At 71.3% G+C, this 46,230-nt stretch carries 43 protein-coding genes (1 of these 43 running past the window's edge); 16 read left to right on the top strand and 27 right to left on the bottom strand.

What is annotated here, in order from left to right; genetic code table 11:
- Nucleotides 1-514 precede the first annotated feature (514 nt).
- Nucleotides 515-1,156 (bottom strand): DNA-3-methyladenine glycosylase, encoded by a 642-nt coding sequence (locus MTF69_RS26860; RefSeq protein WP_243338580.1) that lies wholly within the window; start codon nt 1,154-1,156, stop codon nt 515-517.
- Between the two features lie 146 nt (nt 1,157-1,302).
- Between MTF69_RS26860 and MTF69_RS26855 the strand changes: the two genes are divergently transcribed.
- From MTF69_RS26855 to MTF69_RS26845, 3 genes are all read left to right on the top strand, one after another.
- Nucleotides 1,303-2,085 carry a sporulation protein gene (locus tag MTF69_RS26855; RefSeq protein ID WP_243338578.1) on the top strand — a complete coding sequence of 261 codons (783 nt, stop codon included), beginning with the start codon at nt 1,303-1,305 and terminating at the stop codon, nt 2,083-2,085.
- Nucleotides 2,086-2,153: 68 nt separating this feature from the next.
- Nucleotides 2,154-2,687, top strand: coding sequence for a YbhB/YbcL family Raf kinase inhibitor-like protein (locus MTF69_RS26850; RefSeq protein WP_243338575.1), 534 nt, complete (start codon nt 2,154-2,156; stop codon nt 2,685-2,687).
- Nucleotides 2,688-2,848: 161 nt separating this feature from the next.
- The gene (locus MTF69_RS26845) at nt 2,849-3,352 is read left to right on the top strand and encodes an HNH endonuclease (protein WP_243338573.1); all 504 of its coding nucleotides are present in this window, start codon (nt 2,849-2,851) and stop codon (nt 3,350-3,352) included.
- A gap of 92 nt (nt 3,353-3,444) precedes the next feature.
- Here the strand turns inward: MTF69_RS26845 and MTF69_RS26840 are convergent, their stop codons facing one another.
- The 4 genes from MTF69_RS26840 to MTF69_RS26825 all read right to left on the bottom strand — a co-directional run bounded on the left by MTF69_RS26840 (nt 3,445) and on the right by MTF69_RS26825 (nt 6,759).
- Nucleotides 3,445-4,215: a sulfite exporter TauE/SafE family protein gene (locus MTF69_RS26840; RefSeq protein ID WP_243338619.1), complete on the bottom strand. Its 771-nt coding sequence runs from the start codon at nt 4,213-4,215 to the stop codon at nt 3,445-3,447.
- A gap of 99 nt (nt 4,216-4,314) precedes the next feature.
- Nucleotides 4,315-5,310: an SPFH domain-containing protein gene (locus MTF69_RS26835; RefSeq protein ID WP_243338571.1), complete on the bottom strand. Its 996-nt coding sequence runs from the start codon at nt 5,308-5,310 to the stop codon at nt 4,315-4,317.
- A gap of 137 nt (nt 5,311-5,447) precedes the next feature.
- Entirely contained in the window at nt 5,448-5,879 is a 432-nt protein-coding gene (locus MTF69_RS26830) for an NfeD family protein (RefSeq protein ID WP_243338570.1), read from the bottom strand.
- 85 nt (nt 5,880-5,964) lie between these two features.
- Nucleotides 5,965-6,759, bottom strand: a complete 795-nt coding sequence (locus MTF69_RS26825) for an ABC transporter ATP-binding protein (protein ID WP_243338568.1) — start codon at nt 6,757-6,759, stop codon at nt 5,965-5,967.
- Between the two features lie 142 nt (nt 6,760-6,901).
- Here MTF69_RS26825 and MTF69_RS26820 point away from each other — a divergent pair, with 142 nt between their 5' ends.
- Nucleotides 6,902-7,687, top strand: coding sequence for a hypothetical protein (locus tag MTF69_RS26820; protein WP_243338563.1), 786 nt, complete (start codon nt 6,902-6,904; stop codon nt 7,685-7,687).
- Nucleotides 7,688-8,374: 687 nt separating this feature from the next.
- Here the strand turns inward: MTF69_RS26820 and MTF69_RS26815 are convergent.
- The 3 genes from MTF69_RS26815 to MTF69_RS26805 form a co-directional block, all read right to left on the bottom strand.
- Nucleotides 8,375-8,620, bottom strand: a complete 246-nt coding sequence (locus MTF69_RS26815) for a chaplin (RefSeq protein WP_243338617.1) — start codon at nt 8,618-8,620, stop codon at nt 8,375-8,377.
- Nucleotides 8,621-8,748: 128 nt separating this feature from the next.
- Nucleotides 8,749-9,417, bottom strand: a complete 669-nt coding sequence (locus MTF69_RS26810) for a response regulator transcription factor (protein ID WP_308401457.1) — start codon at nt 9,415-9,417, stop codon at nt 8,749-8,751.
- Nucleotides 9,410-10,573, bottom strand: coding sequence for a GAF domain-containing sensor histidine kinase (locus MTF69_RS26805; RefSeq protein ID WP_243338562.1), 1,164 nt, complete (start codon nt 10,571-10,573; stop codon nt 9,410-9,412). Before MTF69_RS26805 ends, MTF69_RS26810 begins: the two co-directional genes overlap by 8 nt.
- Before the next feature lie 658 nt (nt 10,574-11,231).
- On the opposite strand from MTF69_RS26805, the gene MTF69_RS26795 reads away from it, so the two are divergent.
- A complete protein-coding gene (locus MTF69_RS26795; protein WP_243338561.1) occupies nt 11,232-11,933 on the top strand; it encodes a transglycosylase SLT domain-containing protein in 702 nt (233 codons plus the stop codon).
- 108 nt (nt 11,934-12,041) lie between these two features.
- Here MTF69_RS26795 and MTF69_RS26790 read toward each other — a convergent pair whose 3' ends face one another.
- A complete protein-coding gene (locus tag MTF69_RS26790) occupies nt 12,042-14,597 on the bottom strand; it encodes an FHA domain-containing protein (RefSeq protein WP_243338560.1) in 2,556 nt (851 codons plus the stop codon).
- 418 nt (nt 14,598-15,015) lie between these two features.
- Here MTF69_RS26790 and serB point away from each other — a divergent pair, with 418 nt between their 5' ends.
- Complete coding sequence (gene serB, locus MTF69_RS26785; RefSeq protein WP_243338559.1) at nt 15,016-16,215, top strand: phosphoserine phosphatase SerB; 1,200 nt, start codon at nt 15,016-15,018, stop codon at nt 16,213-16,215.
- Between the two features lie 135 nt (nt 16,216-16,350).
- Here the strand turns inward: serB and MTF69_RS26780 are convergent, their stop codons facing one another.
- The 4 genes from MTF69_RS26780 to MTF69_RS26770 all read right to left on the bottom strand — a co-directional run bounded on the left by MTF69_RS26780 (nt 16,351) and on the right by MTF69_RS26770 (nt 18,782).
- Nucleotides 16,351-16,869: a histidine phosphatase family protein gene (locus tag MTF69_RS26780; RefSeq protein WP_243338558.1), complete on the bottom strand. Its 519-nt coding sequence runs from the start codon at nt 16,867-16,869 to the stop codon at nt 16,351-16,353.
- A 131-nt stretch (nt 16,870-17,000) separates the two neighbouring features.
- Complete coding sequence (locus tag MTF69_RS26775; protein WP_243338555.1) at nt 17,001-17,216, bottom strand: hypothetical protein; 216 nt, start codon at nt 17,214-17,216, stop codon at nt 17,001-17,003.
- Nucleotides 17,217-17,355: 139 nt separating this feature from the next.
- Nucleotides 17,356-17,475, bottom strand: a complete 120-nt coding sequence (locus MTF69_RS43030; RefSeq protein WP_279346263.1) for an SGM_5486 family transporter-associated protein — start codon at nt 17,473-17,475, stop codon at nt 17,356-17,358.
- A gap of 5 nt (nt 17,476-17,480) precedes the next feature.
- Entirely contained in the window at nt 17,481-18,782 is a 1,302-nt protein-coding gene (locus tag MTF69_RS26770) for an MFS transporter (protein ID WP_243338552.1), read from the bottom strand.
- 99 nt (nt 18,783-18,881) lie between these two features.
- Here MTF69_RS26770 and MTF69_RS26765 point away from each other — a divergent pair, with 99 nt between their 5' ends.
- Nucleotides 18,882-19,586 carry a FadR/GntR family transcriptional regulator gene (locus tag MTF69_RS26765; RefSeq protein ID WP_243338551.1) on the top strand — a complete coding sequence of 235 codons (705 nt, stop codon included), beginning with the start codon at nt 18,882-18,884 and terminating at the stop codon, nt 19,584-19,586.
- Here the strand turns inward: MTF69_RS26765 and MTF69_RS26760 are convergent.
- The 3 genes from MTF69_RS26760 to fabG all read right to left on the bottom strand — a co-directional run bounded on the left by MTF69_RS26760 (nt 19,567) and on the right by fabG (nt 21,724).
- Nucleotides 19,567-20,001, bottom strand: a complete 435-nt coding sequence (locus tag MTF69_RS26760; RefSeq protein ID WP_243338550.1) for a hypothetical protein — start codon at nt 19,999-20,001, stop codon at nt 19,567-19,569. The genes MTF69_RS26765 and MTF69_RS26760 overlap by 20 nt on opposite strands.
- A 224-nt stretch (nt 20,002-20,225) precedes the next feature.
- Entirely contained in the window at nt 20,226-20,999 is a 774-nt protein-coding gene (gene fabI, locus MTF69_RS26755; protein WP_243338549.1) for an enoyl-ACP reductase FabI, read from the bottom strand.
- 5 nt (nt 21,000-21,004) lie between these two features.
- Nucleotides 21,005-21,724 (bottom strand): 3-oxoacyl-[acyl-carrier-protein] reductase, encoded by a 720-nt coding sequence (gene fabG / locus MTF69_RS26750; protein WP_243338548.1) that lies wholly within the window; start codon nt 21,722-21,724, stop codon nt 21,005-21,007.
- A gap of 185 nt (nt 21,725-21,909) precedes the next feature.
- Here fabG and MTF69_RS26745 point away from each other — a divergent pair, with 185 nt between their 5' ends.
- The 3 genes from MTF69_RS26745 (at nt 21,910) to tyrS (ending at nt 26,205) form a co-directional block, all read left to right on the top strand.
- On the top strand, nt 21,910-23,433 hold the full coding sequence (locus MTF69_RS26745) for a TldD/PmbA family protein (protein WP_243338547.1): 1,524 nt from the start codon (nt 21,910-21,912) through the stop codon (nt 23,431-23,433).
- On the top strand, nt 23,430-24,830 hold the full coding sequence (locus MTF69_RS26740) for a metallopeptidase TldD-related protein (RefSeq protein WP_243338544.1): 1,401 nt from the start codon (nt 23,430-23,432) through the stop codon (nt 24,828-24,830). The genes MTF69_RS26745 and MTF69_RS26740 overlap by 4 nt, the downstream gene beginning before the upstream one ends.
- Before the next feature lie 109 nt (nt 24,831-24,939).
- A complete protein-coding gene (gene tyrS, locus MTF69_RS26735; protein WP_243338541.1) occupies nt 24,940-26,205 on the top strand; it encodes a tyrosine--tRNA ligase in 1,266 nt (421 codons plus the stop codon).
- Nucleotides 26,206-26,300: 95 nt separating this feature from the next.
- Here the strand turns inward: tyrS and MTF69_RS26730 are convergent, their stop codons facing one another.
- Entirely contained in the window at nt 26,301-26,579 is a 279-nt protein-coding gene (locus tag MTF69_RS26730; protein ID WP_243338538.1) for a GlsB/YeaQ/YmgE family stress response membrane protein, read from the bottom strand.
- 178 nt (nt 26,580-26,757) lie between these two features.
- Between MTF69_RS26730 and MTF69_RS26725 the strand changes: the two genes are divergently transcribed.
- The gene (locus tag MTF69_RS26725) at nt 26,758-27,090 is read left to right on the top strand and encodes a DUF3099 domain-containing protein (RefSeq protein WP_243338536.1); all 333 of its coding nucleotides are present in this window, start codon (nt 26,758-26,760) and stop codon (nt 27,088-27,090) included.
- 157 nt (nt 27,091-27,247) lie between these two features.
- Nucleotides 27,248-27,517 carry a hypothetical protein gene (locus MTF69_RS26720; protein WP_374323917.1) on the top strand — a complete coding sequence of 90 codons (270 nt, stop codon included), beginning with the start codon at nt 27,248-27,250 and terminating at the stop codon, nt 27,515-27,517.
- Nucleotides 27,518-27,565: 48 nt separating this feature from the next.
- Here the strand turns inward: MTF69_RS26720 and moaA are convergent, their stop codons facing one another.
- The 3 genes from moaA to MTF69_RS26705 all read right to left on the bottom strand — a co-directional run bounded on the left by moaA (nt 27,566) and on the right by MTF69_RS26705 (nt 30,775).
- A complete protein-coding gene (gene moaA / locus MTF69_RS26715; RefSeq protein WP_243338534.1) occupies nt 27,566-28,555 on the bottom strand; it encodes a GTP 3',8-cyclase MoaA in 990 nt (329 codons plus the stop codon).
- A 196-nt stretch (nt 28,556-28,751) separates the two neighbouring features.
- Nucleotides 28,752-30,407: a cation acetate symporter gene (locus tag MTF69_RS26710; RefSeq protein WP_243338531.1), complete on the bottom strand. Its 1,656-nt coding sequence runs from the start codon at nt 30,405-30,407 to the stop codon at nt 28,752-28,754.
- Complete coding sequence (locus tag MTF69_RS26705) at nt 30,404-30,775, bottom strand: DUF485 domain-containing protein (protein ID WP_243338529.1); 372 nt, start codon at nt 30,773-30,775, stop codon at nt 30,404-30,406. The genes MTF69_RS26710 and MTF69_RS26705 overlap by 4 nt, the downstream gene beginning before the upstream one ends.
- A 255-nt stretch (nt 30,776-31,030) precedes the next feature.
- Here MTF69_RS26705 and MTF69_RS26700 point away from each other — a divergent pair, with 255 nt between their 5' ends.
- Entirely contained in the window at nt 31,031-32,575 is a 1,545-nt protein-coding gene (locus MTF69_RS26700; RefSeq protein ID WP_243338527.1) for a S8 family serine peptidase, read from the top strand.
- A gap of 139 nt (nt 32,576-32,714) precedes the next feature.
- Here the strand turns inward: MTF69_RS26700 and MTF69_RS26695 are convergent, their stop codons facing one another.
- From MTF69_RS26695 to MTF69_RS26685, 3 genes are read right to left on the bottom strand one after another with little or no spacing between them, the layout of a single operon-like run.
- Nucleotides 32,715-33,758 carry a zinc-dependent alcohol dehydrogenase family protein gene (locus tag MTF69_RS26695; RefSeq protein WP_243338525.1) on the bottom strand — a complete coding sequence of 348 codons (1,044 nt, stop codon included), beginning with the start codon at nt 33,756-33,758 and terminating at the stop codon, nt 32,715-32,717.
- Nucleotides 33,759-33,776: 18 nt separating this feature from the next.
- A complete protein-coding gene (locus MTF69_RS26690; protein WP_243338608.1) occupies nt 33,777-34,487 on the bottom strand; it encodes a lysoplasmalogenase in 711 nt (236 codons plus the stop codon).
- Between the two features lie 47 nt (nt 34,488-34,534).
- On the bottom strand, nt 34,535-35,467 hold the full coding sequence (locus MTF69_RS26685) for a sterol desaturase family protein (protein WP_243338523.1): 933 nt from the start codon (nt 35,465-35,467) through the stop codon (nt 34,535-34,537).
- 129 nt (nt 35,468-35,596) lie between these two features.
- Here MTF69_RS26685 and MTF69_RS26680 point away from each other — a divergent pair, with 129 nt between their 5' ends.
- Entirely contained in the window at nt 35,597-38,692 is a 3,096-nt protein-coding gene (locus MTF69_RS26680) for an NACHT domain-containing NTPase (RefSeq protein WP_243338520.1), read from the top strand.
- 114 nt (nt 38,693-38,806) lie between these two features.
- On the opposite strand, the gene MTF69_RS26675 is transcribed toward MTF69_RS26680, so the two are convergent.
- The 4 genes from MTF69_RS26675 to MTF69_RS26660 are packed head-to-tail and all read right to left on the bottom strand — an operon-like array spanning nt 38,807 to nt 43,019.
- The gene (locus MTF69_RS26675; protein WP_243338518.1) at nt 38,807-40,042 is read right to left on the bottom strand and encodes an amidohydrolase family protein; all 1,236 of its coding nucleotides are present in this window, start codon (nt 40,040-40,042) and stop codon (nt 38,807-38,809) included.
- The gene (locus MTF69_RS26670) at nt 40,039-41,325 is read right to left on the bottom strand and encodes an amidohydrolase family protein (protein ID WP_243338516.1); all 1,287 of its coding nucleotides are present in this window, start codon (nt 41,323-41,325) and stop codon (nt 40,039-40,041) included. Before MTF69_RS26670 ends, MTF69_RS26675 begins: the two co-directional genes overlap by 4 nt.
- Nucleotides 41,326-41,337: 12 nt before the next feature.
- Nucleotides 41,338-42,222 carry an SDR family NAD(P)-dependent oxidoreductase gene (locus tag MTF69_RS26665; protein ID WP_243338514.1) on the bottom strand — a complete coding sequence of 295 codons (885 nt, stop codon included), beginning with the start codon at nt 42,220-42,222 and terminating at the stop codon, nt 41,338-41,340.
- The gene (locus MTF69_RS26660; protein ID WP_243338513.1) at nt 42,222-43,019 is read right to left on the bottom strand and encodes an acetoacetate decarboxylase family protein; all 798 of its coding nucleotides are present in this window, start codon (nt 43,017-43,019) and stop codon (nt 42,222-42,224) included. The genes MTF69_RS26665 and MTF69_RS26660 overlap by 1 nt, the downstream gene beginning before the upstream one ends.
- Nucleotides 43,020-43,175: 156 nt before the next feature.
- Between MTF69_RS26660 and MTF69_RS26655 the strand changes: the two genes are divergently transcribed.
- Nucleotides 43,176-43,799 (top strand): TetR/AcrR family transcriptional regulator, encoded by a 624-nt coding sequence (locus MTF69_RS26655; RefSeq protein WP_243338511.1) that lies wholly within the window; start codon nt 43,176-43,178, stop codon nt 43,797-43,799.
- 144 nt (nt 43,800-43,943) lie between these two features.
- On the top strand, nt 43,944-46,230 hold the 5' portion of the coding sequence (locus MTF69_RS26645; protein ID WP_308401458.1) for an MXAN_6230/SCO0854 family RING domain-containing protein. 335 nt of this gene lie beyond the right edge of the window; the window shows 2,287 of its 2,622 coding nt (coding positions 1-2,287); its start codon is at nt 43,944-43,946; the stop codon falls past the right edge of the window.

Below are 46,230 nucleotides of genomic sequence, written 5' to 3'. Positions count from 1 at the left end.
GACAGTCATGTCGGAATAAGACCGACCGTCCACTGCGTCCTCGCTGTGTAATTGCCTGCAAGCACCACAGCCGAAGCTGCGACCTCACAGGTCTTTTTCAAAGGAACCTCATCCACCGAAATGGACGGGGTATCAACTTTTTGGCGTTGATTTTTGGCACGCTGTTGAGTTCTCAAGGAACGGACGCTTCCTTTGTTCCTGTTTCCAGGCCCTCCGGGCGCTTCCTTCGTTTCCAACTCTACCAGATCATTTCCGCGCCCTGCTTCTCGAAAGTCGCAGTCGGCTTGGATTTGAATTCGGTGACCGTTGGGGGTCTTTGCCTTTCGGCGCTCCACCACATTAGCGCTTATCCCGTGTGGCTCATAATCGGCCGTTCGGAATCGAATTCGGACATGCCGAATAGGACCCCGCCAGGGGTAAGTCGTAGGTAGTGGGTTGGCCGCTCTGGAGGTCTGCTGATAGCAGTGCCCCGTTCAAGCGGCTCGGGCTACGTTAGGCGTCCGCCGACGCCGAGTCAAGTTGAGCGGCGGCGTGGCGCATGGGCTCGGTAGGGGCTCACCGTCGGGTCGTGGGTGATCCAGTAGCGGTACGGGTGGGCCGCGCCGTCGCCGCCCACTCCGGTGCGCGGGCCGCTGCTCAGCAGGTCCGGCGGCACGGGGTTGCCGGTCAGCAGGGACAAGGGGGAATCCGGGCCGGTACAGAGGTCCGTGCCGTCGAGGGAGCGGTCCACGGCCAGGGCGGTGGCCAGGCGGGCCGGGCCTTTGGCCAGTTCTCGGTCGGATCTGGCTGAAACCCGGCGTTTACGGGCCAGCTCCGCACCCACGGTGACCTCCCCCGCCCGCAGCAGGACACCGCTCGCGTGGCCCGGCGGGCCGCAGACCAGGTTGAGGCTGAACCACATGCCGTAGATGAAGTAGACGTACGCGTGTCCGGGTGGACCGAACATCGACGCGTTGCGCGCCGTCCGGCCGCGGTAGGCGTGGGAGCCCGGGTCGGCTTCCCCCTCGTACGCCTCCACCTCCGTGATGCGCAGTTCCATGGGGCCGTCCGGGGTGCGGCGGACCAGGGTGCGGCCGAGGAGGTCCGGGGCCACGGTGAGGACCGGGCGGTCGAAGAAGGACCGGGGCAGGGGCGTACGGTCGGGGCGCGCGCTCATCCAGTCGAGCGTAGTGGACTGCGTACTCCTGCAACCGGGGCCTAAGGTTCCGCGTTTGTAGAGGTATGCAGAGGTAGTGCCGCGCGTGGTCGCGCGGATCTTGTCGAGCAGAACATTTCGAGCACGTCGTATAGGGGAGTCAGAGCATGGGGTTCAGGAAGCTGTTCGCGAGCCTGGGTGCCGGTGGTGCTTCGGTCGACACGGTCATCACCGAGCCGAACGTCGTGCCGGGCGGGATCGTCCAGGGCGAGGTCCGGATCCAGGGCGGGTCCGTGGAGCAGCAGATCGAGGGGCTGTCCGTCGGGCTCCAGGCGCGGGTGGAGGTGGAGGGCAACGACCAGGAGTACAAGCAGGACGTCGTCTTCAGCAAGCAGCGTCTCGGTGGTGCCTTCCAGGTGCAGGCGGGCGCTCTGCACGTGGTCCCGTTCGGGCTGGAGATCCCCTGGGAGACGCCGATCACCCACTTCGGCGGGCGTCAGCTGCACGGGATGAACATCGGGGTCAGCACGGAGCTGGAGATCGCGCGCGCGGTGGACGCCGGCGACCTCGACGCGATCAACGTGCACCCGGTGCCGGCGCAGCAGGCGATCCTCGACGCCTTCACGCAGCTGGGCTTCTCCTTCCGCAGCGCGGACATGGAGCGCGGGCACATCCGCGGGACGCGGCAGACGCTGCCGTTCTACCAGGAGATCGAGTTCCTGCCGCCGTCGCAGTACCGGGGGCTGAACCAGGTCGAGCTGACCTTCGTCTCCGACGGGCGCGAGATGGACGTCGTCCTGGAGATGGACAAGAAGCCGGGTCTGTTCAGCGAGGGCAGCGACACCTTCCGGTGCTTCCAGGTGGGGCTGCAGTCCTACCAGGACACCGACTGGGCGGCCTACCTGAACCAGTGGATCTCGTCGGTGGGTTCGCAGCGCAACTGGCTCTGAGCGGATCTAGGCTCGGTGCCGGTACAGGTACCGGTCAGCGTCGACTCAACCCAGCAGGAGGTTCCGCAGTGGCCGAGCAGAGCAGGGCGCCGCTCCCCCACGATTTCCATCCCCCGGTGCACGAGTTCGCCGTGAGCAGTGCGGACCTGGAGCCCGGGGCCGATCTGGGGCCCGACCAGGTGCTGTCCGGTGGGAACGTGTCGCCGCACCTGCGGTGGGAGGGGTTCCCGGAGGGGACGAAGAGCTTCGCCGTGACCTGCTTCGACCCGGACGCGCCGACGGGGAGCGGGTTCTGGCACTGGGTGCTCTTCGATCTGCCGGTCTCGGTCACCGAGCTGCCGGCGGGGGCGGGCTCGGCCGCGTTCGAGGGGCTGCCCGCCGGGGCCGTGCACGTCCGCAACGATTACGGCACCCGGGAATTCGGCGGGGCGGCTCCCCCGGCCGGGGAGCGGCACCGTTACGTGTTCACCGTGTACGCGGTGGACAAGGAGAAGCTCGGTCCCGGCGCGGACGTGTCCCCGGCCGTCGTCGGCTTCAATCTGCGGTTCCACACGCTGGGGCGTGCGCAGCTCGTCGGTGAGTACGAGGCTCCCGCGGGCTGAGCGTTCCGCTCTTCGTTCTCCGAGCGTTTGCCCGGTCCTGGTCTAAAGACGGCCAGGACCGGGCATTTTTATTGCGTTGTCCCGCGTGGCGCGCGCGACCAGAGTGGTTGCGGGCCTCGCCGCCAGGGTGGTCGCGGGCCTGCACACGGGAGGTGGGCGAGATGCGGGACACGCTGGTGCTCAACGCGAGCTTCGAGCCGCTGTCGACGGTGACGATGAACCGGGCGGTGGTCCTGGTGCTCCAGGACAAGGCCGTGGTCGAACAGGCGCATCCCGAGTTCCGTGTGCGCGCGGCCACGATGGATCTTCCGTTGCCGCGGGTGATCAGACTCTGCAGGTACGTCCGGGTGCCCTTCCGGAGACATGCTCCCTGGTCACGGAGGGGGGTGTTGATCCGGGACCAACACCGGTGCGCGTACTGCGGGAAGCGCGCCACGACCGTGGACCACGTGCTTCCGCGGGCGCAGGGTGGTGGGGACACCTGGCTGAACACGGTGGCCTCCTGCTCCGAGGACAACCACCGTAAGGCGGCGCGGACTCCGGAGGAGGCGGGGATGCCCCTCCTGCGCAAGCCCTTCGTTCCCTCGCCGGCGGACGCCATGCTGCTCGCGCTGGGGGTGGGCGGGCGGGAGGCGCTGCCGGAGTGGCTGGAGCGTTCCGCCTAGGGTCGCGGGCACACCCGGGTCGGCAGCACGTAGGGCGAGCCCGTCCTTGCGGGTGGACGGATGCGCTGGGCGACGTACTTTTTCTACGTCGCTCAGCGGATCAGCAGCTGGACGATCGCGATGATCCCGACGGTCACGATGACGGCGCGCAGCACGGTGGGTGGCAGGCGGCGGCCGACCTTGGCGCCGATCTGGCCGCCGATGGTGGAGCCGACGGCGATGAGCAGGACGGCCGTCCAGTCGAACTCGGCGACGAAGAGGAAGAAGGCGGCCGCGATGCCGTTGACTATCGCGGCGACCACGTTCTTCACCGCGTTGATCCGCTGGAGGTCCTCGCGGAGCAGCAGGCCCATGAGGCCGAGGTAGAGCACGCCCTGGGCGGCGCCGAAGTAGCCCCCGTACGCGCTGGAGAGCAGCATGCCCGACAGCAGCAGTGGGCCGCCGTCGGGGTGGCCGGTGTCGCCTCCCGCGGCCTCCTGGCGCCGGCGCAGGGCGGCGGCGAGCCGGGGCTGGAAGACGACGAGGACGAGGGCCAGGCCGATCAGGACGGGCACGATCGTGTCGAAGGAGTCCGACGGCAGGGTGAGGAGCAGGACCGCGCCGGCGAGTCCGCCGACCAGGGAGACGGCGCCGAGCCGGATGATGCGGGCGCGCTGGCCCTGGAGCTCCTTGCGGTAGCCGATGGCTCCGCTGATGGAACCGGGCACGAGGCCGAGGGTGTTGGAGACGTTGGCCGTGACCGGCGGCAGGCCCGTGGCAAGCAGCACGGGGAAGGTGATCAGGGTGCCGGACCCGACGATGGTGTTGATGGTGCCGGCGCCGATCCCGGCGGCGAAGACCGCCAGGGATTCCCAGAGGGACATCGAGAAGGCAGACAAGGCCGTCCCCTTTGCGTGAGTGAGTCGCCTCCCCGCCCTGAAGGTCGAGGGGCCTCACTGATCATGCAGCAGGGGACGGGCCGTTCAGTCGATGGGGGGCTGTTCGCGGCGTTCCGCGGCGTTCTTGTCGCGGGCGGCGGGAATGCCGCCGCCGCTGCCTGCGTCCTTGCCGGCGTTCTGCGGGTTGAAGCCGGAGGCGGCGCCCATCGGGCCGAAGTTGCCCATCGCTCCGGAGAGGCCCTTGAGTGCGTCGCCGATCTCGCTCGGGACGATCCAGAGCTTGTTGGCGTCGCCTTCGGCGAGCTTCGGGAGCATCTGGAGGTACTGGTAGGCGAGCAGCTTCTGGTCGGCGTCGCCGGCGTGGATGGACTCGAAGACCGTACGGATGGCCTGCGCCTCGCCCTCGGCCCGCAGGGCCGCGGCCTTGGCGTCACCTTCGGCGCGCAGGATGGAGGACTGCTTCTCGCCCTCGGCGCGCAGGATCTCGGACTGGCGGACACCCTCGGCCTGGAGGATCGCGGCGCGCTTGTCGCGGTCGGCGCGCATCTGCTTCTCCATCGAGTCCTGGATGGAGGTCGGCGGCTCGATGGCCTTCAGCTCGACGCGGTTGACGCGGATGCCCCACTTGCCGGTGGCCTCGTCGAGGACCCCTCGCAGGGCCGCGTTGATCTCCTCGCGGGAGGTCAGGGTCCGCTCCAGGTCCATGCCGCCGATGATGTTGCGGAGCGTGGTGACGGTGAGCTGCTCGATGGCCTGGATGTAGCTGGCCACCTCGTACGTCGCGGCGCGGGCGTCGGTCACCTGGTAGTAGATGACCGTGTCGATGTTGACGACGAGGTTGTCCTGGGTGATGACGGGCTGCGGCGGGAAGGGGACGACCTGCTCGCGGAGGTCGATCCGGTTGCGGATCGAGTCGATGAACGGGACGACGATGTTGAGGCCCGCGTTGAGGGTGCGGGTGTAGCGGCCGAATCGCTCGACGATGGCGGCGCTGGCCTGCGGGATCACCTGGATCGTCTTGACCAGTGCGATGAAGACCAGAACCACCAGAATGATCAGAACGATGATGATCGGTTGCATGCGGTTCCCCGTGCCCTTCCGGCTGTCTGTGCTGCCCCGTTCAGCGGAGTCTCGCAGACCCCGGGGCCGCGGGTCGGCTGCTTGCCCACATGTGGCTCGCACACAGGTGAGTTGCTCACGTGCTGGTCCGTCATCCGTCACATGACGACGGCGGTCGCCCCGTCGATCTCCACCACGTCGACGGACTGGCCCGGTTCGAAGGTGATGTCCGCGTCCAGGGAGCGCGCCGACCAGATCTCGCCGGCGAGCTTGATCCTGCCCCCGCCGCCGGCGTCCACGCGTTCCAGGACCACGGCGCTGCGACCCCTCAACGCGTCGATTCCGCTGCGGTGTTGGGGTTTCTGGTTGCGGTGCCGGTTGGCGATCGGGCGGACGACCGCGATGAGCGCGACCGACACGACCACGAAGACCAGGACTTGGGCGACCACTCCCCCGCCGAGGGCCGCCGTCACGGCGGCCGCCACCGCTCCGGCGGCGAACATGCCGAACTCGGGCATCGCGGTCAGGACCAGGGGGATGCCCAGTCCGACCGCGCCGATGAGCCACCACACCCACGCGTCGATGTCCACATGGTCATGGTAGGTCGGGTGGGCGCGGTCCGGACAGGGTGCGGGAGGCCCGGCGGGAGTTGGACGGCAGGCCCCGGAGCGCGGACTACCGCAGGGGCAGGCCCTGGGCGGTCCAGCGGTCGCTCCCGTTGCGCTCGACGACGAGCGGCAGGCCGAAGCAGAGGGAGAGGTTGCGGGAGGTCAGTTCGAGGTCGATGGGGCCGGCCGCGACCACCTTGCCCTGACGGATCATCAGGACGTGGGTGAAGCCGGGGGCGATCTCCTCGACGTGGTGCGTGACCATGATCATCGACGGGGCGAGCGGATCGCGGGCGAGCCGGCCGAGGCGGCGTACGAGGTCCTCGCGGCCGCCGAGGTCGAGACCCGCGGCGGGCTCGTCGAGCAGCAGCAGCTCGGGGTCGGTCATCAGCGCGCGGGCGATCAGGGTGCGCTTGCGCTCGCCCTCGGAGAGCGTGCCGAACTTCCGGTCGAGGTAGGGCGTCATGCCGAGGCGGTCGAGGAAGGCGCGGGCGCGCTGCTCGTCGATCTCCTCGTACTCCTCCTGCCAGGTGGCCGTCATCCCGTACGCGGCGGTGAGGACGGTCTCCAGGACGGTCTGGCGCCTGGGCAGCTTGTCGGCCATCGCGATGCCGGCCATGCCGATGCGGGGCCGCAGCTCGAAGACGTCCACCGTGCCGAGGCTGCTGCCGAGGATGGTGGCGGAGCCCTTGGTGGGGAAGAGGTAGCTGGAGGCGAGGTTCAGCAGCGTGGTCTTGCCGGCGCCGTTGGGGCCGAGGATCACCCAGCGCTCCCCCTCCTTGACCGACCAGGAGACCTGGTCCACCAGAGCCCGGCCCTCGCGGACCACGGATACGTCCACCAGCTCCAGAACATCGCTCATGAGCGTGTTGTCTCCCCTTGCAGTCTTGGTTCGTCTGTGCGCCGCCCCGTCCGTGGGCGCAGCCCCAGGGGAAAACCTACGCCACTCGGGGAGGGGTCCGGGCGCGGGCCCGGGTCCAGGGGGCCGTCCGTAAAGTAGGGGGATGCTTTTCGAACCGCGTTCAGGGCGGCTGGCCGCCTGGGGGAACGCTCTGCTGGCCGGTCTCGTCTCGCCCGATGAGGCCGTGTTGTCGATCGTGGGCGAGGACTCCGTGCACCGGGTGGAGGGGCTGCCCGGGGAATCCGGCCCGGTGGGGCTCACCCTGGCGCTGGGCCGGCTGCGGGTGCTGGGGGTGACCGGGCTGCGGATCGCGCTCCCGGCGCCGGGGCATCCGCTGGGGCTGAGCGGGCCGGCGGAGTTCAACGCGAGGGCGCTGGACGCCGAGGAGGCGGTCGTCGCGGTGGGTGCGGCGGTCGGGCTGGTGCCGGAGGTGCACGAGGCCGGGCCCGCGGGTGATGTGCACGTGTCGGTGACCTGGCACTGCCTGCCCGTACGGGAGGCCCCGCCGGCGGACGTGCCGTCGCTCGGCGAGGCGGAACGGGAACTGGCGGAGGCGCTGCGCGAGGCCACGGTAGTGCTGACCCGGCTGGACGTGGCGGGATCCGGGCCGGTCGCGGAGGCGGCGCTGTCCGCGTACCGGGCACGGACGGAGGCCGGGCGGGAGGCGCTGGCGCCCGGGTACCCGGCGCGGGCGGTACGGGTCCTGTCGCTGGCCCAGCGGGTGGACCTGATGGTGTCGCTGGCGACCGAGCGGGGGCACGGGGCGGCGGTGGCCGCGTCGGAGATGGCCGCGCGGGCGGAGGCTTTGCGGCCGGTGGAGAGGGTCGCTCGGCGGGCGCTGGTCGCCGCGTACAACTCGGCCGTTGAGGAGCGGGAGCGGGGGCTTTAGCCCTGGTCGCCTGCGGCGGGGTCGGAGTCCGGTGCGGGGCCGCTGCGCTGGCGTCCCCGGCTGCGCCGGGCTTTCCGGGGCGCCGCCCCGGGCCCTGCGCCTCAAACGCCGGCGAGGCTGAGTTTGCCCGGCTGCGGATGCCTGCGGTGGCGGGTGGATTCGGGTGCGGCACCGTCGCGCGAGCGTCCCCGGCTGCGCCGGGCCTTCTGGGGCGCCGCCCCAGACCCCGCGCCTCAAACGCCGGCGAGGCTGGATTTGCCCGGCGGGGCGGAGTCCGCGGAGGAGGGCCGGTGCCGGTGAGTTTGCCCGCCGGCGCGAAGCCCACGGAGGAAGGCCGGTGCCGGTGAGTTTCCCGGCGGCGCGAAGCCCGCGGAGCGGGCCGGTGCCGCTGAGTTTGCCCGGCGGCGCGAAGCCCGCGGAGCGGGCCGGTGCTGTGGAGTTTGCCCGGCGGGGCGAAGCCCGCGGAGCGGGCCGGTGCCGCGTTGGGTATGGCTCGGTCCCGCTTCCCAGGGAGAGGGGGGAAGCGGGACCGGGTAACGGGGGCGCTACGCGGGCCCGGCTGCCACGCCGGTCGGAGGCCGGCGTGGCGGGGCGAAGCCTGCGGAGCAGTGCGAGCGCCGCGTCGGGAAAGGTGGCGAGCGCCGCGTCGGGAAAGGTGGCGAGCGCCGCGTCAAAAGGGGTGTGGGGTCAGTTGTTGACGCCCGTGTTGCCCCAGGCGCCGTTCAGCAGGCCGATCACGTTGACCGAGTTGCCCACCACGTTCGCGGGGATGTGGACGGGGAGCTGGAGCTGGTTCCCCGCGGCCACGCCGGGCGAGTTCAGGGCCTCGCCCTCCGCCGACGCACCACCGTGCGCCGACGAGACACCCGCGCCGGCGGCGAGGAGGCCGCCCGCGATCATGGTGACGGCAGTGGCCTTCTTGAAGTTCTTCACGTTCTCGTCCTCCAGTACGTCTGCCGCGGCCAGCCGCCGCGGCACGTGATGAAGAACGCTCATCCGACGAACCGGATGCGCCATGTGGGCTACATACACCCGACCGTATGAATCACTGCCCGTGTCGGTTACTGGGCGATGCCGTGTCTGACCGCCCACAGCGCCGCCTGGGTACGGTCCGCGACGTCCAGCTTCATCAGGATGTTCGAGACGTGCGTTTTGACCGTCTTCTCCGAGAGGACCAGCGCGCGGGCGATCTCCCGGTTCGAGCGCCCGTCCGCTATGTGGTGCAGCACCTCGCGCTCGCGGTCCGTCAGGTTGCCGCCGCGGCCGGATGACGGGGCGGGGCCTTCCTCGGCGAGCAGGGCCCCGGCGACCTCGGGCTGGAGGAGGACGTGGCCCGCGTGCACCGAGCGGATGGCGGCGGCGAGGGCGTCGGGGTCGATGTCCTTGTACACGTAGCCGGCCGCGCCCGCCCGCAGGGCGGGGACCACCGTGCGCTGCTCGGTGAAGCTGGTGACGATCAGCACGCGTGCCGGGTTCGCCAGGGTGCGCAGCCTGCGCAGTGCCTCGATGCCGTCGGTGCCCGGCATCTTGATGTCCATCAGGATGACGTCGGGGCGCAGTTCCTCGGCGCGGTCGATGCCCTCCTCGCCGTCGGAGGCCTCGCCGACCACCTCGATGTCGTCCTGGACCTCCAGGAAGGTGCGCAGACCCCGCCGGACCACCTGGTGGTCGTCCACGAGCAGTACTTTGATGCGGATGCCGCGGCCGCTACGGCCCGGTGTGTCAGGCACCGGGTACCTCCAGTTCGATCGTGGTGCCGGTGCCGGTTCCGGGCTCGGAGCGCACGGTGAGCTTGCCGCCGACGCCGGCGGCCCGGTCCCGCATGGAGACCAGGCCGAGGTGCCGGCCCGCCCGGCGGACGGTGGGAGGGGAGAAGCCGGTTCCGTCGTCGGTCACCCGGAGCACGGCTCCCCCGGTCTCCCGGCGGGTCAGGGTGACCTCGATCCGGTCGCCCTCCGAGTGGCGCAGGGCGTTGTGCAGGGCCTCCTGGGCCACGCGCAGGACGGCCTCCTCCTGGGCCGCGGGCAGGGCCCGTACGCCGTCGCAGGTGAAGGTGACGTGCGCGGCGTGGGCCCGGTCCAGGACACGGACCTGGCCCCGCAGGGTGGCGATCAGGCCGTCCTCGTCCAGGGCGGCGGGGCGGAGCTCGGTGACGGCCGCGCGCAGTTCGTCGGCGGCCTCGGCCGCGAGGGCGGCGACCTGCTGGAGCTCGTCCTTGGCGCGGGCCGGGTCCCGGTCGACCAGGGCGGCGGCGGCCTGCGCGGTCAGGCGGAGCGAGAAGAGCTTCTGGCTGACCGCGTCGTGCAGCTCGTGGGCCAGGCGGGAGCGCTCCTCCGCGATGGTCAGCTCGCGGCTGCGCTCGTAGAGGCGGGCGTTGGTGAGGGCGATCGCCGCGTGCTGGGCGAGGAGGGAGAGGAGCTCCTCGTCCTCGTCGGTGAAGCCCTGCCTGCCGTCGGGGCCGCTCCGCTTGTTCGCGAGGAAGAGGGCGCCGAGGGTCTCCTCTCCGTCCCGGATGGGCAGCCCGAGGAAGTCGGACATGTCGGGGTGGGCGGCGGGCCAGCCCTCGAAGCGCGGGTCCTCGCGTACGTCGGCCAGCCGCTCGGGGCCGTCCTGGTGGAGCATCGCGGCGAGGATGCCGTGCTGGCGGGGCAGCGGGCCGATCGCCCGCCACTGCTCCTCGCTGATGCCGTCCACGACGAACCGGGCGAAGCCGCCGTGGTCGTCCGGGACGCCCAGGGCCGCGTACTCGGCGTCGAGCAGCTCGCGGGCCGAGGCGACGATCGTGCGCAGCACGTCGCGGACCTCCAGCCGGCGGCTCATGGCGAGCAGGGCGGTGCTCACGGCGGCCAGGCCGCCGCCGCGGGGGCTTCGGGGTCCGGAGGGCATGGCCTCACGGTACTCGCGGCGGCGGGGCGGGCGGATCGGGCCGGGGGCGTAGGCCTCGCGCAGGTGGCGGCGTAGGTCTCGGTGCAGGTCTCGACGCAGGTCCCGGGCCCGGGGGTGCCCGGCGGCCGGTACAGGGGGCGGGGTCCGGCCGGGGTGGAGCGGGGAGGGCGCTCGAGGGGGTACGGAAGAAGGGACTGTATATAAGGGACATTCCGCCGGGTCTTGTGGCCCGGGCTCGCGCCGCGCAGGGGAGGGCCTACCGCGCGGGTACCGCCCAGCCGTAGCGAAGCTGTGCCTTTGGCATGACGTCGGGGACGTTCTCCTGCTACTCAAGGATGAGAACGGTCACTGAGCGGATTGCTGCCGCAACGGTTGGTGAGATTGATACGTGACCGATGTGAGCCCGCGCATAGGACGCACATCACTTACGAAGCTCCCTAGTGGACGGATAAGGGCGCTGTTAGGGCTGGCTCGCGGGCGCTGAGCCCCGAATTCCGGGCTCGGCCCCGGGCCCTGATCCACTAAGCGGGATCGTACGTCACACCTTTGCCACAGGATTTTGCCACCGCTAAGAATTGCTCTCGCCGCACAGCGCCGCGGATCCCGGATCCGGCAGGCGCTTTCCTGCGGCCCCCGCTATTCGAAGAGGTTGCTACGCATGTCCGAGACCAACACTCCCGGCCACAGTCGTCGTCTGACGAAGGCCCACAAGCTTTCCGTCGCCGGTGTAGCCACCCTGGGCGCCGCCGCCCTCGCCTTCTCCCTCGTCCCGGCCGGTGCCGGCGAGACGCAGACGGCCGTCGCCGCGGCCCCCGTCGCCTGGTCGAAGGTCGTCGACGGCGCGCAGACGCAGGCCGTGCAGCAGCACCTCACCGTTCAGCAGGTCGTCGCGGGCCAGCAGGCCAAGGTCGCGAAGGACGCCAAGGACGCGAAGGCCGCCAAGGAAACAGCCGCGAAGGCCAAGGCCGCGGCGGACGCGAAGAAGGACCGCGAGCAGAAGGCGGCCGCCAGCCGTTCCGCGAACCGCGCGCCGGTCTTCGCGAACAACCTGGACGGCTGGATCAAGGAAGCCCTCTTCATCATGAAGCGGGAGGGTATTCCGGGCACGTACGCCGGGATCCACAAGAACATCATGCGCGAGTCCAGCGGCAACCCGATGGCGATCAACAACTGGGACATCAACGCCCAGAACGGCATCCCCAGCAAGGGTCTGCTCCAGGTCATCGCCCCGACCTTCAAGGCGTACCACGTCAAGGGCACCAAGTTCGACCAGTACGACCCGGTCGCCAACATCGTCGCGGCCTGCAACTACGCGGCCGACCGCTACGGCTCCATGGACAACGTCAACAGCGCCTACTAGGCCTCTGGCGTCCTTCCCAGCCCCCCATGCGCCTCAGGGCGGCCCCGGTGTTCCGGAGCCGCCCTGAGGCGTTCGTGCGTGGTCCGCGTGCGTACGCGGCCCTGGTGCCTACTTGCCCGCGCGCATGACCTCGGGCTCGTGGCGGCGCAGCAGGCGCTGCACGGCGAAGCCGCACGCGACGCCGATGAGCAGCAGGATCGTGATGTTCAGGCCCCACTGGCCGGCCGTGGCGTCCCAGAGCGGGTCGGTGTTGGTCGGGTTCTCCGCGTCCCACGGCGGCATGAGCACGCCGAGGTTCAGCGTGGTGCCGGCCGCGGCGATGGCCCAGCGGGAGGGCATCAGCCAGGCGAACTGCTCCAGGCCCGGAGAGTCGTAGACCTGGAAGAGGATGCCGGTGAAGACGACCTGGACGATCGCGAACATGACGAGCAGCGGCATGGTCTTCTCGGCGGTCTTCACCAGCGAGGAGATCACCAGGCCGAACATCATGGAGGTGAAGCCGAGCGCGATGACCGACAGGCAGATCTCCACGGCCGGCGGCATCAGCAGGCCCTCGGCGGGCAGGTCGCGCGGGTAGAAGCCGATCGCGCAGATGATCACGCCCTGGATGGCCGTGATGAACCCGAGGACGATCACCTTCGACGCGAGGTACGCCGACCGGGACAGGCCGGTCGCGCGCTCGCGCTCGTAGATCACGCGTTCCTTGATCAGCTCGCGGACAGAGTTGGCCGCACCGGAGAAGCACATGCCGACCGCGAGGATCAGCATGATCGTGCCGGCGTCGCCGTTGAAGCGGGACGGCGCCACGGGCGGCGCGAGCCCGAACTTCGCGGGGATGACGACGGAGACCACGCCGAGGACCGCCGGGAGGATCAGCATCAGCCCGATGAAGCCCTTGTCGGACGCGATGACCGACATGTAGCGGCGCATCAGCGTCCAGAGCTGGGAACCCCAGCCCTGCGGCTTCGGCGGCCGGGTCTGCTGCACGGCGGGCTGCACCGACTGCGGGGCGACCGCGTCGATGTCGGCGGCGTAGAGCTGGTAGTGCTGCGAGCCCTTCCAGCGGCCGGCCCAGTCGTAGTCCCGGTAGCTCTCGAAGGCGGAGAACACGTCGGCCCAGGTGGTGTAGCCGAAGAAGTTCAGCGCCTCGTCCGGCGGGCCGAAGTACGCGACCGAGCCGCCCGGGGCCATGACCAGCAGCTTGTCGCAGATGGCCAGCTCGGCGACCGAGTGCGTGACGACGAGGACCGTGCGGCCGTCGTCGGCGAGGCCGCGCAGCAGCTGCATGACGTCGCGGTCCATGCCCGGGTCGAGGCCCGAGGTGGGCTCGTCCAGGAAGATCAGCGAGGGCTTGGTCAGCAGCTCCAGGGCCACGGACACGCGCTTGCGCTGGCCGCCCGAGAGCGAGGTGATCTTCTTGTCCTTGTGGATGTCGAGCTTGAGCTCGCGCAGCACCTCGTTGATGCGGGCGGCGCGCTCGGACTCGGCGGTGTCGCCCGGGAAGCGGAGCTTGGCCGCGTACTTCAGGGCGGTGCTGACCTTCAGCTCCTTGTGCAGGATGTCGTCCTGCGGGACCAGGCCGATGCGCTGGCGGAGCTCCGCGAACTGCTTGTACAGGTTGCGGTTGTCGTAGAGGACGTCGCCCTCGTTGGCCGGGCGGTAGCCGGTCAGCGCCTTGAGGAGCGTCGACTTGCCGGAGCCGGAGGGGCCGATGACGCCGATCAGCGACTTCTCCGGGACGCCGAAGGTGACGTCCTTGAGGATCTGCTTGCCGCCGTCGACCGTGACCGTGAGGTGGCGGGCCGAGAAGGAGACGTCACCGGTGTCGACGAACTCTTCGAGGCGGTCGCCGACGATCCGGAAGGTCGAGTGGCCGACGCCGACGATGTCGTTGGGGCCGAGCAGCGCGGTGCCCGACTTCGCCAGGGGCTGGCCGTTGACGTAGGTGCCGTTGTGGCTGCCGAGGTCGCGGATCTCGAAGCGGCCGCCCGGCATCGAGTGGAATTCCGCGTGGTGGCGGGAGACCTGGAGGTCGGAGACCACCAGCTCGTTCTCCAGCGCACGGCCGATGCGCATGACGTGGCCCAGCGCGAGCTGGTGGAACGTCGTCGGGCTGCGGTGGTCGCCGTAGCCGGGGGTACCGCCGCCGCCCGGCTGCTGCTGGTGCTGCTGGTGCTGCTGCTGCGGGAAGGGCTGCGCCTGGTGCGGCTGCTGGGCCTGCTGTTGCGGGAACGGCGGGGCCTGCTGGACCTGCTGTTCCCAGGGCTGCTGCGGTGCCTGCGGCTGAGGCTGCGCCTGCGGCTGCTGCGCGTACGCCTGGGCGGGCGCCTGCTGCGCCACGGCCGGCTGCGGCGCCGGGGCCGCCGCGGCGGCGCCCGCGACGGGATTCAGCCGCGGCCCGTCGGTGGCGTTGCCCAGGTGCACCGGCGTGCCGGGTACGAGCTCGGCCTGCTGGACCCTCGCCCCGCGCACGTAGGTGCCGTTGGTGCTGCCGTGGTCCTCGATTCCCCAACCTCGCCCGTTCCAGGCGATGGTGGCGTGGCGCCACGACACCCGGGCGTCATCGATCACCACGTCTCCCTGGGGGTCGCGCCCCAGCGAGTACGACCTGGACGGATCGAGCGTCCAGGTCCTTCCATTCAATTCCAGTACGAGTTCCGGCACTCCAGCCCCACTTAAGTCCCCCGAGATCCCCCATGACGTCAGGGAGTCTAGGGATGGCGAACATCCGGGGGAACTATTTCAGGCGCACGGCCACAAGGGGAATCCGGGCCACTCGGCGGCGTCCGGGGAGGCCGGCCCAGGGGGTGGAAAAGGGGCCGGAGGGGGTGTTTCCGGACGTCCCCTCCGCAAGGGCTCCGCAGCGGCACGCTGCGCGGGGCACCCGGCCCCCGCTCCGTCCGGGCGGGTGCGGCCGCGCCCGGAGGGTGCTCCCGCAGAGCTTCGGGGAGCTGCGGGCGTCCACCGCACGACCTTCACACGTCCGCCGCGTGGCCCCCGCACGTCCGTACGGAGCGAAACGGTTCCGCCAGGTGGGACGGGGCTCCGCGCGCGCAGGCCGGGGAGATACGGTGAAGGCACCATGAGCGCTTCGCAGACCTCCGACGTCCCCACCCTCCTCGTCAAGATCTTCGGCAAGGACCGTCCCGGGATCACCGCCGGGCTGTTCGACACCCTCGCCGCCTACTCCGTCGACGTCGTCGACATCGAGCAGGTCGTCACCCGAGGCCGCATCGTCCTGTGCGCCCTCGTCACCCACCCGACCGGCGGCACCGAGGGCGAGCTGCGGGCCACCGTCCACAGCTGGGCCGAGTCCCTCAAGCTGCAGGCCGAGATCCTCTCCGGCACCGGTGACAACCGGCCGCGCGGCAGTGGCCGTTCGCACGTCACCGTGCTCGGGCATCCGCTCACCGCCGAGTCCACGGCTGCCATCGCCGCGCGGATCACCGCGACCGGCGGCAACATCGACCGCATCTTCCGGCTCGCGAAGTATCCGGTGACGGCCGTGGAGTTCGCCGTCTCCGGCACCGCGACCGAGCCGCTGCGCACCGCGCTGGCCACCGCCGCCGCACAGATCGGCGTCGACGTGGCCGTGGTCTCGGCCGGGCTGCACCGGCGGGCCCAGCGCCTCGTCGTCATGGACGTGGACTCGACCCTGATCCAGGACGAGGTCATCGAGCTCTTCGCCGCGCACGCCGGCTGTGAGGCCGAGGTCGCCGAGGTGACCGAGCGGGCCATGCGCGGGGAGCTGGACTTCGAGCAGTCGCTGCACGCCCGGGTCGCGCTGCTGGCCGGGCTGGACGCCTCCGTGGTGGACAAGGTCCGCTCCGAGGTGCGCCTCACCCCGGGAGCCCGGACGCTGATCCGCACCCTCAAGCGGCTCGGGTACCAGGTGGGCGTGGTCTCCGGCGGGTTCACGCAGGTGACGGACGATCTGCGGGAGCGGCTCGGGCTGGACTTCGCCTCCGCCAACACCCTGGAGATCGTCGACGGCAAGCTGACGGGCAAGGTCACCGGCGAGATCGTGGACCGGGCGGGCAAGGCCCGGCTGCTGCGCCGCTTCGCCGCGGAGGCCGGCGTACCGCTGGCCCAGACCGTGGCCATCGGTGACGGCGCCAACGACCTGGACATGCTGAACGCGGCCGGGCTGGGCGTGGCCTTCTGCGCGAAGCCGGTGGTCCGCCAGGCCGCGCACACCGCGGTGAACGTGCCCTTCCTGGACGCCGTGCTGTACCTGCTCGGAATCACCCGCGAAGAGGTCGAAGCCGCAGACCTGGCCTGACGGCCTGACGGCCTGACGGACACGTTCTGCACCACGACGCCCCTACGACGGAGCGGGCCCCGGCACTGTGGAAGTGCCGGGGCCCGCTCCGTCGGCGTAGTCGGCGTAGTCGGCGTAGTCGGCGGGTCGTGCGCGTCAGCTGTGCGGGGTCCAGAAGTCCAGCAGGCTGCCCACGCCGTGCTCCACGGACTTCCACGAGCCGGTGAAGGAGACGACGGCGATCCCGGAGGTCGGGAAGCCGCTGCGGTTCATCCGGGCGAGCACGTCGCCCTGCGCGCTCCCGGAGAGGGCGTCGGCCAGCGCGTGCATGCCGGGGTTGTGGCCGATGACCAGGAGGTTCTTCACGTCGCCGGAGGTCTCGTTGACCAGGGCGATGAGCTCGCCCAGCGAGGCCTCGTAGAGCCGTTCCTCGTACGTGGTCTTCGGCCGGTGCGGCAGCTCCTGGACGGCCAGCTTCCAGGTCTCCCTGGTCCGGGCCGCGCTGGAGCAGAGGGCCAGGTCGAAGGTGATGCCGGTCTGGGCCAGTTTCTGGCCCGCGGCCGGGGCGTCGTGACGGCCGCGCTCCGCCAGGGGGCGGTCGTGGTCCGTGCCGTCCGACCATTCGGCCTTGGCGTGCCGGAGGAGGACGATCCTGCGGGGTGTGTCGGCGCTCATGACTCCCAGCTTCGCATGAATCGAGCCACGGGGCGCAGGGTGTTGAGGGCGTCATCACCCCCAGGTGTGGGGGTGTGGGGCGCGCCCCGGCGCACGGCGGCGCGGGTGGGCTCCTCGTGGCTGGCGCCTCGTCAGCCGACGGCGCTCAGCAGCCGTTCGGTGACGTGGACGAGGGTGGAGCCGTCGCCGGACGCGGCGTGGGCCTGGCCGGATCCGGCGAGGAGTATGAGCAGGAGACCGAAGGCGAGGGCGGGCAGGGCGAGCGCCCACCAGGGCAGCCGGGCGTGCGCCCCGGCGGCGCGGGGAGCGGACGGGCGGCCGGGGGCCAGGTGTGTGGGGGCCGACATGGCCGCCTCCGTGGGGTGGTCGGACGGGCTCGCTCTTGCTCTTCGAATCTAAGGATTCGAGCAGGCGGTTCCCATCCGGGACGCACCCCAGATCTCCCTGAGCCTGACCCCCTAGGGGTTGGGGGGTTAACCCCACCCCTTACGGCGAGGCGAGGGTGGCGACGACGGCGATGATCACGGTGACCAGCAGCATCGCGCCCAGCACGAGGCCGAGCTTGCGGTGGCCGTTCTGGGGGTTCGGTTCAAGTACGGGCGACATGCCGATCAGTCTCGCATGCCGCATTCGTCCTCGATCGTGCGGTCCCGGCCCGCCAGCATGCCGAGCACGATCTGCGGGACGAGCAGACCGGCCATCAGGGCGAGGGGCAGGTCCCAGCCGCCGCTGTGCTGGTAGAGGACGCCGACGACGAGCGGTCCGGGGATGGAGATGAGGTACCCGGTGCTCTGGGCGAAGGCGGAGAGCTTGACCACGCCCGCCGGGGACTCGGCGCGCAGTCCGATCAACGTGATGACGAGCGGGAAGGCGCAGTTGGAGACGCCGAGCATCAGGACCCAGGCCCAGGCCCCGGCGGCGGGGGCGAAGTAGAGCCCGAGGTAGCCGACGAGGCCGAAGAGGCCGAGGACCACCGCGATGGGGCCCTGGTTCTTCATCCGGCCCGCCAGGCCGGGGATGATGAAGGCGAGCGGGACGCCCATGACCATGGTGACGGCGAGCAGGACGCCCGCGGTGGAGGCGGAGACCCCGGCGTCGCGGAAGATCTGCGGGAGCCAGCCCATGGTGATGTACGCGCCCGTGGCCTGGAGTCCGAAGTAGCAGGCGAGGGCCCACGCGGTGCGGCTGCGCACGACGCTGGGCCCGGTGTCGGGCGCGGCGGCCGGTGCCGCGCCGGCCGCGGCCGCCGCCTTCTCCTTGCGGGCCGCCGCCGCGATGGCCAGCCAGTGCAGCACGGCCGCCACGGCGAGGAAGGCCCAGACCAGCAGGCCGGTGCGCCAGCTGCCGCCGAGGGCCCGGGTCATCGGGACCGTCGCCGCGGCCGCCAGCGAGGTGCCCGCGGCCAGGGCCATGGAGTAGAGCCCGGTCATGGCGGCGACCCTGTCGGGGAACCAGCGCTTGACGATCACCGGCAGCAACACGTTGGTCAGGGCTATGCCCGCCAGGGTCAGGGCGCTGGCCGCGAGGAACCCGGCGGCGTTGGTGGCGAAGGGCCGGATCAGCAGGCCCGCGGCGACGGCGGCCATGCCGGCGCAGACGACCGCGGCCGGGCCGAAGCGGCGGGAGAGCCGGGGCGCGGTGACGCCGAAGACGGCGAAGCAGAGGGCGGGCACGGAGGTGATGAGTCCGGCGACGGTGCCGCTCATGCCGAGGCCCTCGCGGGTCTCCTCGAACAGGGCGCCGAGGCTGGTGATGGCGGGCCGCAGGTTGAGGGCGGCCAGCACGATGCCGACGAGGAGCACGGGTCCGAGCCACGCCGGCTGCGGGGTGGCGGCGGGGGCGGGAAGGGACTGCGGGGATGCCGTGCGCGCGGCCCGGGGCCGGTTCAGGATCTGGACTTCTTCGTCGGACATTCCAGCATCATAGAATCATGGGATGATTGGTTGTCCACCCCGCAGCCGTATCGTTCCCGTCACCACCATCGCGCCCGCCCCGAGAGGAACCCCGACCGCATGCCGCTGACCTCGCCCCGACGATCCGCGCTCGTCGACCAGGTGATCGCCCAGCTCAGGAACCAGATCACCACCGGCGAATGGCCCGTGGGCGCCCGCATCCCCACGGAACCGGAGCTCGTGGAGCTGATGGGCGTCGCCCGCAACACCGTGCGGGAGGCCGTCCGGGCGCTCGCGCACAACGGCCTCCTCGACATCCGCCAGGGCTCGGGTACCTACGTCATCGCCACCAGCGAGCTGGCCGGGGTCATGCACCGCCGCTTCGCCGGCGCCGACCCCCGGCACATCGCGGAGCTGCGCTCGACGCTGGAGTCCTCGGCGGCCCGCCTCGCGGCGGAGCGGCGGACGGCGCGGGACCTCGTACAGCTGGACGCACTGCTGGCGCGGCGCGAGGAGGCGTGGTCGGCCGGGGACGCGGAGCCGTTCGTCGCGGCGGACGTGGCCCTGCACATGGCGGTGGTGGCGGCTTCGCACAACGACGTGCTCATCGAGCTGTACGCGGACCTCGGCGATCTGGTGGCCGACTGGCTGCGCACCGACGTGGGCACGGAGCTCGATCCCGCCTCACACCTGGACCACGCCCGGCTGATCGAGGCGATCCGGCGCGGGGACAGGGACGCGGCGGCCTCGGAGGCGGCCGGCTATCCGTTCGTCTGCCTGGCGAAGGAAGGGCGCTCCGCGGGGCTCACTGCCGCCGGTGGCTGACCCAGGCGGAGCGGACTTCCTTCCAGCAGCGGCCGGAGAGCTCCACCCGGCCGGCCGGGCCGACGGCCACGGCGGCGCCGTCCCCGTCCACGTCCCACCAGCGGTCGCACTCCACGTGCAGGCGGACCAGATCGGTCTGCGGGTAGCTGTTGTGGCAGAAGGCCACCACCTGCGAGCCGTTGATCTCGGTGTCGCAGTCGGCTCCGAAGAGCTCCCGGGCGGCGGGCCGCGCGGGCTGTACGGGCGGTTCGGCGGGGATCTGGGCCAGGTCGACCACGGCCGGGGCCTGGACGTCCGTGCCGGGCGCCGGGGCGGGCCCCTCCTCGTCCTGCGCGACGGCTCCGGGGAGCAGGAATCCGGTCAGGACCACCGAGGTGATCAGCAGGGATACCGCTCGGCTCCGCCTCGCGCGCACTCCCGTACCTCCTCCCCGCAGGAGCCGGGAAGATCCCGACGGGCCCAGTTTGCAGGCAAATGTCCCAATTTTCGACTTGGGAAGATCCGGCCCGAGGGCGGACATCTGATCGAGTCGCCCCGTACGGTCCCCACGACGCGCACGCAAACGGCGGCGGCCGCGCCTCCCGGAAGGGAAGACGCGGCCGCCGCCGTACGGATGGAACGGAGTCGGGACCGGGAAGGTCAGGCACCCATCGCGTGCAGGCCGCCGTCGACGTGGATGATCTCGCCGGTGGTCTTGGGGAACCAGTCCGACAGCAGGGCGACGACGCCCTTGGCGGCCGGCTCCGGGTCCGTCATGTCCCACTCCATAGGGGAGCGGTGGTTCCAGACGTCCGCCAGGTCGGAGAAGCCCGGGATGGACTTCGCAGCCATCGAACCGAGCGGACCGGCCGAGACCAGGTTGCAGCGGATCTTCTCCTTGCCCAGGTCACGGGCGAGGTAGCGGCTGGTGGCCTCCAGCGCGGCCTTGGCCGGGCCCATCCAGTCGTACTGCGGCCACGCGAACTGCGCGTCGAAGGTGAGGCCGACGACCGAGGCGCCCTCGTTCTCCGGGAAGAGCGGCTTGCAGGCCATGGTCAGCGACTTCAGCGAGAACGCCGAGACGTGCATGGCGGTGGCGACCGACTCGAACGGGGTGTTCAGGAAGTTGCCGCCGAGCGCGTCCTGCGGCGCGAAGCCGATGGAGTGGACGACGCCGTCGAGGCCGCCGAGCTCCGCGCGGACGAGCTCCTCCACGCGCGCCAGGTGCTCGTCGTTGGTGACGTCGAGCTCGATCACCTTGACGGGCTTGGGCAGCTTGCGGGCGATGCGCTCGGTCAGCGTCGGCCGCGGGAAGGCGGTGAGGATGACCTCGGCGCCCTGCTCCTGGGCCAGCTTGGCGACGTGGAAGGCGATGGAGGACTCCATCAGCACCCCGGAGACGAGGAGGCGCTTGCCGTCGAGAATTCCGCTCATGGTGATCAGTGACCCATGCCCAATCCGCCGTCAACGGGAATGACGGCACCAGTGATGTACGCGGCGTTGTCGGACGCCAGGAAGCTGACCGCGGCCGCGATCTCCTCGGGCTGCGCGTAGCGGCCCAGGGGCACCTGGCCGACGATGCCGGCCCGCTGCTCGTCCGTGAGCACCTTCGTCATGTCGGTGTCCACGAAGCCCGGGGCGACGACGTTGAAGGTGATGTTGCGGGAGCCCAGCTCACGGGCGAGGGAGCGGGCGAAGCCGACCAGCGCCGCCTTGGAGGCGGCGTAGTTGGCCTGGCCGGCCGAGCCGAGCAGGCCGACGACCGAGGAGATCAGGACGACGCGGCCTTTCTTGGCACGGAGCATGCCGCGGTTCGCGCGCTTGACGACCCGGAAGGTGCCGGTGAGGTTGGTGTCGACGACCGAGGCGAAATCGTCCTCGGACATCCGCATCAGCAGCGTGTCCTTGGTGATGCCCGCATTGGCCACGAGGACCTCGACCGCGCCGTGGGCGTCCTCGACCTGCTTGTACGCCAGGTCGACCTGGTCGGAGTCGGTGATGTCGCAGCGGACCGCCAGCACACCCAGGGCCGTGAGCTCGGCCGGGGGCTCGCCCGACCGGAACGTGATCGCGACCTTGTCCCCCGCTTCCGCGAAAGCTCGGGCGATGGCGAGGCCGATGCCCCGGTTACCTCCGGTGACGAGAACCGAGCGGCTCAACGGATCACCCTTTCGACTAGCGGTCTGAATACCAAAAACCTATAGGTCAACTCCCCCATCCGGAGAATCCGGCTCCGACAGGGCCTCGGTGCGGGCTCTGTCGAGTCCCTACAGAAAGATGTAGGCACGGCAAGCCCCGACGCGACATGATCGAGTCAGCTGCCCAGACCCCCGGGAGGACCTCCGTGCCCCATTCCATCGACGCGGCCTTCACCGCGCTGCCCTTGCGGGCGCTCGCCGACGCGGCGCTCGCGCGGGCCCGCGCGCTGGGCGCCGATCATGCCGATTTCCGCCTGGAACGGATCCGCAGCGCCTCCTGGCGGCTGCGCGACGCCAAGCCCTCCGGCGGGTCCGACACCACCGACCTCGGCTACGCGGTCCGCGTGGTGCACGGAGGCAGCTGGGGCTTCGCCTCCGGTGTGGACCTGACCATGGACGCCGCCGCCAAGGTGGCCTCGCAGGCCGTGGCCATGGCGAAGCTGTCCGCCCAGATCATCAAGGCGGCCGGATCGGACGAGCGGGTCGAGCTCGCCGACGAGCCGGTCCACGCCGACAAGACCTGGATCTCCGCCTACGACGTGAACCCCTTCGAGGTGCCGGACACGGAGAAGGCCGCGCTGCTCGCCGACTTCAGCGCGCGCCTCCTGGCGGCCGACGGGGTGGCCCACGTGGACGCCTCGCTGCTCGCGGTCCACGAGAACAAGTTCTACGCCGACACCGCGGGCACCTCCACCACCCAGCAGCGGGTGCGGATCCACCCGCAGCTCACCGCCGTCGCCGTGAACGCCGCCACCGGCGAGTTCGACTCGATGCGGACCATCGCCCCGCCGGCCGGACGGGGCTGGGAGTACCTGACCGGCACCGGCTGGGACTGGAACGCCGAGCTGGAGGCGATCCCCGGGCTGCTCGCCGAGAAGATGCGGGCGCCGAGCGTGCAGGCCGGGCGCTACGACCTGGTCGTGGACCCCTCGAACCTGTGGCTCACCATCCACGAGTCCATCGGCCACGCCACCGAGCTGGACCGGGCGCTGGGCTACGAGGCCGCGTACGCCGGGACCTCCTTCGCCACCTTCGACCAGCTGGGCAAGCTGGCGTACGGCTCCCCGATCATGAACGTGACGGGCGACCGGACCGCCGAGCACGGGCTGGCGACCATCGGGTACGACGACGAGGGCGTCGAGGCGCAGAGCTGGGACCTGGTCAAGGACGGCACCCTGGCCGGCTATCAGACGGACCGGCGGATCGCGAAGCTGACCGGCCTCGGCCGCTCCAACGGCTGCGCCTACGCCGACTCCCCCGGGCACGTGCCCGTCCAGCGCATGGCGAACGTCTCGCTCCAGCCGGATCCGGGCGGACTCTCCACCGAGGACCTGATCGGCGGGGTGGAACGCGGGATCTACGTGGTCGGCGACCGCTCCTGGTCCATCGACATGCAGCGCTACAACTTCCAGTTCACCGGGCAGCGCTTCTTCCGCATCGAGAACGGGAAGCTCGCCGGACAGCTCCGCGACGTCGCCTACCAGGCCACGACCACGGAGTTCTGGGGCTCGATGGAGAAGGTCGGCGGTCCGCAGACCTACGTCCTGGGCGGCGCCTTCAACTGCGGCAAGGCCCAGCCGGGCCAGGTCGCCGCGGTCTCGCACGGCTGCCCGTCCGCGCTGTTCCGCGACGTGAACATCCTGAACACCACGCAGGAGGCCGGACGATGACCTCGTCGAGTCGCACCACCAAGCCCCACGAGATCGTCGAGCGGGCGCTGGAGCTGTCCACCGCCGACGGCTGCGTCGTCATCGCCGACGAGGAGTCGAGCGCGAACCTGCGCTGGGCGGGCAACGCCCTGACCACCAACGGGGTCACCCGCGGCCGGACCCTCACGGTCATCGCCACCGTCGACGGCAAGGAGGGCACGGCCTCGGGGGTCGTCTCGCGCTCCGCCGTCACGGCAGCGGAGCTGGAGCCGCTGGTCCGGGCCGCCGAGGCGGCCGCCCGCGGCGCCGGACCGGCGGAGGACGCCCGGCCGCTGGTCACCGGCACCCCGTCCTCGCCGGACTTCGCCGACGCCCCGGCCGAGACCTCCTCGGCGGTGTTCGCGGACTTCGCCCCGGCCCTCGGCGAGGCCTTCGCCCGGGCCCGCGCGGGCGGCCGCGAGCTGTACGGCTTCGCCCACCACGAGCTGGTGTCCACGTACGTGGGCACCTCTACGGGGCTGCGCCTGCGCCACGACCAGCCCAAGGGCACCCTGGAGGTCAACGCCAAGTCCCCGGACCGCCAGCGCTCGGCCTGGGCCGGCCGCGCGACCCGGGACTTCAAGGACGTGGACCCGACCGCGCTGGACGCGGAGCTGGCCGTCCGGCTCGGCTGGGCGGAGCGGAAGATCGACCTTCCGGCCGGGCGGTACGAGACGCTGCTGCCCCCCACGGCGGTGGCCGACCTGGTGATCTACCAGATGTGGTCGGCGGCGGCCCGGGACGCGGTGGAGGGCCGGACCGTCTTCTCCAAGCCCGGCGGCGGCACCCGGCTCGGCGAGCGGCTCTCCACGCTGCCGCTGAACCTGCGCAGCGACCCGAACGCGCCGGGCCTGGAGTCCGCGCCGTTCGTGATCGCGCACAGCTCCGGCGACGACGCCTCCGTCTTCGACAACGGCCTGCCGGTCCCGGCAACCGAGTGGATCAAGGACGGCGAGCTGGCCCGGCTGACCACGACCCGGCACACCGCCGAGCTGACCGGCCTGCCGGTCTCCCCCTCGTTCGGGAACCTGATCCTGGACGCGGGCGGCGAGAAGTCCCTGGAGGAGATGGTGGCCGCCACCGAGCGCGGGCTGCTGCTGACCTGCCTCTGGTACATCCGCGAGGTGGACCCGGCGACGCTGCTGCTCACCGGGCTGACCCGCGACGGCGTCTACCTGGTGGAGGACGGCCAGGTCGTCGGCGAGGTCAACAACTTCCGGTTCAACGAGTCCCCCGTGGACCTGCTGTCGCGGGCCTCGGAGGCCGGCCGGACGGAGAAGACCCTGCCGCGCGAATGGGGCGACTGGTTCACCAGGGCCTCGATGCCGGCGCTGCGCATCCCGGACTTCAACATGAGCTCGGTCAGCCAGGGCGTCTGATCGGACCGCATCTGATCAACAAAGCGTGAGAGGTGCGGGGCTTCCCCGCCTAGACTGGCGGGGAACCCCCCAGCTCTCTGTTCCACCTCGTTCAAGGAGACCCAGAACCGTGACGGACATCGTCGACGAACTGAAGTGGCGCGGGCTCTTCGCCCAGTCCACCGACGAAGAAGCGCTGCGCAAGGCGTTCGCGGACGGTCCCGTCACGTTCTATTGCGGCTTCGACCCGACGGCGGCCTCGCTGCACGTGGGTCACCTGGTGCAGGTCCTCACCGTGCGCCGGCTCCAGCAGGCGGGCAACCGTCCGCTGGCGCTGGTCGGCGGGGCCACGGGTCAGATCGGCGACCCGCGCCCGACCGCCGAGCGCACCCTGAACGACCCGGAGACCATCGCGAACTGGGTGGCGCGCCTGCGCTCCCAGATCGAGCCGTTCCTGTCCTTCGAGGGCGAGAACGCGGCGGTCATGGTCAACAACCTGGACTGGACGGCGGGCATGTCCGCCATCGAGTTCCTCCGGGACATCGGCAAGCACTTCCGTGTCAACAAGATGCTGACGAAGGACTCGGTCGCCAAGCGGCTGGAGTCCGACCAGGGCATCAGCTACACGGAGTTCAGCTACCAGCTGCTCCAGGGCATGGACTTCCTGGAGCTGTACCGCCGGCACGGCTGCGTGCTCCAGCAGGGCGGGTCCGACCAGTGGGGCAACCTGACGGCCGGTCTCGACCTGATCCACCGGGTGGAGCCGGACGCGCACGTCCACGCCATCGCGACCCCGCTGATGGTCAAGGCCGACGGCACCAAGTTCGGCAAGTCCGAGAGCGGCGCCGTCTGGCTCGACCCGGAGATGACCACCCCGTACGCGTTCTACCAGTTCTGGCTGAACGTGGACGACCGGGACGTCTCCACCTACATGCGCATCCTGTCCTTCCAGACCCGTGAGGAGCTGGAAGCGCTGGAGGCGCAGACCGCCGAGCGGCCGCAGGCGCGTGCCGCCCAGCGGGCGCTGGCGGAGGAACTGACCACGCTGGTGCACGGCGCCGGCCAGTGCGCCGCCGTGATCGCGGCGTCCAAGGCGCTGTTCGGCCAGGGCGAGCTGGCGGACCTGGACGAGGCCACCCTGGCCGCGGCCCTGTCCGAGCTGCCGCACGCGAAGGTGGCCGAGCCGGGCCTGGTCGTCGACCTGCTGGCGGAGACCGGGCTGGTCGCCAGCAAGTCGGCCGCGCGCCGGACCGTGAAGGAGGGCGGTGCCTACGTGAACAACGTGAAGGTCGCCTCGGAGGACGCGGTCCCCGCCAAGGAGGACCTGCTGCACGGGCGCTGGCTGGTGCTGCGCCGCGGCAAGAAGAACCTGGCGGCGGTCGAGGTCACCGGCTAGGCGCCATCTCGGCAGCACACGACGCAGGGGCCGGTCCGGACACACTGTCCGGGCCGGCCCCTGTGTCGTGCTCGGCCGTGGATGGGCCGGAGCCCTCAGGTCGTCTGCTTCTTGCCGCCGCGCAAGGAGCCGTAGATCAGGTCACCGAGACCGACCACCACAACGGCTCCGGCAAGCTGCAGCAAGTGCCGGATCCAGTCGATGCCGCGTGTTTCGTTGACACCGATCCACGTGGCGACGGCGTTGCCCAGGACGGCGCCGATGATGCCGAAGACCGTGGTCAGCCAAAGGGGCTGGTGCTGCTTGCCCGGCAGGATCGCCCGGGCTATCAGTCCCAGTACAAAGCCGACGATGATCGCCCACAACCAACCCATGTCGAGCCTCCTCCTGGCGCGTTGTGCGCATGTGGGCCCAGTCTCGACCCGTCCGGCCTACTGCGCATTTCGGGCGGAGCCATTCGGGGGACACCCCCTCCGCCCGGCTCCGGGCGGTCGGCGTACCGTGGAGGCGTCCGGGCCGGGGAGTGTCCGGCGATCGATCGGGTGGTGGGTTGTGGAGCGGACGAAGCGGAACGGGTCCGAGGTCTTCCGGATCACGGGGGCGCGGATGAGCCTCGCCGAGGACGTACGGGGACGCCAGCGCCGGTACGTGATCTCGATGCTGATCAGAACCCTGTCGGTCGTCGCGACGATCGTCCTGTGGAACGTGCAGCGGCCCGTCGCCATCGTGACGCTCGTCGCGGGGGCGCTGCTGCCGTACATCGCGGTGGTCATCGCCAACGCGGGGCGCGAATCGACGCCGTCCCTGCCGTCCCACTTCATGCCGGAGCCCGTGCGCCCCGCCCTGGGTGACGGAAACCTCAAGAAAACCTCAGATCAATCATGAAGTTCCAGTGCACCGCACCGGGTCCTGCGTGACATACTGCCTACGCGCTCCGCATCCCCCGTCGGAGCGACGGACCGACGCCGGGCAGCTCCCCCCGTGGCTGCTCGGCGTCGCCATTCCGTCTTAGGGTTGAGCCGTGACTCCCCTAGACGCACCTCTGAACGACGCTTCCGGCGACGACGCGGCCCGCGACGACGCCCCGTCCGCCGACGCACCCACCTGTTCCGCCAAGGGCTGCCGCGAGGCGGCCGCCTGGGTCCTGGCGTGGAACAACCCGAAGCTGCACACGCCCGAGCGCCGCAAGACCTGGCTGGCGTGCGAGGAGCACCGCGAGCACCTGTCCCAGTTCCTGGGGGTCCGCGGTTTCCTCAAGGACGTCGTGAAGCTCGACGAGTGGGAAGCGCCCGAGGGCTCGCAGCGGCCGTAGCCACTGCGAGCCCTCGGGGTCGCTCTGTACCGTCGCCGACGGCGGAGGTCAGCCGCCGATCGCCGACATCGGGCGGTCGGGCTGCAGGAAGGTCGGGTCGTCGAGGCCGGACCCGGCCTTCTTGCCCCACATCGCCACCTTCCACAGGCGCGCGATCTCCTCGTCCGGGGCGCCCGAGCGCAGCGCGGCGCGCAGGTCGGACTCCTCGGTGGCGAAGAGGCACGTACGGATCTGGCCGTCGGCCGTGAGGCGCGTACGGTCGCAGGCGCCGCAGAACGGGCGGGTGACCGAGGCGATGACGCCGACGGTGGCCGTGCCGCCGTCGACGACCCAGCGCTCGGCCGGGGCGGAGCCGCGCTCCTCGGAGCCTTCCTCGGTGAGCGTGAAGCGGGTGCGCAGGGATTCCAGGATGTCACCGGCGGTGATCATGCCGTCGCGCTTCCAGCCGTGCTGGGCGTCGAGCGGCATCTGCTCGATGAAGCGGAGCTCGTACTCGTTCTCCACGGCCCAGGCCAGCAGGTCGGGGGCCTCGTCGTCGTTGAGTCCGGGCATCAGGACCGCGTTGACCTTGACGGGGGTGAGGCCGGCGTCGCGGGCGGCGGCCATGCCCTCGATGACGTCCTTGTGGCGGTCGCGCCGGGTCAGGGTCTTGAAGACCTCGGGGCGCAGCGTGTCCAGGGAAACGTTCACCCGGTTCAGGCCGGCGGCCTTGAGGGCCTGCGCGGTGCGCTTGAGGCCGATGCCGTTGGTGGTCAGCGACATCTTGGGGCGGGGCTCCAGGGCCGCGCACTGCTCGACGATCCCGACGAGGCCGGGGCGCAGCAGCGGCTCGCCGCCCGTGAAGCGGACTTCCTTGATGCCGAGCTGGGTGACCGCGATGCGGATCAGCCGGACGATCTCGTCGTCACTGAGCAGATCCGATTTGCCGAGCCACTGCAGACCCTCCTCGGGCATGCAGTACGTACAGCGCAGATTGCACCGGTCGGTGAGCGAGACACGCAGGTCAGTGGCCACGCGGCCGTAAGTGTCGAGAAGCACTGTGAGCCCCCTCCCCTGTCCGGTTTGTAGAGGTTTGCGCCGTAGCGGATGAGAGTACGAGCGCTACCGATGAGCCTACGCGAACCCCGTGACATGTAGGGGTGCCCGAATGAACGAGACGGGGCGTGGCCGTGTCGTAGGGAAATACGACACGGCCACGCTGGGTGTTCGGAGCAATCCGGTGAGGCGCAGGCCGTCAGTGCGCGCCGGTGCCGGTGAGCGACCGGACTTCGAGCTCGGCGAACTTCTGCGGGTCGGCCTTCTCCTTGGAGAGGACGGTTCCCAGCCACCCGAGCAGGAAGCCGAGCGGGATGGAGATGATGCCGGGGTTCTCCAGGGGGAACCAGTAGAAGTCGGCGCCCTTGAACATCGAGGTGGGCTTGCCCGAGACGACCGGGGAGAAGAGCACCAGGACGACCGAGGAGACCAGGCCGCCGTAGATGGACCACAGGGCGCCCTGGGTGGTGAAGCGCTTCCAGAAGAGGCTGTAGAGGATCGTCGGCAGGTTGGCGGAGGCGGCGACCGCGAAGGCGAGGGCGACGAGACCGGCCACGTTGAGGTCGCGGGCCAGGGCGCCGAGACCGATGGCCACGGCTCCGATGACCACGGTGGACCAGCGGGCCGCCCGTACCTCTTCCTTCTCGGTGGCCTTGCCCTTGCGGATCACGTTCACGTAGATGTCGTGGGCGAAGGACGAGGAGGAGGCCAGGGTCAGGCCCGCGACGACCGCGAGGATCGTGGCGAAGGCCACCGCCGAGATCACGGCGAGCAGGACGGCGCCGCCGGTGGAGCCCGGACCGCCGCCGATCTCCTGGGCGAGCAGCGGGGCCGCGGTGGTGCCGGCCTTGTTGGAGGCGATGATGTCGGCCCGCTCGAGCAGGGCCGCGGCGCCGAAGCCGAGGACGATCGTCATCAGGTAGAAGGCGCCGATGATGCCGATGGCCCAGTTGACGGACTTACGGGCGGCCTTGGCCGTGGGGACCGTGTAGAAGCGGATCAGGATGTGCGGCAGGCCGGCGGTGCCCAGGACCAGGGCGAGGCCCAGCGAGAGGAAGTCCAGCTTCGAGAGCGAGTCCTTGCCGTACTTCAGGCCGGGCTCCAGGAACTTCACGCCCTGCCCGCTGTTGTCGGCGGCCTTGCCCAGCAGGTCCGAGATGTTGAAGTTGAACTTCCACAGCACCAGGAAGGTGATCAGCAGCGTGCCCGCGATCAGCAGCACGGCCTTGATCATCTGCACCCAGGTGGTGCCCTTCATCCCGCCGATGGTGACGTAGAGGATCATCAGGATGCCGACCAGCGAGACGATCACGACCTTGCCGAAGTCGCTGGTGATGCCGAGGAGCAGCGAGACGAGCACGCCGGCGCCGGCCATCTGGGCGAGCAGGTAGAAGATCGAGACCACGATGGTGGAGGTGCCGGCGGCGGTCCGTACGGGGCGCTGGCGCATCCGGTACGCGAGCACGTCGCCCATCGTGTAGCGGCCGGAGTTGCGCAGCGGCTCGGCGACGAGGAGCAGCGCGACCAGCCAGGCGACGAGGAAGCCGATGGAGTAGAGGAAGCCGTCGTAGCCGAAGAGCGCGATGGCTCCGGCGATGCCGAGGAAGGACGCGGCGGACATGTAGTCGCCGGAGATGGCCAGGCCGTTCTGGAATCCGGTGAACTGGCGGCCGCCCGCATAGAAGTCGGCGGCGTCCTTGGTCTGGCGTCCGGCCCAGACCGTGATGGCCAGGGTGGCGACGACGAACAGCCCGAACAGGGTGATGATCAGCGGGCGGTGCTCGGAGGCGCCGGCGGCGGTGGTCGTACCCGCCGTGGCCGCCCCGGCGACCGCCACGTACAGCGGGGCGCTCATTCGCCCGCCTCCATCCTTGCCTTGATGGCCGAGGCCTTGGGGTCGAGCTGGGCGGCCGCGTGGCGCGAGTACAGCCAGGCGATGAGGAAGGTCGTCGCGAACTGGCCGAGGCCGAGGACGAGGGCCACGTTGATGTTGCCGAAGAGCTTCGTCCCCATGAAGCCGCCCGCGTAGTTGGAGAGCAGGACGTAGAGCAGGTACCAGGCGATGAACGCCACGGTGAGCGGGAAGGCGAAGGAGCGGTGGGCGCGGCGCAGTTCGGCGAACTCCTCGCTCTGCTGGACGCGTACGAACTCTTGGGGCCCGGGGGTCGCCGGGGCCGGCGGCGTTCCCGCACTGCCCGGGGGCGGCGCTGCTTCGGTGGTCACGGGGGACTCTCCTTGTGACGCGGGTGCGGTGGGGGTGACGGACAAAACAACCTCCGTGTGGGGGACGGTGGTGCCGATCCCCCTGTCAACGGCACGTCCGGCGCGTCGGGGTGGTTCAACACCTGTTTGTTTCTTCGGGAACTGATTCCTCGAACTAATGGCGCAGAGGGGAACGGAAACGCTAAGTTCGCCTGTCATGAACCCGTCCGTCGCGACCGCGCCCGGACGGCTTTTCAAAGATGATCTGGAGAACCCATGGCTCATCTGGGATCCGGCCGCCGGCGTGCCCTCGCCATACCGGTCGGCCTGGCGCTCACCGCCTCGCTCGCCTTCCTGCCCTCGGTCGCGGCCTCAGCCGCACCGCTGAGCGGCACGGCGGACGCGGCTACGACCTCTTCGGCCGAGATGACCGGCCCGAAGCTGTCGTACGTGGCGAACCTGAGGACCTATGCCACGGTGACGGCGGCGAAGAAGGCCATCGAGCGGGCCGGCGGAACGGTGGTGACGGCCTATGAGCAGATCGGGGTCGTCGTCGCGCACTCCCAGAACCCCGACTTCGCCAAGCAGCTGCGCGCCAACCGCGGCCTGTTCGACTCGGTCGGCGCCACCCGTACCGCCCCCCTCTCGCCGGTGCAGACCACCGAAGAGGGCGCGACGCAGCAGCTGAGCGCGGCGGACGCCGCCAAGGCCGCAGCGGCGGCCCAGGAGGGTCAGGAGCCGCTGGAGTCCAACCAGTGGGACCTGCGGACGATCAAGGCCGATCAGGCTCACAAGATCAACGATGGCAGCCAGAACGTCACTGTGGGCGTCATCGACACGGGTGTCGACGACACTCACCCCGACATCGCGCCGAACTTCTCCAAGGAGCAGTCGGCCAACTGTGTCGGCGGCGTCGCGGACACCAGTGAGGGCGCCTGGCGTCCGTACGCGGACGGCAGCGACCACGGCACGCACGTGGCGGGCACCATCGCGGCCCCGCGCAACGGCCTCGGCATCAGCGGTGTCGCGCCGGGCGTCAAGGTCGCGGGCATCAAGGTGAGCGAGCCCGGCACCAGCCTCTTCTACACCGAGGCGGTCGTCTGCGGCTTCATGTTCGCCGCCGAGAAGGGGATCGAGGTGACCAACAACAGCTACTACGTCGACCCCTGGCTCTACAACTGCAAGGCGGACGACGACCAGAAGGCGCTGGTGGAGGCCATCGGCCGGGCCACCAAGTACGCCGAGCGCAAGGGCACGCTGCACGTGGCCTCGGCCGGCAACTCGAACCACGACCTGGCCGGCGACTCGATCCTCGACGACACCAGCCCGAACGACACCACCCCGGTGCCGCGCACCATCGACCCGAGCGTCTGCTTCGACCTGCCCACCCAGCTCCCGGGCGTGGTCACCGTGTCGGCGACCGGTGACAAGGGCCTGCGCTCGTACTACTCCAGCTACGGCCTCGGAGTCGTGGACGTCGCCGCCCCCGGCGGCGACAAGTGGCAGGTCCCGGCCACCCCGGACGCCAACGGCCGCGTGCTGTCGACGGTCCTGGGCGGCGGCTACGGCTACAAGCAGGGCACCTCGATGGCCGCCCCGCACGTCGCCGGTGTCGCGGCGCTCCTCAAGAGCGCCCACCCGTACGCCTCGCCCGCGATGATCCAGGCGATGCTCAAGGGCCAGGCCACCAAGACGGACTGCCCGTCGCAGATATACGACAGGACGGGCGCGCTGATCGACGCCACCACCTGCGAGAGCGGCTGGGGCCAGACGGGCTACTACGGCTACGGCGTGGTCGACGCGCTGAAGGCCGTCAAGTAACCAGCTGAATCCGCTGAATCGCGGAAGGGCCGGGCGGGGAACATCCCGCCCGGCCCTTCTTTGCGTTGCTGCGTTCCTACGGTGTTGCGGCCCTACGGTGCTGCGTTCCCGCGGTGCTGCGGCCCTGCGGGCGCTGCGGTCAGGGCGTGATCATGACCTTCAGCGCGCTGCGGTCGTCCATCGCCCGGTAGCCGGCCGGGACCTCGTCCAGGGTGACGCCCCGGTCGAAGACCGGCGACGGGTCGATCGCACCGCTGAGCACGTCCGCGAGCAGCTCGGGGATGTACGCGCGGACCGGCGCGACCCCGCCGCGCAGGGTGAGGTTGCGGTCGAACATGACCCCGAGGTCGAGGCCGGTGCCGCTGCCGTGCGGGACGCCGACGTAGCCGATGGCCCCGCCGTCGCGGGCGATGTTCACGGCGGTGCGCATGGACTGTTCGGTGCCGACCGCCTCGATGACCGAGTGGGCGCCCTGGCCGCCGGTGAGCTCGCGCACGGCCGCCTCGGCGGCCTCGCCGCGCTCGGCGACCACGTCGGTGGCCCCGAAGAGCTTGGCGATGTCCGTACGGACGGCGTGCCGGCCCAGTGCGATGATCCGGTCGGCGCCCAGGCGCTTGGCCGCGAGGACCCCGCACAGGCCGACCGCGCCGTCGCCGACGACGGCGACCGTGGAGCCCTTGCGGACCCCCGCACCGAGCGCGGCGTGATGGCCGGTCCCCATGACGTCGGACAGCGCGAGCAGCGCGGTCAGCAGGTGGTCGTCGGATGCGGCGTCGGAGGGCAGCTTCACCAGCGTGCCGTCGGCGTGCGGGACCCGGACGGCCTCGCCCTGGCCGCCGTCGTGGCCGACCGAGCCCCAGAAGCCGCCGTGCTCGCAGGAGGTGTAGAGGCCCTCGGAGCAGTAGGCGCAGGTGCCGTCGGACCACATGAAGGGGGCGACGACGAGGTCTCCGGCGCGCAGGTCCGAGACGGCGGAGCCGGTCTCCTCGACGACGCCGAGGAACTCGTGGCCGATCCGCTGGCCCGGCTGGCGCTTGGCCTCGCCGCGGTAGGCCCAGAGGTCGCTGCCGCAGATGCAGGCACGCAGGACGCGGACGACGGCGTCCTCGGGGCGCTGGATCGCAGCGTCGGGCACCTCCTCCACGCGGATGTCGTGCGGGGCGTGGATGACGGTGGCGCGCATGGTGGTGCAGTCCTCCGGCTAGGAAGTGGTGGAGCCCTGTAGGGCCTCCCTACCGTACGCCCGCTGCGCCGCGAGTGCTCCCGTGGCCAGCAGGTACTGGGCCGCCACGTAGGTGGCCATGACCCAGAAGTCCGGGCGGGGCAGTTGGGGCCACTCGGCGACCCCGGTGGCGATGAGCGTGTCGGAGAGCAGGAACAGCGCCCCGCCGAGCCCGGCCCGCCGCCCCAGGACGCTGGAGCGGTAGGCCATGGCGGTGAGCAGCAGGCTGTACCCGGCGACCGGGATCCGCAGTTCCGCGGGCAGGTCGCTCCAGAGCAGCGTGACGGTGGACAGCAGCGCGGCGGCGTACGCGGCCCCGAGCAGGGGGCCCGTCCGGCGGCGGCCGAAGAGGCTGTGCCTGCCGAAGAGGCTGTGCCTGCCGAAAAGCACGAGGTAGCAGACGTGCCCGGCGGCGAAGGAGCCCATGCCGATCAGGAAGGCGGGATCGGCGTCGAAGAGCAGGGCCAGGTCCCCGCCCCAGCCGAACAGCAGGGCCGCGATCAGCAGCCGGGGGGCGCCCAGGGTGACGACGTAGGCGACGAGCAGCGGCATCAGCAGCGGCTTGGCGATGAGGTGCCCGGTGTGCCAGCCCGCCAGCAGCGACCCGAGGTCCACGGCGGTGGCGACGGCGAAGGCGACGAGCAGCGCCCTGGTGGCGGGGCCGGAGCCCGGGGGGACGGCGGGGCGCACCCAGGCCGGTGTACGGGACCCCGCGCGCTCGGTGGATCCGGTGGCGCTCACGCGGCGTGCTCCGGGGCGGGCGACGGCGTCCCGGCCGGGGCGGGCTGGGCGGGCTGGGCGGGCTGGGCGGGCTGGGCGGGCTGCGATGCCTGCGATGCCTGTGCGGGCTGCCAGCCGGGGCCGCGGAACACGCGTCCGGCGCGCTCGCGCCAGGTGGTGGCCGCGCGCACGTCCCGGGCGATGGAGGCGTACTCGTGGGTGGCGACGCGCAGCGGGTTGTAGGTCTCGATGTTCTTGGTGAGGCCGAAGACGGGCTTGTCGGTCTCCCCGGCCCAGGAGCCGAACATCCGGTCCCAGACGATCAGGATGCCGCCGAAGTTCCGGTCCAGGTAGCCGCCTTGGGAGGCGTGGTGGACGCGGTGGTGGGAGGGGGAGTTGAAGACGTACTCGACCGGCCGGGGCAGCTTGTCGATGCGCTCGGTGTGGATCCAGAACTGGTAGACGAGGTTGACCGAGTAGCAGAAGGCGATGGCGGCCGGGTGCACGCCCAGCGCGATCATCGGGAGGTAGAACGGCCAGGAGGTGGCGCTGGTCCAGGGCTGGCGCAGGGCGGTGGTGAGGTTGAACTTGCGGCTGCTGTGGTGGACGACGTGGCAGGCCCACAGGATCCGGATGACGTGGTGGCCGCGGTGCTGCCAGTAGTAGAGGAAGTCCTGGGCGAGCAGCATCAGCGGGATCGTCCACCACAGGACGGGGACGCGGAGCGGGGTGAGCTCGTAGACCGCGGTGTAGATCGCGAGGATCGGGATCTTCCAGAGGAAGTCGAAGCCGAGGCTGCCGATCCCCATGCCGAGGCTGGTGACGGCGTCCTTGGTCTCGTACCCGGCGGCGTCCTCGTCGGGATGGATGCGGTAGCTCACGAGCTCTACGACGGTGAGCAGGACGAAGGCGGGTATGGACCACAGCACGACATCGGGCAGGTTCGGCATGTCCGCACCATAGAGGCGGGTTCGGGGGCTCGGCTAGGGGTTGTTACCGATCGGTATCCATCGGTGTTACCGACGGTTCACGAGATGCTTCCGGGTGAGTGCGTCCGGGACTGGGGGGAAGGCGTGGGGATGGGGTACGAACCGGGTTTTGAAGAGATCGCCTTGGAGGCGGCGGACGCCGCGGCGCGGGCGCTGGTCAGGGCCCGGCCGCCGGGGGCGCTCAGGCTCAGGCCGGTGAGGCAGGACGCCACCGACCGGCTGCGCCGCGCGCACAGGCTGGTCGCCCTGCTGACGAACGCGAGCGCGGGGCTGGACGAACCCGCCCGCTCCGCGGCGGTGTCCGCCGTCGGCCGGGCGTTCGCCGCGCTCGGCCCGAAGCAGACGGGGGTCCTCCTCATGGCCGCCTTCGGCCCGGAGCCCGTCCCCGTGCCCCCGCCGCCCGCGGAACTGGGCCCCGAGGCGGAGGCCGCCTACCGGGAACTGTTCGTGCTGTGCCTCGACGGCCGGCCGGCGGGAGACGGGGGCTCCCCCCAGGGCGACGGCCTTCGGGCCGCACCGGACGCGCAGGAGGCCGCGGCCATCGGGGAGCCGTACGCCGATCCCCGGGCCGCACCGGACACGGAGGCCGCCGCGGCCGCCGCGGCCTTCGATGCCGCCGCGGCCTTCGAGGAGCGGTACGCCCAGTACGTCGCCGAGGCCCAGGGGCGGGTCCAGCTGTTCGGCCTGACGCTCAGCCAGGCCCGCCAGGACTGGTCGCTGGACCGGGCCTACATCAGCCTCGCGGTCAGCGGCGGGGAGTTCCTCGAAGAGCCGGGACTGCAGAGCTCGGTGAAGGCCGAGGTGGCGCTGAACGCGACGGAGCGGGTGCTGCTGCGCGGCCCGGCCGGCTCGGGCAAGAGCACCCTCGTGAAATGGCTGGCCCTCAATGCCGCCCGGAACAGCTTCGGACCCCACCTGCCGGACTGGAACGGCCTCGTCCCCTTCGTCCTGCCGCTGCGCTCCTTCAACTCCCCCGCCGGACTGCCCCGGCCGCAGGACTGGCTCGGCGCGACCGGCGTCCCGCTGCCGCCTCCCGAGGGCTGGATCACCGGACTCCTCGCCTCCGGACGGGCGCTGGTGCTGATCGACGGAGTGGACGAGGTGCCTCCGCGACTGCGCGACAGGACCGGGTCCTGGCTGCGGGCCCTGCTCACCGAGTACCCGGCGGCCCGCTTCGTGGTCACCACCCGCCACTCGGCCGTACCCGAGGACTGGCTGACCGCCCACGGTTTCACCTCCCTCGCCCTGCTGCCGATGGACCGCGACGACGTCGGCGCCTTCATCACGCACTGGCACGACTCCGCCCGGGAGGAGGCGGACGGCGAGGGCGCGGGGCGGGAGCAGGAGCGGAAACTGCTCGACCGGTACGAGAAGGCGCTCCTGGAGGCCGTGGGATCGCGCCGGGACCTGGGCAGGCTGGCGACGAACCCGCTCATGTGCGCCCTGCTGTGCGCACTCAACCGGGACCGCAGGATGCATCTGCCGCGGGCCCGCAAGGAGCTCTACGACACGGCTCTGGACATGCTGCTGATCCGCCGCGACAGCGAACGGGACATCTCCGGGGTCGAGGGCGTCTACCTCAGCCGGGACGAGCAGACCCTGCTGCTCCAGCGCCTCGCGTACTGGCTGATCCGCAACGGACAGGTGGAGGCCTCCGCCGAGGAGGCGATCGGGATGATCTCCGAATCGCTCGACTCCATGCCCCAGGTCAGGGCGCAGGGCAGCGCGCAGACGGTGTTCCGGCACCTGCTGATCCGCAGCGGGCTGCTCCGCGAGCCGGTACCGGGCTCGGTCCTGTTCGTCCACCAGACCTTCCAGGACTACCTCGGCGCCAAGGCGGCGGTGGAGGCGCGGGACTTCGGCGTCCTGGTGCGCAACGCCCACGAGTACACCTGGGACAACGTGGTCCGGATGGCGGTGGGGCACGCCCGGCCCGACGAACGCTCCTACCTGCTACGGCAGTTGCTGGCGCGAGCCGATCAGTCGGAGCCCGAGCGCAGCCGGCTGGTGCTGCTCGCGGCCGCCTGCCTGGAGCACGCCCCGGAGCTGGATCCGGAGGTCCGGCGCGAGGTGACGGCCCGGACGGCGCTCCTGCTGCCCCCGCGCTCCCCCGGCCAGGCCGAGGAACTGGCCAAGGCGGGGGAACTGGTGCTGGAGCTGCTGCCGGAGCCCGCCGGGCTCGTCGAGGCCGAGGCGGCCGCGACGATCCGTACGGCGGCGCTCGTCGGCGGCGACCGGGCGCTCCAGGTGATCGCCGGCTTCCGGACGGACGACCGCTACGAGGCGGCCCGCGAACTCTCCGACGCCTGGGGGCGGTTCCCCGTGGACGTGTACGCGGACACGGTGCTCGCGGACGCCCCCATGAACACGGCCCACCTGCACGTGCGGACGCCCGGACAGTTACGGGCCCTGGACCGGCTCCGGCACGTCCGCCGGCTGCACGTCACCTGGGACGGCCCGGTCCCGCCGGAGATCGCGCGGCGGCGGGACCTGGAGTCCCTGACCCTGCACCGCAATCCGCGGCTGGCCGATCTGTCCCCGCTGGCCGGGCAGTCCTCGCTGCGCCACCTGGGCGTCCTGGACTGCCCGCAGGTCACCGGGATCGAGGTGGTGGGCGAACTCCGGGCGGACAGCCTCGCCTTCGGCTACCTGCGGGACGACCTCTCGCTCGCTCCGCTGGCGGGCGCGGCCGGTCTGCGCTCGCTGGTCATCGGTTTCGAGCCGGAGCAGCGGCGGATCGGGGACGTCCCGGCCGCTGACTCGCTGACCGCGCTGCACCTGTGGCAGGGCGCCCGCCGGATGACGCTCGACGGGATCGAGCGCTGGCCGCTGGTGGAGAGGCTGACGGTCGCCGGGAGCGGCCAGTACCGCCAGCTGGTGCGCTCGCTGCCGCTCAGGGGGCTGACCGCCCTGCAGATCCGGCACGCGGCGCCCATCTCGGCCGGAGCGCTCCTGCCGTACGAACGCCTCGGCCGGCTCGTGCTGATCCGGTGCGCGCTGGAGGGCACCCTGGAGGCGCTGCGCGATGTCCCGGCGCTGCGCCGGCTGGTGCTGAGCGAATGTCTGGGGACCGTGGACCTGTCGCCGCTCGCCCCCTTGGAGGAGCTGGTGATCGAGCTGCGCCCGGGCACGCACGTCACCGGGGCGGAGCTGATCCCGCCGGAGCGGCTCGTCCGCAGGGACTGAGCCGCTCGAGCGGGACCGGCGGGCCGGCGGACCCGCGGACCGGCGCGGCCGCCCGGAGCCGCCGGCCGCCGGGTCAGACGGCCGCGTGGCTACGGGGCGTCTCCGCGCTCCGCGTCACCAGACCCGGACCGAGCCCCCGCGGGCGAAGGCGGGGCTGGTGGCTCCCGCCGGGACCTCCGTCAGGGGCTGCGCGACCTCCGAGACGAGGGGGCCGTGCTTGGCGGCCACCGCGTCGAGGAGGGCGAGGTCGAAGCCGTACACCCGGGCGGCGTTGCCGCCGACCATGGCGGCGACCTCCTCGCGGGGCAGGCCCGCGTAGGCGATGCGCAGGCCTTCGCGGGAGTAGGGCGTCGTGCCCTCGTCGTGGGGGTAGTCGCTGCCCCACATGATCTTGTCGAGGCCGATCCGGTCCCGCAGCGGGACCTCGTGGGGGCGCATGAAGCTCGCTCCCACGAAGCAGTTGTCCCGCCAGACCTCGCCCGGCCCCTTGCCCATGGACTCCGCCAGCCCCGCCCCGAACTTGGCCTCGGCGGTGGCCGAGGCCGCGACCAGGCGGCCGTGGTAGTAGTCCAGCATCTCGATGACGCCCGGGATCCAGCCGGAGCCCTGCTCCGTGAGGACCAGTTTCAGCCCGGGGTTGCGGCGGAAGGCCCCGCCGAAGATGAGGTGCCACAGGGCCCGGTGGGAGAACCAGGTGGTCTCCACCATGAAGACGGCCCGCGCCGCCGGCTCGTCGCCCAGCGGCGGGGAGGCGGAGCCGCCGTGGTGGTTGACCGGGACGTCCAGCTCGTCGCAGACGGCCCAGATCGGGTCGTAGACCTGCGAGTAGAGCTCGGGAACGGTGGAGCCGGGCGGGACGCCGGGCAGCAGGATGCCGCCGGTCAAGCCCGCGTTGCGGGTGCGGCGGATCTCCGCGACTGCCGCGTCCACGTCGTTCAGGAGGATCTGGACCACGCCCGCCCGGCGGCCCGGCGCGTCCGCGCAGAAGTCCGCCAGCCACCGGTTGTGGGCCTGGAGCCCGGCCCAGCGCATCTCGTACTCGGCCGCCGTCGGGGGCTGTGCCATCAGCGAGGCCTTGGGGAAGAACGGCGGGATGGTGTTCGGGAAGAGCACCTCCGCGACGATCCCGTCGGCTTCGAGCTCGGCCAGGCGCCGAGCCGAGTTCCAGTTGCGGTCGGCCGTGTCCGCGAGGAGGTCCTCGTACGGGTTGACGTAGGTCGCGGCCCAGGCGTCGAACTCCTCGTGGTGGCGCTTCTCCAGGTACGGCTTGTAGTCCAGCAGGTCGGCGCCCGCGTGGCAGTCGGCCGAGATGACCGTGTAGCGGTCCGTCGCGTCCGTCGCGTCGGTCACGGGTTCACCCCCAGCACCGGGAAGTCGTTGTCGGTGAGCCAGTGCCGGCCCACGTCGCGCGAGCGCGCCCAGGAGGCTTCGACGGCCGCCTGGTCCTCGCCCTGTCCGAGCTCGGCCGGGGTGGGGCCGATGCGGCGGGCGATCGGCGCCAGCTTCTCGGTGTCGAAGCCGAAGACCTCCGCCGCGGTCAGGCCCAGCATCCGGCGGGTCTCCGCGACGGGGATGTCGTGGAAGGTGTTCTTCAGCCAGTTCCGGGTGTTCGGCCAGGTCCCCTCGGGGTGCGGGAAGTCCGAGCCCCACAGGATGTTGTCCACGCCGATCTCGTAGCGCTGGGCCAGCTCGCGCCGCTTGGTGTTGGTGGCGCAGATGAACACCTGCCGGTCCAGGTACTCGCTCGGCGGCCGCTTCAGCTCCTCGAACGGCGAGAGCTTCTTGCCGCCGTGCGCGCCGAGGTAGAGCCGGTCCATGAACCAGAGCTGGTTCGGCAGCCACCAGCAGCCCGATTCGGCGACGCCGAACTTGAGCCCCGGGTGCCGCTCGAAGACCCCGGACCAGAGCAGGAACCACAGCGGGCGGGCCGGCCACCAGGTGACCTCGGAGACGAAGATGCCCAGGTGGTCCCCGTACTCGTGGCGCGGCGAGGACCCCGAGTGGGTGACGATCGGCATCTGCGTCTCGGCCGCCGCCGCCCACACCGGGTCGTAACGGCGGTCGTGGTAGGGGGCCTTGTCCACCCACATGGCCGGGATCATCAGGGCGCCGAGCCCGGACGCCTTGGCGCGGTATATCTCGGCGACGACCTTGTCCGGATCGCCGGTGATGGGCAGCAGGGCGACCCCGCAGTGCCGCTCGGGGTTCTCGGAGACGAACTCGGCGAGCCACCGGTTGTGCGCCTGGGCGCCGGCCATGCCGAGCTCGGGGTCCTGGTCGCCGGAGAGGCCGAGGCCCACCCCGAAGGGGGCGGCGGTCTGGCTGTCCACGGCGTCGGCGTCGGGGAAGACGACTTCGGCGGCCACGCCGTCGCCGTCGAGTTCCTTCAGCCGCTGGGTGACGTCCCAGCCGCCCTTGAGGCCTTCCTCGTGGTCGTGGAACCACTTCTCGGCGAAGGCCTCGTTGCGCACGCCGAGCTTGGTTGCCTCGGCGCGGCGGGCGTCGCGTTCGCCGAGGAACTCGTCGAACTGCGGGTGGAAGGCGCTGTCCAGGTAGGGGCGGTACTGCTCGGTGGGCAGCCCCGCGTGGCAGTCGGAGGAGATGATCAGGTACGGGTCTTCGTACGCACTCACGATTGAGGCTCCTCAGTCGAGGATGAAGCTTTCCAGGTAGGCGGGGTTGGCGCGGTCGAGCATCGACTGCGACCGGGCGCGGATCTGCCGGTCGCTGTGCTCGCTGTCGGGCAGCATCCAGAAGCGGTCGGCGCGGATGCCGTCCACGACCTGGTCCGCGACGTCCTCGACCGGGGTGAAGTTCACCTCGTGGCCGGCCTGCTTCATGGCGGCCTCGTACTGGTCGAGGCTGCGGTACGGGGACTTGCGCGGGCGCTCCTTGGCGTACCGGTCGGGCCGGTTGCGGTGCGACTCCCACAGGCCGGTGCGCAGCATGTGCGGTCCGGGGAAGAGCACGGAGGCGCCGATGGCCGCGCCCTCGGCCTTGAGATGGGCGTAGAGCGACTCGGTCATGGTGACCACGGCCGCCTTGGTGACCGCGTAGACGGAGGCGGTGGGCAGCGGGGCGATGCCGCCGTCGCCGGAGGAGGTGTTGACGATGTGGCCGGGGCCGCCGGCCGCGATCATGCGGGGGACGAAGGCCTGGATGCCGTGGAAGACCCCCCAGACGTTGACGGAGAAGGCCCACTTCCAGTCGTTGGGCTCGTGCTCCCACATGCGGCCCTCGGCGCCGGAGCCGACGCCCGCGTTGTTGCAGAGGACGTGCACGGCGCCGAAGGTCTCGTACGCGGCGTCGGCCAGCGAGATCACGGAGTCGCGGTCGCTGACGTCGACGATCTTGGCGAGCACCTCGGCGCCGTCGGCGGCGAGTTCGTCCGCGGCCTTGCGCAGGGCGCCCTCCTCCACGTCGGCGAGGACCACCTTCAGCCCCTCGGCGGCGAAGCGGCGGGCCATGGCGAGGCCGATGCCACTGGCGGCTCCGGTGACCACGGCCACCTGTCCCGGTTCGAGTCGCATCAGACGCTCCCCTCGGGCGGTCCGTCGAGGATCTGCATCGGGTCGTCGTAGCGCTGGTGGATGTACGGGAGCAGGGCCTGGGCGCTGACCCGCTCGACGACCTTGCCCCGCTGGTCGGTGGTCTTCTCGCCGATGGTGAGCTCGACGAGGCGGCGTACGGGGAGGTCGGCGACGGGGTCGAACATCGACTCGCGGAGCACCACGTCGCCGGTGATGTGCTCCAGCTTGCGGACCTTCTCGTTGCGGGTGCAGTGCACCAGCACCGGATCGGCGTCGAAGCCCGAACCGTCCACCGCGGGGAGGAACTTGAAGTAGAAGTCGGTCTTCACGGTGGGCTCGGGCAGCGGCAGCGCGCGGTCCACCGCCCCGCGCACCTCGACGAAGGCGATCCCGTGCCGGGCGAGGGAGGCCCGGACGACCAGGCCCTCGCGCTCGACGGTGATCTCGCCGAGCTTCTTCGGCTCGCCGAAGACCTCGCGGCCTCCGATCAGGGCGCGCTCCATGCTCATCGGCATGACCAGCGGGTACCAGCCCTCGACCCCATCGTGCTGGGCGGCGACGGCCACCGAGCCGGCGCCGAGCGGGTAGCCGGGCAGGTCCACCTTGCTGATGTTGGCCCGCACCAGGGGCCGCTCCGTGGGCTTCAGCGGCGGCGGGAGGACCGCCGCCACCACGTCCGGGTCGGTCTCCCAGACGGCCACCACACCGGTGGACCAGATGTCGGGGAGCTTGGAACCTTTTTCGCGCGCGGCGGCGATCTCTGCCTCGGTGCGCGCTCCGTACCGTACGCGTGCCATCTATCGCACCATCCTTCGTCCAGGACTCAGTCGGTTCTGACGCAGTCGGTTCTGACGCAGCTGGTTCTGTAACACAGTTACACCGCCACCGATGAAGGGTAAAGACCCTTGCACGTAACCGATCTGACGGATCGACAGAAAGTTGGGACGGACGCCATGGCCAGAACCACGCTGACCCGCGCGGAGGTACTGGACGCCGCCGCGTCCCTGGTCAAGCAGCACGGCCCGGCCGCCCTGACCATGCGCAAGCTCGCCGCCGAGCTGGGCACCGCGGTGACCTCCATCTACTGGCACGTCGGCAACCGCGAATCACTGCTCGACGCCCTCGTGGAGCGGACCGTGGAGGAGGTGGGCGCCATCCGGCCGGCCGGCCGCACCCCCGGCGACCGCATCCTCTCGGTCGCCCGGATCCTGCGCCGCGAGCTGCGCGAGCGCCCGCACCTGATCGCGATGGTCCACGAGCGCGGCCTCACCGACCGGATGTTCCTGCCCGCCCAGCAGGCCCTGGTCCACGAAGTGCACGCGGCAGGTCTGCGCGGGACCCGGGCCGCGGACGCGGTGCGCGCGATCCAGTTCCAGATCATCGGCTTCGTACTGGTCGAGCGCAATCGCGAACGCTCCCCCGCCCAGTCCCCCGCCGAGAGCGAGCTCTGGGACCCGGCCGACGCCCCGCACGACCCGCCGCTGGCCCGCGCGCTGGCCCGGCCGGTGGATCCGGAGAGGCTGTTCCAACTGTCCCTGAGGGCCCTGGTGAAGGCCCTGCTGGCGCCGGCCCCGTAATTCCTTTGCGCCCCGCCACGGCGCCGTGATGGGATCCGTGAACACGGGGGCGGCTCCCCGGCGCGCATCCTTCTCACACTCCTACGACGACCCCGCGCGCCCACTCCCCGCCCCCGTTCTTCACGTTCACGGAGGGAAACACCCATAGCCACTGTCGAGTCCGTCCTGCTGCGCCGACTCCAGAGCTTCCACATCGGCGGGACACCCGCCCAGGCCGCCGCACCCGGCGGGCCCGCCCTGCGCAGACTCGAAGCCGAACTCCTGGGACGCGGCCACATCCTGGACCCGGAGCTCTACGCGGCCCTGGCCGCGCTGCCCACCGAGGAACTGGCCGCCGCACACAGCCGGCTCGTCGCCCTGGTCGACGACCTGCTCGGCTCCGACCGGAGCCACACCCCGCTCTTCCGCAGCTTCCCGGCGATACCGGTGGTCGCCCCGCGCGACACCGAACGCCTCTACGTGGACCGGGTCTTCGCCCACCTCCTCCAGCAGGCGGACCACCCCTGCGTGCTCTGCGGCGAGCAGCGCACCGTCTTCCCGGTCTCACCGTGCGCCCACCTCGTGTGCCGGCTGTGCTGGGACGGCGCCGACTACTCCGGCTGCCCGCTGTGCCACCGGCGGCTCGATCCCGCCGATCCGTTCCTGCGCCCCGTACGTGCCATCGGCGCGGCCAGGCCCGCACACCCCGGCCCGCTCCGGCTGCTGCGGCTCGGCACCGATCCGGCCGCCGATGCCACGCCGATCGTGGCGGCGCTGCTCGCCCGTGCGACCCCCCTGTCCCCGCAGGACCGCGTGGACCTGGTCACGCTGCTGCCGCTGACCCCGGCCGCCCGCGGCGAGCTCCCCGAGGAGATCCCCGTACGGGAGACCAAGGCGCTGGTGCTCGCCACGCTGCTCACCGATCGCGGCGCCGGTGACGTCGTACGGCCCTTGCTGTCCGAGTGGCTGACCACGGCCACGGACGTGCTGCGGCTGCTCGCCGTGGCCTCCGGAGGCAATCCCGGACTGCTGCCCCTTCCCGCGCGGTTCGTCTCCCTCGGCCGGCCGCTGCGACGGGAACTGCTCTCCCTGCTGGACGCGTTGCCGGTGCCCTTCCTCGTCGAGGACCTGCTGCGCCATCCCACCGCGTGGAAGCGGGCCGCCGAGACCCTGCACCCCTTCGAGCAGCACGCCCGCCACCCCCGGGCCGCACTCGCCTTCGCCGTCCTGCGCGGGACCCCGCTCGCCGGAGCCCTGGGCGCGGCCCTGCGGGACTCGGCTGCCGCGCATCCGGACGCCGTACGCGTGGAGGACGACCGGATCCGGCCGGCGTCCTGGGGCGGGCGCCTGGAGCGGGCCCTGGCCGACGGGACCCCCAGGGAGGCCGCCGCGCTGGCCGGGCAGCGGCCGGGCGAACTCGTCCGGCGCCTCGACCACCTGCTGCGTCTGCACACCGGCGAACGCCCCGTCCCGGAGCTCGTGCGGGCGCTGGAGCGCGGGCTGCCTTCCGTGGGGCCCGGCCCGCTACTCTCCGCCTTCGGGGCGCTGCGCGTGCGCGCCGAGGACCGGCTCGGTGCGCGCCGGGTGTTCTTCCCGCGGGGCGAGGTCACCCGCGCCCTTTCGGTGGCGGAGGACCGCCCGCCGCTGCCGGAGCCACTGGTCCGGGAGGTCGCCGGGATGCTGGAGGCCGAGGTGCTGCGCCGGTTCGCCCGGCCCGGGGAGGATCCGTACGAACTGGCGGTGCTCGACTCCGCGCTCGCGGACCTGGTCGTCCCCTTCGCGGAGCGGGATTCGGCCAGGACCCTGGTCGCGGTCCCCCGGGGCAGTACCCAGACCCTGCCCACGGGCGATGTCCTGCGGCTCTTCCTGCACTGGACGGAACCGGCGGGCAACCGCACCGACCTCGACCTGTCCGTCGCCTTCTTCGACGCGGACTGGCGGTTCACCGGACAGTGCGACTACACCCGGCTCCGGCACGGGCCGGAAGGCGCCGCCGTGCACTCCGGCGACCTCACCTCGGCGCCGGCGCCGGCCGGGGCCACCGAGTACGTGGACCTGGACCTGGTGAAACTCGCCGCGCACGGGGACGCGTACGCGGTGCCGCTGGTGTTCAGCTTCAACAACGTGCCGTTCGAGGAGCTGCCGGACGCCTTCGCCGGCTTCATGGCCCTGCCGGCGGACGCTCCGCGCGGCGCCTCGTACGATCCCCGGACCGTGCGCCAGCGTTTCGACCTGGCGGGCGAGTCCCGGGCCTACCTGCCGATGGTGGTGGACCTGAGTGCCCGGCGGGCCCTGTGGGCGGACGTCCACCTGCCCCCTTCGGGCTCCTTCCAGAGCGTCGGCGCCTCCGGCGGTGAACGGCTCGCCGCCGCCGCGGAGGACGTCTGCGCCCACTTCGGCTCCGGCACCCGCACCACCCTGTGGGACCTCTCCGTGTGGCGGGCGGCGGCCC

The sequence above is a fragment of the Streptomyces sp. AP-93 genome, assembly GCF_022808175.1.
Taxonomy (GTDB): domain Bacteria; phylum Actinomycetota; class Actinomycetes; order Streptomycetales; family Streptomycetaceae; genus Streptomyces.
This window is presented reverse-complemented; position numbering and strand designations above follow the sequence as displayed.

Bases quoted from the DNA above. Each gene is read 5' to 3' on its own strand.
- MTF69_RS26665 (WP_243338514.1), bottom strand. From the start codon at position 42,222: ATGCGACTCGAACCGGGACAGGTGGCCGTGGTCACCGGAGCCGCCAGT.
- MTF69_RS26700 (WP_243338527.1), top strand. From the start codon at position 31,031: ATGGCTCATCTGGGATCCGGCCGCCGGCGTGCCCTCGCCATACCGGTC.
- MTF69_RS43030 (WP_279346263.1), bottom strand. From the start codon at position 17,475: ATGTCGCCCGTACTTGAACCGAACCCCCAGAACGGCCACCGCAAGCTC.
- MTF69_RS26680 (WP_243338520.1), top strand. From the start codon at position 35,597: ATGGGGTACGAACCGGGTTTTGAAGAGATCGCCTTGGAGGCGGCGGAC.
- MTF69_RS26860 (WP_243338580.1), bottom strand. From the start codon at position 1,156: ATGAGCGCGCGCCCCGACCGTACGCCCCTGCCCCGGTCCTTCTTCGAC.
- MTF69_RS26730 (WP_243338538.1), bottom strand. From the start codon at position 26,579: ATGGGTTGGTTGTGGGCGATCATCGTCGGCTTTGTACTGGGACTGATA.
- MTF69_RS26655 (WP_243338511.1), top strand. From the start codon at position 43,176: ATGGCCAGAACCACGCTGACCCGCGCGGAGGTACTGGACGCCGCCGCG.
- MTF69_RS26825 (WP_243338568.1), bottom strand. From the start codon at position 6,759: ATGAGCGATGTTCTGGAGCTGGTGGACGTATCCGTGGTCCGCGAGGGC.
- MTF69_RS26820 (WP_243338563.1), top strand. From the start codon at position 6,902: ATGCTTTTCGAACCGCGTTCAGGGCGGCTGGCCGCCTGGGGGAACGCT.
- MTF69_RS26660 (WP_243338513.1), bottom strand. From the start codon at position 43,019: ATGGCACGCGTACGGTACGGAGCGCGCACCGAGGCAGAGATCGCCGCC.
- serB (WP_243338559.1), top strand. From the start codon at position 15,016: ATGAGCGCTTCGCAGACCTCCGACGTCCCCACCCTCCTCGTCAAGATC.
- MTF69_RS26845 (WP_243338573.1), top strand. From the start codon at position 2,849: ATGCGGGACACGCTGGTGCTCAACGCGAGCTTCGAGCCGCTGTCGACG.
- fabI (WP_243338549.1), bottom strand. From the start codon at position 20,999: ATGAGCGGAATTCTCGACGGCAAGCGCCTCCTCGTCTCCGGGGTGCTG.
- MTF69_RS26685 (WP_243338523.1), bottom strand. From the start codon at position 35,467: ATGCCGAACCTGCCCGATGTCGTGCTGTGGTCCATACCCGCCTTCGTC.
- MTF69_RS26855 (WP_243338578.1), top strand. From the start codon at position 1,303: ATGGGGTTCAGGAAGCTGTTCGCGAGCCTGGGTGCCGGTGGTGCTTCG.
- MTF69_RS26795 (WP_243338561.1), top strand. From the start codon at position 11,232: ATGTCCGAGACCAACACTCCCGGCCACAGTCGTCGTCTGACGAAGGCC.
- MTF69_RS26765 (WP_243338551.1), top strand. From the start codon at position 18,882: ATGCCGCTGACCTCGCCCCGACGATCCGCGCTCGTCGACCAGGTGATC.
- MTF69_RS26840 (WP_243338619.1), bottom strand. From the start codon at position 4,215: ATGTCCCTCTGGGAATCCCTGGCGGTCTTCGCCGCCGGGATCGGCGCC.
- MTF69_RS26805 (WP_243338562.1), bottom strand. From the start codon at position 10,573: ATGCCCTCCGGACCCCGAAGCCCCCGCGGCGGCGGCCTGGCCGCCGTG.
- MTF69_RS26780 (WP_243338558.1), bottom strand. From the start codon at position 16,869: ATGAGCGCCGACACACCCCGCAGGATCGTCCTCCTCCGGCACGCCAAG.
- MTF69_RS26740 (WP_243338544.1), top strand. From the start codon at position 23,430: ATGACCTCGTCGAGTCGCACCACCAAGCCCCACGAGATCGTCGAGCGG.
- MTF69_RS26695 (WP_243338525.1), bottom strand. From the start codon at position 33,758: ATGCGCGCCACCGTCATCCACGCCCCGCACGACATCCGCGTGGAGGAG.
- MTF69_RS26770 (WP_243338552.1), bottom strand. From the start codon at position 18,782: ATGTCCGACGAAGAAGTCCAGATCCTGAACCGGCCCCGGGCCGCGCGC.
- MTF69_RS26710 (WP_243338531.1), bottom strand. From the start codon at position 30,407: ATGAGCGCCCCGCTGTACGTGGCGGTCGCCGGGGCGGCCACGGCGGGT.
- MTF69_RS26835 (WP_243338571.1), bottom strand. From the start codon at position 5,310: ATGCAACCGATCATCATCGTTCTGATCATTCTGGTGGTTCTGGTCTTC.
- MTF69_RS26775 (WP_243338555.1), bottom strand. From the start codon at position 17,216: ATGTCGGCCCCCACACACCTGGCCCCCGGCCGCCCGTCCGCTCCCCGC.